Source organism: Westiellopsis prolifica IICB1, assembly GCF_004323185.1.
GTDB classification, from domain to species: Bacteria; Cyanobacteriota; Cyanobacteriia; order Cyanobacteriales; family Nostocaceae; genus Pelatocladus; species Pelatocladus prolificus_A.
In genome coordinates, this window is record NZ_NAPS01000002.1 from 2,157,620 (window position 1) to 2,212,033 (window position 54,414).

The window sequence follows — 54,414 nt, forward strand, 5'->3', positions numbered from 1 at the left end:
CCAATCCCCAATCACCAATCCCCGATCCCCTATCCCCGATCCCCTATCCCCTATCCCCAAGAGTACGAAGCAATTTAAGATTGGAGTTGTCTGTTGATCCCTAAATAATTGTGAAAACAATAACTCTTCTTGGTTCTACTGGCTCTATCGGTACTCAGACTTTAGATATTGTCGCTAATAATCCGGATAAGTTTCGGATTGTTGGTTTAGCGGCTGGAAATAATGTGGAATTGTTAGCTAGTCAAATTCGGCAATTTCGACCGAGTATAGCAGCGATTTATGCAGAGGAAAAATTACCAGCACTCAAAGAAGCGATCGCGGATCTTGATCCCCAACCAATTCTCTTGGCTGGTGATTCAGGAATCGTAGAGGTGGCGCGCTATGGTGATGCTCAAACTGTGGTGACGGGTATTGTTGGCTGTGCAGGATTATTACCGACGATTGCAGCAATTGAAGCTGGTAAAGATATCGCCTTGGCTAACAAAGAAACTCTAATTGCTGGTGGTCCTGTTGTTCTACCTTTAATTGAGAAACATGGGATAAAATTATTACCCGCAGATTCGGAACATTCGGCGATATTTCAGTGTTTGCAAGGTGTTCCAAAAGGTGGTTTGCGAAAGATTTTACTTACAGCTTCCGGTGGTGCTTTCCGGGATTGGCCTACAGAAAAATTAGCAGAAGTGACTGTTGCTGATGCTCTTAAACATCCTAATTGGTCAATGGGTCGGAAAATTACTGTCGATTCTGCCACTTTGATGAATAAGGGATTAGAAGTAATTGAAGCTCATTTTTTGTTTGGTTTAGATTATAAAGACATTGAAATTGTCATCCATCCCCAAAGTATTATTCACTCTTTAATAGAACTTCAGGATACTTCTGTGTTAGCTCAATTGGGCTGGCCTGATATGCGCTTACCTTTGCTATATGCTTTATCTTGGCCGGAACGCATTTACACCGACTGGGAAAGATTAGATATGGTAAAAGCTGGTAATTTAACCTTCCGGGAACCAGACCACAAGAAGTATCCTTGTATGCAGTTGGCTTATGCTGCTGGTAAGGCTGGTGGTTCGATGCCAGCTGTTTTGAATGCAGCAAATGAACAAGCTGTAGCTTTATTTTTGTCAGAAAAAATTAGTTATTTAGATATCGCTCGGTGCATCGAATGGGTATGCGATCGCTTCTCATCCGACAACCGTTCAAATCCCACTTTAGATGACATTTTGGCTGCCGATCAATGGGCTAGACAAGAGGTTTTGACGGCTACTAAAAATTTAGAATTTCACCCACAAACAATTTCTTTTCGATAAAAAATAAAAATCTCCAAATAATCAGCGTTCAGTATCAGGCTGAACGCTGATGTTTTCATAAGTTATTTTAAAACTAAGCAAAAATATTTTATGTTTTTTTATAAAAATTATTTTCATAAATCAGATAACTTATGTTAACATCTTGTTTATTAATATTGCAGCAAAATTACACATAAAACCTAATAGTTATTTTAAACAATAGCTTTGTATTTGTGGTTATTAAAAAGATATTTTTATAACCACACTAGTGATATTTATAATGCTTGAAACAGAGTTGATAACCACAATTTAATTTAAAATTCAACCGCCTTTTCTGATGTCATCTCATTGACACTCAAGGCAAAACTTTGGGATTGATGATTATGCTTATAGCCCTAATTGTTGCTTGGTTAATCTTCACAATCTTAATTAAAGTAGTCAAAACGACTGTGAAAAACGCTTTTATGATTGCTGCGATCGTCGTTTTGCTACAGATTGGCTATGGTATTGGGCCTCAAGAAATATGGAATTATATAGTACAAATTCCCCAGAAGTTACCACAGATAGGTAAGTGAGGGATCGGGGATTGGGGATTCTCCAGAGGAGACGCTTCGCGTAGACGCGTAAGCGGCTTCTCGCAGAGTACGGGAATCGGGAATCGGGGAGTGTGGGGAGTAATGTAGAGACGCGATTCATCGCGTCTGGGAGTGTAGGAAGACAAGGGAGAATTATTTAACAAGCCTCTTGCCAATGACCAATCACCAATCACCAATTGTACAGACGCGATTCATCGCGTCTCTATTGACCAATGACCATTGACCAGCAATTATTTTTTCAATGAAGCTGATATTTTCGCAAATGCATCTTGAACATTGGCAGGTAGTTGACGCATGATCTTACCTCTTTCTCGGTCTACAGCTACTAATGTGACTTTGCCTGTAACATATAATTCTTGTCTATCTGGAGATTCAATGACGTAATCCCAGTTGATGCGGACGCTGGTAACTTCAGTCATGCGTGTTTTGACTACTGCTACCATACCCAACTGAATCGAACGGTGGTAGCGTAGCGAAAGTTCTACTACTGGCAAATCGCAACCTAAAGCCACCAAGTCCGAATATTGTACACCTATGGAACGCAAGCACTCTACCCGTGCTTCTTCCATCCACGCTATATAAGTACCGTGCCATACCACGCCTAAATAGTCGGTGTGGTGAGGTTGTACTCTTACGGGATATTCAAACCAATACTCAAGTGTCTGACTTGTGGGACTGTCTATAGCAGTTGTAGGTAGTTGGGGTAAGTTTGTTTTTTCTTCAGACATCTTAAATTTTCTTAGGATTTCTCAGAGATTTTCCATTTTTTGAAATAGCATAAACAATAGTAGCTTTGTGCAACTATTTTCCTTGAGTCAAAAGCAAACCGATACTGGCAGGGTTTTTATGCACCCTCAGAAAATATATTCAAATATTTTTACTGCTGGCTTGGTGTTTTCTCTAGGTTCAGGAATGTTGTTTTCAGAAAATATCCCGGTAACAGCAAATACAAGTATACAAAATAAAGATGCTGAAATAACTAAATTATCACTCCAGAATACAAGTAGTTCTGAGCAGATTAAGCAACTTAATCAAGAGGCAATCAAACTATCTCAACAAAAGCGTTTTCCAGATGCGTTGCGGAAATTACAAACTGCTTTAGAGATAAGCAGAAATATTCAGCAAAAGTCGCTGGAAGCAATAACTTTCAATAATATTGGCAGAGTTTACCAACAACAAAATAAGTTTTCCCAAGCATTTAATGCTTATTTGCAAGCTTTAGCTATCAATAAAGAACTGAGTATTAATGAAAAAACTCCTGGAAAGGCTCATATTGCTTTTGGCAAAACCTACAGTAATTTAGGATATTTACTAGCGAGCCAGAATCGACCTGAGTTAGCGATGTTCTTTTACAAGCATTGTGTTAATAATCGCGAAAAAGTCCGCCTCAATCCAGCAGCTTTTTCTGGAGAACAATTAGATGCTTATAATATTACTGTTCGCCAGACATACCAAGCTTTAGGTCAAGGTTTATTGCAAAGTGATCGCACCGCAGAAGGACAGCGTATTCTGGACTTAATCAAAGTCGAAGAATTGGAAGAATATCTTCAAAATGTCGAAGGTAATCAAAGAACAGCCAAAGGAATTGAGATTACCGCAACCGAAAAACCAATTAAGCAAAAACTAGATCAAACCCTTGATAGTGTAGTAGTACTAGGCAAAGAACTGACCAAATTACGTCAGATTACTCCAGAGAAGCGATCGCCACAACAAAAACAACGCATCCAACAAATAGTAGAAAATCAGCAGCAAATTTTGGATGAGTTCAATAATTTTATTAATAGTTCAGAGGTTAAAACACAGGTAGAACAAATTAGCCGCACAGCTAGGCGGCAAAATTTAGATTTGGAAAGTCTCAATGAAATTCGTGATAACTTAGCGCGGCTACCGAATAAATCTGTAATTTTATATCCTCTAGTATTAGAAAATACTTTGGAATTGGTATTAGTCACTCCTGATTCACCACCAATTCATCGTACTGTTGCTGTGAAAAAAGCCAACCTCCAGCAAACAATTCTTAGTTTTCGCAAAGCCTTAGAAAACCCTAGTTTAGATGTCAAAAAACCTGCGCGTCAATTGTATGATTGGCTGATCAAGCCGATAGAAAAAGAACTTACCCAAGCCGCTACCCAAACTATAGTTTACGCACCAGATGGGCAGTTACGTTACATTCCTTTAGCAGCCTTATTTGATGGCAAACAATGGTTAGTGCAGCGCTATAGTATAAATCACATCACTGCTGCCAGTTTGACAAACTTCAACACACAGCCGTCATCAAATATACGTATTTTGGCAGCAGCATTTACTAAAGGAAGTTATGAAGTCAAAATTGCTAATCGCCAAGAAACTTTTTCTGGATTACCTTTTGCAGCCAAAGAAATAGAAAATCTAGCGACCATAGTTCCCAGCACCAAGAAAGTTTTAAATGACGCCTTTAACCCAAAAATGACTGTGCCACAAATGGATGATTTTACAATTGTCCATATGGCAACCCATGCGGCATTTGTTGTGGGTAAACCAGAAGATTCTTTTATTCTATTTGGGAACGGTGAACGAGCTACCCTCAAAGATGTTGCTACTTGGTCACTACCACGAGTAGATTTAGTAGTGCTGAGTGCCTGCGAGACAGGGCTAGGAGGCAAATTAGGCAACGGTGAGGAAATTTTAGGTTTTGGTTATCAGATGCAAAAAACTGGTGCGAGATCAGCCATTGCTTCACTCTGGGCTGTAGATGATGGCGGTACACAGGCATTGATGAGTGCTTTTTATGCCCTACTATCTTCAGAAAAATTAACAAAAACTGAAGCGTTACGACAAGCACAAATAGCGCTAATCACTGGAAATTCGTCTAATGTGGGTCAGGAGCAAATTAGAAGTGAGAATCTATCACCATCTGTTTTGGGTAGCCTCAGTCATCCCTACTACTGGGCGCCGTTTATTTTGATCGGAAACGGATTGTAATAAATAATAACGTTGGAGATCGTACAAGCAGGCAACAGTGAAATTTCAAAACATTTAGTTGCAAGTTTTCTGTCTACTTATGAGATGCTAACTTGATTGACAGATTGCTGTCCCAGCCAATAGCCAATTGTTAATAGTTTGTAGACTATTGACTTGGGCTATTGACTTTACAGTAACTTCTGCTTCCCTATATGTCATTTTTTTGATTACGATTTTGTCCGTACTACCTGAGCAGTGACGTCTTAATTAGTAACGTTTAGCCAGGGTTTTATTGTTTACAGAAGTTGGAGTAGGGATTTTGACAATATTGGCTAGTTCCTGTAATTGGTTAACTGCTTCGGCACCCTCTAACTTCATGAGTTCGCGATCATCGCGCATTTCTGTCCAAGTAATCCCATAATCAGATACCAAAAATCGAATCAGGTGGTTTTCTCCCAAGCTAACCATAAATGACGCACTGTTCATCTGGTCGCCGCAAGTGTAACAAGACGCTGGATATCCACGTCGCTCTAGAACAATGGCCAAAGCTTGCAGATTCATTACTAGGTCTTGAACAAATTGCCGATGTTGTTGCGCTAGTCTTAGAAACACTAATTTCCTCCTAACACCACGGTTGTGTTATTCCTTTTATATTTTCTTTAGATTTTCCCATCACCTGGTATTGTAAACTATCCATTACAATTCCCAGACAAAAAACTCTTAAGTCGTTACAAACCTACCTAGTTTAAGGTAATGCATTACGGCTGGTATAGCCGTATCAGAATATTCAATTTGCAAACATCAAATTTCAGACAGAATTGTCAAATTAAATATTATCTTTACACGTTTCTGTCAGGGTAGATGGTGAGTTAAAACAATCCGCTATAAGATTAACCCATATTTAGCACAAGTCAACCACTAAAAAACCACATATCACACCTTGATCGACGATTTATAGTGAGATATTGAGATTATCAATGGCTATTACACCATTTAGCTTTGATTTAGCTTGATTTTTGTACGCAAACAGGTTTTGTGCGATCCAACAGCGTAATCTGGCATTACCCGACTATTGATTTATCTACTCACTTACTCCTGAATACATAGAATTTAGTAGATGACCGTGATGATTTAAAGTTGCTAGTGTACGGGTAATTTTTTTAACCAATTTTTGCCTGCACTCTGACTTTCCTGATCCACAATCTCAAATAAAACTCAATTCGTTTGACTTATTCCCTGACAATAACTAAACGTTATCAGGTGATGTTGCCATTTCGGCAGTATTTAAGATTAAAGCATTATTAAATTGTCATAAATAATACTTTTTTATTGGGATCGGGGATCGGGGATCGGGGATCAGGGATTGGGGACACGGGAAGGGAGATATGGGAGTGTGGGAAGTGTGGGAAGTGTGGGGGTGTGGGGAGACAAAGGAGAATAACCGATGCCCCATGCCCCATGCCCAATGCCCGATCCCTGATCCCCGATCCCTGATCCCTGATCCCTGATCCCCGATCCCTGATCCCCAATCCCCGATCCCTTTTAATACTTCCTTTCCTGTGGCTCAAACATAGTAATGGTCACTGGACGATATTGAATATCGATTCCTGCTGGTGAATAATAAGCCATTGTGTGTTTGAGGAAATTTTGGTCATCTCGTTGGGAATAATCTTCACGGAAATGAGCGCCACGGCTTTCTTGACGATTGAAGGCTGAAGCTAGAATCATTTGTCCGACAACCATCAAGCTTTGTAGTTCTAAAGCTTCAATAATTTCTGTATTCCAACAGCTACCTTTATCATCTAAGTATATCTGCGAGTATTGATCTTGTAACTGTTGTAATTTTTGTAGACCTTCGCTCATTAAATCTGCGGTGCGAAAGACACCACAAAATTGAGTCATTGTATCCTGAAATGTCTGACGGATTTGGTTAATCCGATACTGTCCTGACTGATCCAGCAAAGCCTGAATTTGTTGTTTGGCTTCGCTGAGGTAGCGTTGTTCATTGATCTCCGGCAACTTGCGATTTTGTATGTATTGTGCGATTGCAGCCCCGGTTCTGCGTCCATAGACTACGCATTCTAGTAAAGAATTGCTACCAAGACGGTTAGCACCATGCACGGAAACACAAGCAGTCTCACCAGCAGCAAAAAAACCTTCGACGAAATGATCCCCGCTACTGCGGACTCGACCATCAGTGTTAACAGGGATACCACCCATACAATAATGGATCGTAGGACGTACGGGCATAGGTTCAGTTACCGCATCCACACCCACTAAACGATGAGCTTCTTCCCAACAGAAAGGAATACGGCTCATGATTTTTTCCCTACCCATGTGGCGCAAGTCAAGATAAACAAAGGAACCACCAGCACTTCCATCAGGATTAATACCACGACCAGCCCGAATTTCGTAAGCGATCGCTCTTGAGGTAATATCACGAGGAGCAAGTTCCATGCGACTGGGAGCATATCTAGCCATAAACCGTTCTCCCTCACTGTTGATCAAATACGCCCCCTCACCACGCACCGCCTCCGAAATCAACACCCCGACTGGATACAACCCCGTAGGATGAAACTGTACAAATTCCATATCTTCTAAAGGTAAACCAGCAAGTGCGGTCATTGCTAAACCGTCGCCCGTGGAAGCGTAATCATTAGAAGTAGTGTTATATACCCGCCCATAACCACCAGTGGCAAACATGATTGCTTTGGCGCGGATCACCTCGACATGCCCATCTAAAATGTGATACATCACCACACCCTTGGCCTGATTCTCTTCCAAAATCAAGCGCATCACATACCACTCTTCATAAACCTGCACACCATAGCGCCGCAAATTATTTACCAGTTCATGCAAAATCGCATGACCAGTCTTATCAGCAGCATAGCAAGTACGATTATGAGAATGTCCACCAAAAGCACGTTGAGCAATGCGTCCATCACTCAAGCGGGAAAACAACACACCCATGTGTTCTAAATCAATCACTACATCCGGTGCTTCACGAGTCAGAATTTCGACTGCATCTTGATCTGCTAGATAATCAGAACCCTTAACCGTATCAAAAGCGTGTGCTTCCCAACTATCAGATGAGTCAACATTTTTGAGCGTCGCTGCAATTCCACCTTGAGCAGCGACAGAGTGAGAACGAATTGGGTGGGTTTTAGCAACCACAGCAACATTCAAACTGGGATTTTTTCTAGTTATTTCCACTGCGGCACGACATCCCGCCAAGCCACCACCGATAATAATTACATCATGTTCGAGCATAAATAGTTCTCAACTGTAAAAAAAGCCACTTTTCTATTTTAAGAATGCGATTAATTGCATCTGCAAAAAAATTCCCTGCCAATCGACAGGGAATATATACCCAATATCCAGACTTAAATCTAAAAACTAAAATCTAAAATTTATTAACTAGTTGCTTCTACAGGTTTTTGCTGCGAAACATTACCAGAGATTGGTGCCATTTTTGTTCCTGGTTCTACAGCGGACAATTCTATATGATTTAACAAAGTAGTAACGAAAGCAAAAAGTAAGAAAGGCAAAGACAACAAAACAACAAGCCCAACCGCAGCTAAGGCATAAACTGGTCGTCTTGCACCCATTAGTGCTAAAGCTGATGCCAAACTAATGGTAATCGTAATCAACCAAACAATGATTTGACCGTAAATATCACCGAAGGTCAGAGTACAGACAAATCTATACTTTTGAATGTTATTTATCATTTTATTTGCCTCTAGTATCTCCTTTGGTTCTACATTAGAACCAGGTTTGACTTTTTGACAATTTCTAAATATTTTTGAAACTATTGTAATATGACTTAACAATTAATCATGCTTTCAGAGAAAGTAATTGCCAAATTAAATCAGTCTTTGGATATAAATAGTTGGACAAAATTAAATTAAATTAAATTCATTTTAAGTACTTATGTCTTGACTTAGACCAAGAAACTCTGTGTGAAGTATCAATGGGGTTAATTTTAACTTATGTTAAATTAATTTATCTTTCCTTTATTTACTTCCTTTTTAGTAAAAGAATCGGGAATGCTCAAACTCTCTACCTGAACCATCGTCCCAGGCAAGAAACTCTTCAAAAGTCAGTGGTTGTGTAACGGTTGCGTACATCGGCCTCGCTCCATTGCTGACGGGTACTTGACTCAATGCTATCAAGATGTTCAGCTTTATCTATCAGTCCTGCTTAATTTTCGTGCCGTAGTTCTCAAACAACGGCTTGAGGTTGGGTAACAGAAGGCGATCGCTAGTCTGTGAATCTTCTCTTCTTACTTTAAAGATTTAATTATCTAAAAAAAGATATAGTTAATATTTGTTGAATATTGAAAAATTCCGTAAACAATATCTATGACAGCAGTATCGTCAATTTTTCTTGCTGGGGCGAGTCGAGGTGTGGGGCGAGAAATAGCGCAATGTTTGATCTCGCAAAAATCTCAAGTCAAAGCACTCTTAAGAACTGATGCAACTCGTGATGAACTAGAAGCACTGGGAATAAAAGTGGTTCTTGGAGATGCGATGAATGTTGAGGATGTCGAACGTGCAATTCTGGGAGATGAAGCCATTGATGCTGTGATCACAACGATTGGTGGTTTAGCTAAAGATAACAGCAGAGCAGATTATATAGGTAATAAAAATCTCATTGATGTGGCTGTTAAAGCAGGAGTCAAAAAGTTTATTTTGGTAACTTCTATTGGTAGTGGTAATAGTGTTGTGGCTTTATCTCCACAAATCTTAGAAGCATTACAGCCAGTTTTAATTGATAAGGAAAAAGCTGAACAACATTTAATTGCCAGTGGGCTGAATTATACTATTATTCGCCCTGGTGGATTGCAGTCTGAACCTGCAACTGGGAATGGAGTTTTAACCGAAAATCCAGGTATTGCTGGTATGATTAATCGGGCAGATGTGGCACAATTAGTTTGCCGTTGTTTAAATTCTGATGCTGCTAACAATAAAGTTTTGTCAGCAATAGACGCAAATATGTTGTTTGGACAACCAGAGTTTGAAAAATTTAATCTGGATTAATTTGAGAAAGTTCTGCTTGGCAGTTAAGATTTGATATTAGTAACGTAAGATACTATGTAACATGACTGTTCGTGCGTTTTTTCAAACAGCAAAAGTCGAAACTGTTAAGCCTCCTTACGATACGATTTATCTCAAAATCTTGTATCCGGCACAAATGTCAGGTAGCCATACAGAAAATAACCTGGGAATTGTGCCTGTTGATCGCCAAAAAGCCCCCTTTCCAGTGGTGATTTTTTTTAATGGGTTTAACTGTGAAGCCCACATATATCAATGGTTAGCAATGAAGCTGGTTGAACGTGGACTAGTGGTGGTTACATTTAACTGGATTGCAGAAAATCTTCCAGGAGTAGTAAGCATAACTCCAGGAGTGGATATTACTACATGGAAACCTGAAATCTATGGTACTGTTCCCACTAGTTCTACTTTATCGACACTGTTAGCAAAACTTGAACAGTTGCAAGCAGAAGGAATCCTAGCTGGGATGCTTGACTTAGAACGGGTAATTTTAGGTGGACATTCAGCAGGTGGGAGAGTGGCGATCGAAAATGCTAACCCTGGTTTTTTCCCACAGGTAGCAGCATCTTTTGCTTATGCTGCTCATTCTATGGGAGGAACAATGATGGGGTACGAACCAGGTACGATTTTGCCTTTACCGGATTCTCTACCGATGTTATTGATTGGGGGAACTCATGATGGAGTGATTGCAAATAGTAGCGATCGCTATGGAATCACTTCAGGTGATGCAACCACTGCTGTCATGCGTACATTCCAAGAAGCAATTACTGGGGGACGAAATGATAACTATTTGGTGTTTCTAGAGGGAGCAAATCATTTTATTATTACTGATCCTTTCGACTCCACCACAGGTAGAGCATTTCTTGACTTTCCAACTACTGAAAGTCCAGCAGCATTGCGGTTATTGATGGCAGATATAATTGGTTTATTTATTGATGCTCATGTTCGCCATCAAACAGAAGCATTTCATGAATTGAATCGATTATTGAATAATTCCAATAATTTGATTCAGTCATGGCAAAATAAATAGTTAATTCAAGTGAGCGTTATAACAGTTTTTTGCATATTGTCTTTGAGTAATCATTTAAAACTGGATTAGCATCTACTCTCCAGAAACTTGACATAATACAGTTCTTTGACGCGGCCCATCTAATTCAAAAAATAAAACTGACTGATAAGTTCCCAATCCTAATTTTCCATCAACAATAGGGATGATTTCGCTATTATTCAACATCATTGCCATCAGATGAGAATGAGCATTCATTGGTTCATCTGGTGGAATATTTTTTCTCAGATGCAAATCATTATGTAAATAGCGGTCTGATTCTGGTGCTATTTTTTGTAAAAATACTTTGAGATCTGCTAGCAACCTTTCTTCATATTCATTGATAGCTAAAGCTGTTGTCGTATGACGAGAAAATACCAAGACTTGACCATTCTGAATTGATGTCGAAGAAACCAACGCCTCAATTTGAGGAGTAAGATTATAAATATTAATTCCCGGTGTAGTTTCTACTTCAATGAATTTACTAATAATTGGCATTTCTTATAAATTTTTAGAATCAGCAATTAATCTTCACAGTATATATAGTTAACCACAAAGGCTTCAAGGCTCCAAGAAAATCATTCTTTGTGTCTACCCTTACGGGTAGGCGCGTAAGCGACTTCTGCAAGTAGCCGCTCCGCGTCTATGTGTCTTTGTGTTTAATTACTCAAATTTTAAGTATTTACAATCTTTTTTAAACCTCTAACTAATCTTTCTATCCCCTCTTTGGCTGTCTGTTTTTGCAATGCACCGTAAGCAACACGCAGGTAACATCCGTTATGCATACCAAAAGTAGTTCCAGGGATGACTGCAATTTGATGTTCCTGAATTAATCTTTTCACTAATTCAAAAGTATCTATTTCGGTATTAACTTTGAGAAAGAAATAGAAAGCACCTTCAGCAGGAGCAATTTTGCATAATCCTTCTAATGTTTGGAGAGAATTAATTACCAATTCTCGCACTTGAGCGATCGCTTGAATATGATTTCTCAAATAATCTGGTTTTGTCTGCAAAGCACCCAAGGCTGCATACTGGGAAATCACAGGTGGACAAATCAAGTTTGTATCCTGGACTTTTTTCACAGCGACAAGTAGGTGTTTGGGGATCACCATATAACCGATGCGCCAGCTTGCAAAACCATAAGCTTTGGAAAGGCTGTATAGGGAAATAGTATATTCACTACTATCAGGAAATGCAGCCGGGGAAGTATGTTTGACTCCGTTATAAGTAAAGTATTCATAGGCTTCATCGCTGATGTGGTAGATACCGCGATCGCGACAAATTTGATTTACTTCTTGCAAGGCTGTTTGGCTATATACAACCCCAGTTGGATTGTTCGGCGAAATTGTCACTACAGCTTTTGTTTTTGAGGTGATAGCTTGAGCGATCGCATCGGGACGCAGTTGATAATTTTCATCGGTTTCTACTAATACTGGATGACAACCCGCCATGGCAATTGCCATTTCATGATTGAAATAGTAGGGAGTATTTAAAATAATTTCATCCCCGACATTAGTAATAGCAAGAATGGCGTTCATAAATGCCATATTGCTACCAGCAGTCACAACAATACTATTGTCTGTATCGATTTTGATACTATTAAAAGTTTGTAATTTGGCTGCAATGACTGTTAGTAACGAGGGAATTCCTTCTACAGGTTTGTAGAGATGATTAGTTGGTTCCGCTAAAAATTTTGCTAAAAACTCAATCGCTTCTGGTGGTGGCGCGTAAGCAACTACACCTTGTCCCAAAGAAATTGTTCCGGGATTGTTGTTAATCAATTCGCCTACGACAGGTATAATAGGCGACTGCACCACCTCCATACGAGAGGTAAAATTTTGCTTGACAATAGCTTGATTCATCGAATGCGATCGCTACATTACATCAATTAGAAAAGTGCAATAATATAGTTCAATTCATCTTCATCATATGTCATTATTAGTAGGTTCATAGTTATGTTGGTTTTTGTGCATGAAAGGTGGCTGCGGAGATAAAACTTTTAGTAAGTACCTTTCTGCCATATCTAAATTAGGACTTACGCACACTCTACGAAATCTTGGCGTTCTACCTTACGGTAGACACGTAGACGCTTCTGCGGCTACTTGCAGAAGTCTACCGTAGGTAGTGGCTTCCGCAGGTAGCCGCAGAAGCGTCTAAGGCGTCTTGGCGGTTCCATAAATTAAGGATTTGGGAAATTTTTGCGTAAGTCCTGTAAATAATTTATCTATACTTCTAACTTAATATTTGCGAAGATTACTTATGACTGGGCGAATCGCCACACAAAAATTTAGTTCCACCACTCGGCTTATCTCTGTATATAAAAGGTCTAGTGGTGTAACTAACATAAGTCCTCTTATTCTAGAGGGACGATTTAGCTAAGTTCTAGTTACCAGTCTTGCGAATACCCCAGTATAGAGCGATCATCGTCTGGGATTCGCGTTGGTAAACCCAAGTGCTTGCGAGCTTCTTGTTCTGCGAGATTTCGATCTTTTTGGTTGTTAAATTGCCCTTCTTCTAGTAGATACTTGCTGCGTGCTGCCTTATCACGGGGAGGGACAGAGCCATTTTTCCATTTGTACTTAAAACTCATGAGTAAGCAACGCCTCAATTTTTATTCACGTTTAATTTCATCGATTACTAAGACCACCGTTCCTAGTACTGGGTTTTATACCATTTCACGAAAAGCCTGATACAAATACAGACCCTGTAGAGACGCGATATATCGCGTCTGGTACAAAATTTATATGGATCGTGATTAACGTGAAATGGTTTTACCTTGCACCATATCTGGTACGGGGGTAAACCTTTTGTGCTGTGGTCAACAATAGGTTAGTATCAAGCGAAGCAAGTTTAATCAGTGAAATTTTCAGTCTTGGATAATCAAAATTTTTTGCTCCAAATAATGTTGAAGCAAACGATCACTCTTGATAAATCGCCGTATTTCAGTTAACTGTTCGCTGCTAACTTCAGTTACTCCAGGAACAAAACATATTCCTAAAATAAATATTTGAGGTGGGAGATATTTTCCTGTTAGTTTATAATTTACTTTTGCCACAAATACACCATTTTTTCTAAAGCAAACGCGGAGTGTAAATCTTCTATTGGGACTATTTATCTGGATAAGTAACCTACACTAATTTATGTGACTAATGCCCAATATAAATATACGGATTAGATAGTTAAGTGATAACTAAAATTGCTCCGCAAGCCCAATTACTTCATGGATAACCCTTAAGAAATTCCTCAGAAGATTTAGTTACTTTCATAGTCTTGCAATTTGTATTTCAAGATTGCAGGTTTAACTAGAGATCTAGGCAGTAAGTTTGCGGTTGTTTGTAGCAAACTCCATAATTCTTCTTTCCATTTAAGGTTTAAAAGCTGTGGATTTTTGATTCCTAAAGCTTTCAGACATTTAATTATGTCTTTTTTCCTTAATGAATTTGGCTCTACTTCTAAAGCTACAAAACGAGCAAAGCTAGATGAGACAACTAGAGGCATTTCAAAATTCATTTAGTCCTCATGGGAGTATAGAAATCGTTAAATTAAGTACAATTTGTAATTAATGAGGTTTAGAAATTAAACCATGCGATCGCAAGAGTAATATTTTCCAGCAAGAGGTAAACATACTCATCTGAACTAAAAATCAAATTCTTGTCATGCAATCAACAGGTTATAAATGAGACGATAATCTTTTCTCTACCTTTGTAATACTTTATTAATTTTGAGATTATGACCCATATATTCAGTGCCTAAGAGTGAGTAAATTGCTGCTGCTTCTTCAGCGTCTGTTTCCATTTCTACAAAAGCAAATCCTCTATTCTCACCACTTTGCCGACATTTAGGCAAGCGAACTTCAATGACAGATCCATATTTTGAAAATATCTGTTTGAGGTCATATTCTTGAACCTCTTCAGAGAGATTAGCGACATAGATTGACATAAGAATCTCCAATATCTAATAGGGTGTAGAGATTTAGATTCGGAGAGGTGCTAATTGTGGTCAATCACATAGCCGAAAATAATTCTCGATGCTTTAACCCTAACATAGAATATTGATTTACGCTTATGAGATTCTATATTGAGCCTTTTATCTATTTCACTAACACACGAATGTAGATCTCATTCATCCTACGCTATAAGCAGGTATTTCTTGATAACAATGACCACAACGCCAGTAAATACCTCCTAAACGTATATGACAGAGTAGAGCATATGAACAGCAAGGACAAGTATGCTTACCCTGGATAGATTTCCAAATATATGTGGCTGTATTCGCTTGACTCGACCTATTGAATAAAAGTTGCATTTTCAATCCTAAATTTGGATGAAATCAGATGACGATTTCACCATAGATGACGATAGTAATTTGTAATTGATTTCACAATTATTCTTGATAATTAAAAGTTTAAATATCTAGATAACTGATTGCCACTTTTTATTTAGCCAGATAATTTTTTTAAATTATCAATTCTCTAGTCACTCCACACACCTTTCTCAAATGCTGTACTCAGTCATAGCTCTATTAACTTTGAGGCTATGTCCCATCAACTCAATACCTCTCAAAGCTCGAATTGCTGCTGTTTCCTCAGTAGCTGTAGCCATTTCGACAACCGCAAATCCTCTCTTCTCACCAGTTTTTTGATTCAAAGATACTTGAATTTTCTTAACATATCCATATTCAGAAAAAATCACTTTGAGGTCATTTTCTTCAACTTCATCAGATAGATTACTAATATAAATTGACATAAAAAATCTCCTGAATCAAAAGATGTAGAGATTTAGATTCGGAGAGGCGTTTGTTTAGATATAAATTTCATTCACATAGCCGAAAATAATTCTCGATAATTTAATCATAACATTATGCAAAAATAACGTGTGTGTAAATCTCTGCTATTCAACCTCTACAATTCTTATGCAAAATGAGTTAGACACAGAAATCGGCATATATTTGGTGGCGTGAACTACCTACACTGTATGCAGTTAACCACCAATATCACGATTTCATCCTAGTAAAGGCTTAACCATATCTGTCTCTTCCCACGGCACATTTCCCAGATCCATCCTACCAACATGACCATAGACGGCTAGTTTACGATAAAAGCCACCTTTGGCGATCGCACTCAACAACCGTAAATTAAATTTCTTGATAATTCCCGCCAATCGAAAATCAAAATTCTTTTCCAACAGTACCGTAATTTCTTCATCGGAAATTTTGCCTGTACCAAAGGTTTCTACCTGAATGCTGACAGGTCTAGCCAATCCCATCGAATAAGTCAGCTGCACTTCACATTCTTCTGCTAAACCTGCTGCGACGACATTTTTCGCCGCATAGCGTGCAGCATAAGCACCAACTCTATCTATTCGGGTGGGATCTTTACCACTTAAAGCAGCACCACTGTGGCGAGAATATTCTCCGTAGGTATCAATTGCATTTTTTCTGCCAGTTAATCCCGAATGTACAGACGGGCCGCCAATAGCAAAAGGTTGGTCAAAGTCAATAAAGATTCTCGTCTTTTCATCAGGCTGAAATTCAGCTTTTGCAAATACAGGATCAATTATGCTCTCTTTTACTTCTTGCTGGAGTGTTTTTTCATCAGCAATATTTGAACTAGACTTTTTACTAGCCAGAATTGAAATACTATGGATTCTGTAGGGTTTGCGATCGCGATATTCAATCCCGACTTGAGTTTTACCATCCGGTGCAATATAAGGAAGTATTTTTTCGTGTCGCACAGTAGTTAGTCGCCTAGCTAATTGGTGCGCCAACCATATCGGAAGTGGGATCAAAGCAGGAGTTTGATTACAAGCAAAACCAAATACTGTCACCTGATCTGTAGCAGGAATTAACTCTATTTCATCATCTGATAATTTCTTCGCATCCCAATAACGGTAGCTGCTAGATTGTAACTCTTTCACACTAGTGACAATACTGCAAGTTTTCGCATTAAAGTCAGGTTCATCATAACCAACTTGCTCAATTACCTTTCTAGCAATTTTCGTAAAATCTACAACTGCATCTGATTCAAATCTCGCAGCAATAAATACTATCGCCGTTGCAACTGCACATTCAGCAATTACATGAGAATAAGGATCTTTCTGAAGGAACTTATCAACAATTGCATCGCTAATTTGATCGCAAAGTTTATCCGGGTGTCCCTCCGTAACAGATTCCGAACTAAACATAAAATCTTTTTTCATATATTTAATTTTGTCTTAATTCATAACTAAAACTCTGCATTCCTCTGCGTTCTCTGCGTTCTCTGCGGTTTAAAAGTTATTTATTTAACCGCAGAGGCACAGAGAACACAGAGATAAGAACTAACAGAGGAGTTGATTGTCGAGAATTTTGATCCATGTTGAAAGGGTTAAGAATTAACCTTAAACGTAAAGGTACGGCATGACCGTACCTCTACTAAATGATTTGTTGATTATCTTTATTAAGAGACAACAACAGCAACAGTTTGTAACTCAACTTCTTGTTGTTCTGCTGCTTCCAGTTGCCGAGTGACAGCAGAGTCATCTTGACTACCAGCAAGTAAACGTGGGGAGTTGTGATCTCCTCGCAAATATCTAGTTGCTATCTCCTTTCTACCCTCATTGAACAGGAATGGCAATACAGCACTACTACCGATTACCGCAGTATCAACAAGGTTGATTGGCGAGATTTGCAGCAGACCTTTGAGTCCAGGTACGATCGCAGCTACAACTTGGAGGGCTAAGGAGCCACCTATCGCCATATTTAAGTATTTGTTCGGCGGTAGTTTTTGCTTGCTGAAGATTGTATGAGTCTGCGAACGACAGGTAAAGGTATGCAACAGTTGAGCGATTGTCAAACTCATGAACCCGATGGTGCTGGCTTGTGGGCCGAAACCATAACGGCTGATTCCATACCAGTAGGCTGCTAAGGTGCTAGCAGACAATGCTGCTGATTCTAGAAGGATTCTACCAAAGTCTGAACTTCTAATGATTGGTTCCTTGGGATCACGGGGTGGTGTGAGCAACACATCCGGTTCTGGTGCTTCCATTGCTAAGGCTAAAGCTGGGAAGATGTCTGATACCAAATTCACCCACAATAGTTGTATGGCTGTCAGGGGATGACCAATACCAGCTGTAGTTGCTGCTAACATCACCATGATTTCGCTGGCGTTGGTAGACAGCAGGTAGTGGACAGATTTGCGGATGTTGTTATAAATTGTCCGTCCGTGGCTGACGGCAATAATCATGGTTTCCAGATTATCGTCTTCCAGGATGACGTCTGCAACTTCACGAGCAACATCTGTACCAGTATGTCCCATGGCGATCCCGACGTCAGCAGCTTTTAACGCTGGGGCGTCGTTAATACCATCGCCCGTCATTGCCACTACTTTACCGCTACTCTGCAATGCTTGCACAACTTGCAATTTGTTGGCAGGACTGATTCTGGCAAAAACATGGACGCGATGCAAAAGTCCTTTCATTACCTCTGGTTCGAGGTTGTTCAGGTGGGTGGAGTCGAGAATTTGCAGTTGTTCGCCTTTGCTCAGATTTAGTTCTTTACCAATGGCGTAAGCTGTTGGGCTTTGATCCCCAGTAATCATGACTGTATCGATCCCCGCTTGATGGAAACCTCCCATCAATCCTTGGACGCCATTTCTGATGGGATCGATCATACCGACCAATCCTAGCCAGATTAAATCGCGAGTATGGATATTTTCGGTGTCATCAAGTTGGTAAGCGGCTCCTAATACCCGCAGCGCCTTACCAGCCATATCATCGTTGTCGTTTTCAATGGCTTGTCTGTCTGCTTCGGTGAGGGGAACTTTTTCTCCGTTCTGAATTTGCCAATTGCACAGACTGAGAACTTCTGAGGGACTACCTTTGACGGCGATTAGCTTTTGCTTTTCGTCTGGGGTGGCGTGTAGTGTCGCCATATAATTGCGTTCTTGGGAACGGTGATTGATCTTCAGTCGGGGATAATTGGCTCGCAGACTGGGGACATTCACTCCTCCTTTAATCGCAACATCGATCAGAGCATTTTCAGTGGCGGAACCTCTGACGCTGTACTCATCACCTTCTTTTTCAACTTCGCTTTCGTTGCATAGGGTTAAGACATGAATCAGCTTGAGAAGCTGTTCGTTTTCATAGGGATTAACTGCTTCGTTACCCAAAAGCAATTCGTCAGCAGATGCTTGGATACACTTGTTATCTGTACACAGTTCTACAACTGTCATCCGGTTAGCGGTGATTGTTCCAGTTTTATCCATGCAGATTGTCTGCACAGAACCCAGGGTTTCTACCGCATCCAAACGCCGAATGAGGACGTTGTGTTTCCTCATGTTAGCGATCCCCAAAGCCAGAGTTGTAGTTGCAACTGTGGGTAAACCTTCGGGAACTGCTGCTACTGCTAGAGAAATCGATGATTTGAGCATTTGCAGTAAACTATTACCGCGCAGGATGCCAATACCAAAGAATAAGGCACATACTGCACCGGATACCATAACTAGCTGGCTACCGGCTCGGTCTAGCTGTTTTTCCATCGGCGTTTCGGGCAATGTGGCCTCACTGACCATCATTTGGATATTGCCCATCTCGGTGTATTTACCTGTGGCAACTACTACCGCCGTTCCTTGTCCACCAGTAACTAGGGTTCCCATGTAAACCATGTTGGTGCGATCGCCCAAGGCAATATTTTCACCAACTAGAGTCTGAGCCGATTTAGTCACGGGCATACTCTCACCAGTCAGTGCCGACTCATCTATACTGAGGTGACGAGCTTCTAAGAGTCTGGCATCTGCTGGTACATAACTACCGGGTTTGAGAATCAGAATATCCCCGATGACGATTTCTTGAGCGCTAATTTCTACAATGTTGCGATCGCGAAGTACAAACGCCGTAGGATTAACTAAATTCTTCAGGGAACGAATCACCTTTTCCGAATTGCTTTCTGTGGCGTAACCAATGGCAGCATTGATCACCACCACCCCCATAATTACCACAGCATCGACCAAACCCCCGGTAGCAACTGAAACACCAGCCGCTACAGCTAAAAGTCCTACGGGTAAAGATTTAAACTGGTCAATAAACATACTTAACCCGGAGCGGGGATCAGCTTCCGGTAAAGCATTTGGCCCGTATTTTTTCAGCTTTTGTTCTGCTTTCTTGGTTGTTAATCCTGATTCTTGGGAAGTTTTTAACTCCGTAATGACTGCATCAGTGTCTTTCAGATGCCAAGTAGCTATTTGTTGTTGATGAGTATTAGCTGTCAGCTGATTGGATTTTTTGTTGCTTGCAGGTAATTTTTTCGCCTTTTTCGGAAATCGGTTGATTTTTTTTGTTGCCCCGACTATAGAGTGCTGACTTTGTTTAGCATACTCTATAACCAGGCGTTCAATCTGTGCAGCAAGCGCTAAAACACTATGTTCTGGTTGGTAGAGTACCAGAACATTACCACTAGAGGGATTGGCATTTACTTGTGTAATACCCTGCACCTCTGACAACTTTAACTCTAGGTATTTCTTGAAAGCTTCCGAGCCTTGCAACCCATTGATCTTATACCTAGCCCTCCCCTCTACAGCAGTATGCAATGCACGCACAAAAGCACCCCGACTGCGACGAGAGATGTTGCAGTGATTGTTCATTTCTTCATTCAGTTGTGAGAAAAACTACTTCACTTAGGATTTCTAATTGTAATCTTTATTCTACTCTTAACCTCCTTTTAATGCAAAAAATTAACTAACTTTATTGATTCTGGAACTCAATTAACCTAGAAAGTGCTGTTTAAGGACATTTATTTTGTAAACAAAGATTAATCTCAACTATTACTTTGTGTCTGGTTGGAAAAAGGGGATTGGGGATTTAAAGTCTAGATCCCCGACTTCTTAAAGAAGTGGGGGATCTTGGATGGTGTATTTTTGATTCTCTTGTTATGGAGCTAGTTGAAATTTGTAGATGTCTTTGATAGTTTGTACCCAACCATCGGCTAATGATTCCCAGATGCGATCGCCTTTTTCTTTTGTTGCTGTGCTTGGATCTCCGAGTACGCCACTTTGGGATAAGTCTTTTGTTGCCCAAGCAAAGGGTAACTTTCCTTCCATGCTCAGAACGCTATCTGTGGGTAGATTTTGCGGATACTCAGTAACTGCGTTTGCCATTTTTACTTGTTCGGGTAAAATTGCTAACATCAAAGAAGTTTCTGCATCTCCAGCGTGAATACCGAATTCTAATTCTTTGGGTGTGAGCAATTCTTTGGCTATGTTTGGTACTCGCCAAGTAAATAAAGGAAAAATCCAAAACTCATTATATTTAATATGTAAATCTCTAGCGACTATTTCTATAATTTGCGGTTGTCCACCATGAGAATTCATAAATACTAATTTCCGAAAACCTGCCCGATAAATGCTTTCGCCAACTTCCATCAAGAAAGAAATTAGTGTTTGGGAACTTAGGGTAATAGTACCGGGGAAATGCCAATGTTCGTTTGATTTGCCGTAATAAATATTAGGTAAGGCGTAGGCTGGAATATCGGCATCTAATTTAGATAATGCTTTGCCTAAAACGGCTATACTAATTGCGGAATCGACAATTAATGGTAAGTGCAAACCATGTTGTTCAATTGCACCAATGGGTTGAATGATGACAACATTTTGTTTCTCTGGCATGTTTTCAATATCTTGCCAAGTAAGATAGGGAAAAAATCTGGATGGGGGAATGAAGGAATTTAGCATAAATTGGTAAATTATCATTGGTAGAGACGCGATTAATCGCGTCTGTACAATAGGATTAATCGCGTCTGTACAATACAGGACTTACGCAAAACATAACGCGCATTTGCGGTAATTCATGAATTACCGCTACGCAAGAATAAGGTTTTCTGTCACATGTTGCGTAAGTCCTGCAATAGTCATTGGTCATTTGTTATTTGTATTTCAAATTCTTCCAAAGCTTGGAGATTTCCTACTTGCCAAGCGCGTTCTACTAAAGCAGGAATAATTTGTGTGAGTGGGATATTTTCAAAATGGGGACTGGTATCAGATCTTAGATAAATTCCTTGACTCAGCACATAAATTGTAAATTTACCACTGTCATAAACCCAGACTTCTGGGACACCAATTGCTCGATAAGCTTCAAGAGTAGTTTTAGAAGTTACATCTATTTCTATTGCTAAATCTGGTGGTGGGTCTTCCGGTTGCAGGCGGCGACGTCCTATCATGCGTTGATAATTCTGAATATAAAAGCAAGCATCTGGTTCTACTCCTGCGGTTCCTTCTTTTTTAAAAGTGGTAGAACCAAAAGGTTGAAATTTAATACCCTGAGCCTTCAATAACGTTTTAACAATATCAGAAAGGAGGTCTCTGGGAATTTCATGTTCGGGTAAAGGAACCATCATTTCTAGAGTATTTTTGCTATAGGCTATTCTTGCACTTCGTTTTTCTCCTAATTCGTGCAAAATTGACTCAAATTCTTGCCAACTCACATTGGGAATGGTAATTGTGCTACCAGGAGCAAGTTGCATTTGGCTAACAGGTTTGACAACGGGAGTGACAACAGTCATAACGCTGATGTTTGAGAGACAGGACTTACGCAAGATGTGACCGAAAACCTTATTCTTGCGTAGAGGTAATTCATGAATTACCTCTAATGCGCGTTATGTTTTGCGTAAGTCCTGAGAGAGTCTTCTAACTAATGTAATTCACTCTGCAAAATAGGTTGAGTGTGACACTTGCGTAAGTCCTAATAAAGAACATCGCGACATTTGTGGCTAACGTCGCGATGTTTGTGGCTAACGTCGCGACATTTGTGGCTAACGTCACGACGTTTGTGGCTAACGTCGCGACGTTTGTGGCTAACGTCGCGACGTTCATAAAGAACATCACGACGTTTGTGGCTAACGTCGCGACGTTCTTTATGAATGAAACGACATTCGTCACAAACGTCAAAGCGATGGTGCAAAGCAGCTGCTACGCGATCGCAAATCACAATTAAATTTATCGCGGTTCTTAGTCAGAGCAAACGCAGCTTAAAGTATCACCAAATCAATTGGTTTCCGTCCCCGTTAGGGGTGAAGGTAGTCTACGACCTCGACCGTTCACATGACGAATGGCAAGTTTGAGTCTCACTCGGTTTCCGTCCCCGTTAGGGGTGAAGGTAGTCTACGACGTCGAGGAGGTGCTCGGTGCATCAGGGGAGGTAGAGTTTCCGTCCCCGTTAGGGGTGAAGGTAGTCTACGACCCGAACTCGTGTCGTATCTCGGCTCTCGAACGGTTCTGTTTCCGTCCCCGTTAGGGGTGAAGGTAGTCTACGACTCATAGGGAGTATGATGCGGCTCACGCTCTAATTGTTCTCGTGTTTCCGTCCCCGTTAGGGGTGAAGGTAGTCTACGACGGAGGTAACTTTATTTTTACCTACTATCTTCTCTTTAAAGTTTCCGTCCCCGTTAGGGGTGAAGGTAGTCTACGACCCTACCCTGTGGAAACTCTTGCTATATTTAGTTTTCAAGGTGCAGTTGCGCCAACGTACGGAAGCAGCGATGTAACCTAGTTGTACAGTACACATCTCAAAAAACATTTAGCGCCAAAAATTACTTTCAGCTTTCATATTACAGCAAAACAGCCACGAGTCAAACTAAAAAATCTAACTTTTCTTTGATTTATAAACTTTGGCTCATTCATAGTTCTGAATCCTCACTGCGTCATTTTCACGCTTCTCTTTACAATTGGTTACATTCGTGAAAAAGTAGATATGCAGGCAGTTTCAGCCTTCATATCCCCGTTAATTTCCAAACTCTAGTCTTTACAAAATTAAATAATCTGGGACTTCGTATGGTGCGGCACTACCATATACTCGCACCTGCTGTTTTGCCGTTGCATCAAGGGGATAAACGCGCAGATTATCCTCGCTAAGTTTGAGTAAAGGTAGCCAGCGCATTACTAAAAGATGGCTCAAAATATTTGTATCCAACGGACATTCAAACACCGAATATTGAACACGCTGACAATTTTGTTCCAAGAGTTTTGCTAACTTATGACGACGTTTGTCATCAGCGATGTCATAGCAAACCAACCACAGTTTAGTCATTTGATTACAAACGCCTCATACTGTGACGTACCCGTCGCTGACTCTTCGAGTACAGCGCGGGCTTCTCAATGACTCCTCTTTGAGGACATTAATTGAGCTTTAAGACCGTGCGTCCCACGGTTCTTTATGTTTATAGCCGCGTTCAAATCCCTGCACAAACTTATATGACAAACAGGACAATTGTGCATTCTTTGAGATAGCGGCTTTTTGACTTTGTGTCCACAACTAGAACATTCTTGGCTTGTGCCGTTTGGATTAACAGCTATTACCTTCAAACCAGCATTTTCGGCTTTGTTTGAAAGTATTGATACAAACTGACCCCATCCAGCATCATTAATACTTTTTGCCAGTCTTGTTTTAACTAGTCCTTTGATATTCAATTTTTCAACAGCAACAACATCATACTTATTAAGCAACGCTTTAGCTGTTTTAAAGTGAAAATCTTTGCGAGTATCAGCAACCTTTTTATGCTGTTTCCCCAGTTTTTGAATAGCCTTTCTACGACGATTAGAACCTTTTTTACGCCTTGATACTCTACGTTGTGCTGACTTTAACTTACGTTCAGCTTTGCGTAAATGCTTCGGTGCGGCAATCCTAGTATTGTCAGAAGCGACATAAAAATCAATTAAACCAACATCAATCCCAACAATGTTATCAGGGTTAAAGTCAGGTTTAATCGTGGGAACCGTTTTGTCATCAAGACTTAGGGTTACATAGTACCCGCCTGCTTTTTTGGTAACAGATACAGTTTTAATGTCAAATCCATCAGGTATTGGACGGTGGACAATTACTTTGATATCCCCAATTTTTGACAACGTAATTTTGTTGTTAACAAAGTGATGCTGTTTGAATTGGGTATAAGTAAAAGTTTTGTACTGCCCTTTACCCTTAAATCTTGGTTTACCTGACTTCTTACCGTTAATATCACCCTTTAACCATCTATCAAAAGCTAGTTCAACTTTTTTAGAGACTTCTTGCAATACTTGAGAGTGAATATCTTTGTACCAAGGTCTATCTACTTTGAGTTGAACCAAAGATGCCTTTTGGTTGTAGTAATTAGGTTGTTCTTTTAGCTCTGGTAGATGGCAAATTAACGGGCATCTATCAATAGGGCAACGATTCATTTCATACCAGTCAAACCTTTGGGCAAGCAAATAGTTGTATTGACAACGCAACATTTCTAGCGTCTTATCAATCTTCTCTGCTTGCTCTTTAGTAGGTTTGATTTTGTACTGGTATGAAGTTTTCATTACTTTATTTTTGTTATCGACCTATGTTTAGGATCACATAAATGTAACGACGTTGTACTGGCAATCATGAAAAACAAAACATTAAATTTAAGAATATCTGAGCGCAGATTAAATAAATTACGATTATATGCAAGTCAAAGCGATAAAACTATGACTCATGTAATTGAAGACTTTATCGATTCACTCAAAGTTAAAAATGGCGATTCCTCATCGACCCACTGTCCTGTCAAGGAATAGCGGATTAATTTGATTGTGGGTCAATTCGTCATCGTCCAAAAATTCATCCCGACGCTCAACTAAGCGTTAGAGCGCGGGGCTTCTTTTTGATTCAGCTAAACTTAACTCCACCAAACACCGTCCCAAACTCCGAGCTTGTTCTAAGATAATTTGACTCATACTCAGGTGACGGTTTTGTGGTGGATACAAAACAGTATTACGGAATTGCTTTTCCAACTCTGCCAAAAATAGCTTTTTCGCCACATCACCGACCCAAACACCAACACCATCAGGTGATGTATGAAAATCCTCTGGTGTTAACACATCAGATTGGATAATTGAAATTACCGCTTGGTCTACGATAACGGGTCTAAATTCCTCCATCGCATCCAAGACTAAATTGGGACGGTAGGGTTCTGTCGCATGGAAAAAACCCAAATATGGATCGAGTCCAACCTGTACGCAAGCAGAAAACACCCGTGCTAACAATACTCCATATCCCCAACTCAGCAGTGCATTAATCGGGTCAAGTGGCGGACGGCGATTACGTCCGGTAAAATTCCATTGAGGAGGAAACCAATATCGCAATGCTTGATAATATGTACGAGCGCAAATTCCTTCGACACCCATCAATTCACTACGGTTTAATAGGGTAGAGTTGTTATGTAAATTGTAAGAATAGGTGTTAATTAAATTGATAGCCTCTGCTAATTCAGCTATTTGTCCTTGGGAAGCACGGTTGCGACGTTGCAATAATACCCGTTGATTACGAATTTTCCCCATCACCAATTTTTGCGCCAATGCCATACCAAAAGCACTTTCTAAGATACGATACTGAGAAATGCGAATGGCAGGATTTGTCGCATAATTACCTTGTAACCGTCCGCGAAAATGACCATCTTGGCGCAGAAAAATAGTTTCAATGCTTTTGTCGAGTAATTTAGAAATTGCAACATCGGTGAACTGAACCCCTGGTAAAACAACTAATAAATCTACTTCAGCTAAACGACAGTTTTTTGATTGTTCTTTTCTGATAATTACTAGCGACTCGTTGCGATAGCGAACCATAGTTCCTGGTTCGGTCAAATATAGTGTTGTTGTCATGGATCATTGGCGCAAAAGTTTTACTCGCCAATTATGCACTAGGGGAGGAAACCGCTATTTCCATCAGTCTCAGGAAAGTTTCTACCTTCAGATACTCATTATTCACTGGCAAAAATTAGTTAAATCGAAACAGATGACTCCAAAATCCAAAATCGAATGACCCCAGTTGAGTTAGACAATCTCCCAGTTGTACAGTCCAAACCTCAAGATACCCCGCCGTATTTAGGATTGGTTTGCATCACCTTTTCTAAACAGGTGCGCTTTCGGACGATTACGCGCACTCGCTATTTACAACTAAGTGAGGAACAGCGCGTTAGTACCCTCAAAGAATTATATCGAGATAACTTACAACGTCTGGATGGAGCATTAACTTTTTGTCAACAGTATAATATTCGACTTTATCGGATGTCTTCTGGTTTATTCCCGTTGAGTGATTGGGAGGATGAAGTCGGCGCCAATCTACTTGAGGAAATGAGTGATGATTTAAGTAAAATTGGACAACGGGCAAGTCAACTGGGGATCAGAATGGTGCTGCACCCTGATCAATATGTGGTGTTAAGTTCTGATTCGCCGCAGGTAGTGACAACAAGTATTAAAATTTTAGAACGACATGCTAGAACATTAGACTTGTTGGGTTTACCTGTTTCTTCTTGGTCGTTGATGAATATTCACGGTGGGAAATCTCAACGAGTCGAACAGTTGGTGGAAGTAATTTCCCAGCTACCAGAAAACATCAAAAGTCGCTTGACTTTGGAAAATGATGAGTATGCTTACAGTGCAAGCGAAATTTTAGAGGTTTGTCAACGTACTGGTGTGCCATTGGTATTCGATGCTCATCATCATATCTGTCACGAAAATTTAGATAGTTATGATGATCCCAGTGTGACAGAAATGTTTTACGCTGCTCAACAAACTTGGACTAATCCTGAATGGCAATTAGTTCATATTTCTAATGGGGAAGAAGCTTTTAATGATAGAAAGCATAGTGATTTAATTATTGCCATGCCGAGTGTATATCGCCAAGCACCTTGGATTGAAGTGGAAGCGAAGCACAAAGAAGAAGCGATCGCCTATTTGCGTTCTTGGTGGCTATTGCAGAATAATTTTTAATAAAGGTGAAGTAGCTATTTGCGTCTTGGCAACAAAAGCGCAAAATTACTAGATATGGCGATCGCAATCGATTTTGGTACAAGTAACACTGTTATTACTCGTTGGAATCCTGTCACCAAAGAGTCAGAAACTCTCAATCTACCTGGTTTATCAGTTCAACAAAGTCTGAATCCGCCACTGATCCCCAGTTTGCTTTATGTGGAAGATGCTGCTCAAGGGCAAGTTTTGGTTGGGCAACAAGTGCGCGATCGCGGTTTAGACTTGAAAAATGATCCCCGCTTTTTCCGTACTTTCAAACGGGGTATCGGTACAGAAATCCAAGGTTTCTTACCCGAATTAGATGGACAAATAGTTACTTTTGAACAAGTGGGACAATGGTTCCTCAACCAGGTAATTACCCAATTAGAACCCATGCAAGGGGGATTGGAATCACTAGTATTAACCGTACCTGTGGATAGTTTTGAAGCTTATCGTTACTGGTTGGGCAAAGTTTGTCAAGCATTACCAGTAGAACAGGTGCGGATGCTCGATGAACCAACAGCCGCCGCTTTAGGTTATGGTATGGCAGACCAAGAAATTCTCTTGGTAATTGACTTTGGCGGTGGTACGTTAGATTTATCCTTAGTGCAGTTGGATCAAAGTACCAAAATCGCCAGTAAACCGATTGGGTTTTTACTCAAGTTTGGTAATAAATCTTTAGCAGAAGACTCCAAACAAAAGGTGAAAACTGCTCGTGTCTTGGCTAAAGCTGGACAAAATTTAGGTGGTTCGGATTTGGATAATTGGATAGTTGATTATTTTGCCACAACTCAAGGTTTATCCGTTAGTCCTTTAACAATGCGACTGGCGGAAAAGGTAAAAATTCAACTCTCAACTCAAACTCAAGCGAGTGAAGTTTATTTCAACGATGAAACCTTTGAAAGTTATGAGTTGGAATTAAATCGGGAGACGTTGGAAGGTATCCTGAGAGAACACTCGTTTTTTGAACGCCTTGATGAGTCGATGACTCAGCTACTACAACAAGCACGACGCCAAGGAATTGAAGTTGGGGATATTAATGCTGTGCTATTGGTTGGTGGTACCGTACAAATACCAGCGGTACAGACATGGGTAAAGCAATATTTTACACAAGATAAAATTCGATGCGATCGCCCGTTTGAAGCCATAGCCCAAGGTGCTTTGCAAATCACTCAAGGCGTCGAAATCAAAGACTTTCTCTACCACAGTTACGGTATTCGGTATTGGGATAGGCGTAACAATAGACACAGTTGGCATCCGATTATCAGAGAGGGACAACCTTATCCGATGACTCAACCAGTACAGGTAGTTTTGGGTGCTTCTGTAGAAAGTCAGCCCAGCATTGAATTAATTATGGGCGAATTGGGGACAGACACAGGTGCAACAGAAGTTTATTTTGATGGCGATCGCATGATCACCCGTCGTCTTGATAGTGGTATAACAACTGTCAAACCCCTCAATGATCGAGATGGAGCGAGGACAATTGCGAATTTGACACCACTAGGATTTCCAGGGAGCGATCGCATTAAAATCCTATTTTTAGTTGATGAACAAAGATTTTTGCGAATCACCGTTGAGGATTTACTTACAAATGAAACTCTGTTGGAAAATCAACTCGTAGCACAATTGAGTTAGTGATTAGTCGGGGCGATCGCAATACGTTTGAATAAGACATATCGATTGACATTTAAACCTTGTAGAGACGCGAAATTTTGCGTCTCCACATGTCCAAAATGGTGACGAAAAATTTTTAACTGAAACGTATTGGGTGCGATCCCTGCTTGTAGATGCGAAATTTCGCGTCTCTACATGTCCTCATTGGTCATAATTTGATCTAGTGAAAATAAAAGTTTTCTGCAAATCCTTCATCATTAGCCTATTGTGTATTTTCTTCATCTTCAATACAGTGTTTATCTTGTCCGTCACTCGCATAATTGCATATTTTAGTTTTAAGCAATTTACCAAACATTGTATTAATGACAAACGCAAAGGAATCTATAAAAATCAAATCCAAAACACGGTTGATCATTGATATTCCTGGAACTTAATTATCTATAAAATCATGTTTGAGGTTGATTCTACACAACTGTATACTGTCTACCTCTATATAAATCTCCAAGTTTTTACAGAAATTTTCCAGATAAAAATTTGTGATTTAGGACAGACAAGTCTGTGATTTTGGTCTTATTCTTGCTAGAAATATCTGTTTTAGGGAGCGATGGCGTAGCTTTATATCGTTTCTTTATGAAACTGCGCTAAATTCTCTCTATACATCTTCTCTTCGCGTCCTTTGCGTCCTTTGCGGTTTGTTTTTTATTTCCTGCGCGTCAGCACATCTTCATACAGAATTGGTTTCAATCCCTAATAGGGATTAGTTGAAGTTGCAACTTTAGTTAAAACTCCGTTATGTTGAACGTAGTAGTTTCAATCCCTAATAGGGATTAGTTGAAGTTGCAACGTTCGCTTCATCAGCACCCACCACGGGGAGCTTGTTTCAATCCCTAATAGGGATTAGTTGAAGTTGCAACAAGCAAGAAAGACTTGCTGCGGTAGAAGCAATGTTTGTTTCAATCCCTAATAGGGATTAGTTGAAGTTGCAACCCAAATGGTTCAGGGTCAGAAGGGCAAAATAAAATCAGCAATCAATTTTTTATGTAAATCAATTGCTGATGGTATCTTAATTGACTTGTCATCTTTGCGAAGTTCTAACACTTCTTTAACGTGAGCATTAGCCCAGTTATAAGCATGACGCGCCACGCCACAAGCTTTTTTAAATGATGTTTGCTGTTTGTTGTTTGGTATCAATGCTGTCTTGAAACTAAGTAACATTGCTCGACCTCCAATGTTTTTGATTACTTTGACAATATATCCCCAAACCTACTCAATGCCAACTAATTTAGGTAGATTTTTCCGCATCTTGTACAGCTTTGGCTACATTATCAAGTAGCTTTTTGTTTTTGCGACTACGAGAGCCATATAACCTTGCTGAAAAGACCCTTTCGCGCAAATTGTGTTTTTTGGAAATAATGCTACCTATTATAAGGAAAGTGCTATTAATTGAGGAGTGAATTTATCATGTTCAGTCTGCTAAGAGAGTTTACACAGCGACTCTTGTGGAGTCTCGCCCTTGTCATCTTCCTAACCCTGTCAATACTTCCTGCTGCTACTTGGGCTTATGCTTCTGGCTTGGGAGTCGCCAATGGTTATCTTAGTTCTTGTCCAGCTTCCAACAACTGTGTGGTGAGTCAAGATGCTGACTCTAAACACGCCATTGACCCAATAGCATATCATGTAGATCGCAACACAGCACGAGAAACCTTACTAAAAGTTCTCAGCGTTGTTCCCCGAACAGAGGTCATAGAACAGACAGATAATTACATTCACGCTCTTTCAAAAAGTCGCATCTTCAAATTTGTTGATGATGTAGAATTTTATTTTCCTCCCAACGAGTCAGTAATTCATCTGCGTTCAGCATCTCGTGTGGGAGAATCGGATCTCGGAGTTAACCGTAGGCGTATAGAGCAAATTCGTCTGGCTTTATTAGATTTAAAAATTTGATAAGGATCTAACGACACTAAGTTGTGACGTAACGACACTATGTTGTGACCTAACGACACTAAGTTGTGACCTAACGACACTAAGTTGTGACCTAACGACACTAAGTTGTGACCTAACGACACTAATACCAATTTAATATGAAGACGCATACAAAGACCCCACCCGCGCTAAGGCGCACCCTCCCCTTAGCAAGGGGAGGGTTGGGGAGGGGTAAAATTCTATGCAGCTTCACGAAGAATTGGTATAAGTTGTGACCTAACGACAAAAGTTTAGATCTTATAGCCGTTAAGTATCTAAACAAAATTAATTACTTATGGACTACAACGACCGTTCCCACATCAGCCCAATTGAAAAGCTTACGAGCTTCCTTTACTGGTAAATTTACACATCCATGGCTAACTGGTGTTCCAAAATTACTATGCCAAAAAGCACCATGAATTGCATATCCTTCGTAAAAATACATAGTATAAGGAACACCAGAAATATCATAGCCCGGTCCCCGCATTCTGGTAGAGCGATGCTTTGAGCCAATCATAAACTTACCCTTTTTTGTGGGAGTCGAACGCTTACCTGTGGAAACTCGCATAGAGTATACAAGTTGGCTACCTTCCCAAGCATATAAGCGCTGTTTTGACAAATCAATTTCGATTTTGCGAGGAGGACGTAGTTCTTTCCAGATATCAGCTTCGTTAATAGAGTTGCGATCGAATATACGATAGGAAAAATGTGAAAGAGTTGTTTTTGTCTGAGAATCGGAAGAAGTAAAAGCAGCTCCACACAAGATTCCCACAGATGCTAAAAAAGTTGTTAACCAAGCTACCCAACTACTACCAATCCAGTTTCCCATGATCTTAATTTGTTAACTTGCAGAAAATGCCCAAACTTAAATCTTGCACCTAGTAGTCCACCAACCCAACTTTGCTAGGTGAATTAACTTCTCAAATTCTCTTTTTCTCTTGTTCTTGGCGCACTACCTTACGGTAGACACGTAGACGCTTCTGCGGCTACTTGCAGAAGTCGCTACGCGCCTACCGTAGGTAGTGGCTTCCGCAGGTAGCCGCTTGCGCGTCTAAGGCGTCTTGGCGGTTCATTTTATACCCCTCAAAGTTAGGTTGCCAGACTACTAGCCCGAAATTAAAATTTGGGCTAAAAGCTAAAATCGGTTTTTAACCGACTGGTTCAGGAACCCATTTGAATGGATTTAAGCTTTGAGCCGAAAATTTATTTTACGGCTGATTTCAATTAGTGCAAGATGTTATTGTTTATTATCTTTGCACAACTACAGGCGTACCTACCGAAGCCCATCTGTATACCCATCTAGCATGTTTCGGTGGTAAATTTATGCAGCCGTGGCTAACTGGTCTACCAAATCTTCGATGCCAATAGGCTCCATGAATAGCATAGCCTCCCTTATAGTACATCGTATGTGGAACATTAGGAACGTTGTAGCCTCTACCCCGCATTCGAGTTTTTCTCAATTTGGTTTGAATCCGAAAAACGCCTGTACGAGTCGGTGTAGATTTCTTTCCTGTAGAGACAATCACTTTATAAACAGGCTTGTTACCTTGCCAAGCAATTAATCGTTGTTCCGACAAATCAACTTGTATCCAGCGTCGTTGAGATTGTTTAAGGTTAATGATTGCTTGTCTAATTGTACTTCTTTTTGATTGTTTCAAAACTCCTTGTGAAGGAGTACTAAAAACACTTAAACAAAGCGCTGTACCAACAATGAGTACTTTGAGAAAATGCACCCAACTGGAAGAAGATGTCTTTTCCATGATGATTAGACCATAATGCCATTATTTAGGAAAACTTTATTTTTATTTGATGATATTTTGCTTGTTGCTGCAACAGGCGTAAGTTTTCCTAATTTCATCCTATAGCAGATGTAGTAATTCGGAACTAGTAAAATTCAATGAAAATGAGGAATTGTTGAAAAATTAAATTCATGTAATTTTATTCACAAGGAAATTCTTAACAGGGAACAAATAAATATTAACCATCTGTTAAGCTTTGTTTATTTCATGTAAAAAAACTTGAGTTGTAGGTTTCAATTAGCACTCAAAAAAGATGTTTTTTACCCTTGTCTATTGGAGGAAAAACGGAGTCCGTGTAGCTCGTTCTTCGTTCCCCGTTCCCTCTGAATAATCAATCCCTAACTAAACAAGTATTAACTAAAGTTTTTGCTTGCTGAGATATTACTTCCCAATTTTCAGTTTCTACAAATTGTTTAGGAAATAACTCACTACTCAAACCGACTGCGATCGCTCCTGCTTGTAGGAATTCTTCGGCATTTTTTAAAGTCACACCACCTGTAGGAATCAAAGGAATATGACCCAGTGGCCCTTGTAGACTTTTGATATAGCTTGCTCCACCTACAGCTTGTACAGGAAACACTTTCACGCAAGTTGCACCATGATTCCAAGCGGTGACAATTTCTGTGGGAGAAAGCGCACCCGGAATAATCGCTATATTTTCCGCAACTGCTGCTTGGATCATCCTTGGATCAACATGGGGTGTAAACAGAAATTGCGCTCCTGCGGTGATTGCCTGATAAAGTTGTTCTAAATTTAACAATGTTCCTGTGCCAATAATACAGTCAGTTAATTCTGAACGGAGCTTGCTAATTAACTCGCAAGCATTAGCACTATTCCAAGTAATCTCTATTAATTTTATACCTCCAGATGCCATAGCCAAAGCCATCTGGCGTCCAAGTTCTAATTTTGAAGCGCGGATAACTGCGATCGCTCGGTGTTTTTTTACCTGTGTTAACCAAGGGTGATTGGACATGTGAACAAAAAATTAATAATTAGCTCAAAAGCAATATAGTTTAGTTCACTAAAAGTAACACTAACTTCAAATTTTTGTTTAATCTAACCAAAGATAGATACCATAATTAATAATCATCTAGTTAAAACTCAGCAATGATAATTTTTCAGCTATTAACAATAGATTTTTTCATACTTAATAATTAAGATAATTCAGTCGCAAGCAAGAGGTAAATAATTAACTAAATTTTTAAGGTAATAGTATAGATGCTTTCATAGGTAATTTTATTATGCCTCTTTTCAAACTTGAAGACTTTGACCCTACATACCGAGATACTTTTGGCGGTGATGATATTAAAGGTTTACCAATCTATACCGAAGGTGGAAATAGAATTGGGACAGTTATTGATGCGCTAGTAGATCCAGACGGACGTTTTCGTTATTTAGTCATTGAAACTGAATCAGATTTTCATAGCAAAAGAATATTGCTACCAATAGGTCTTTCTCGGATCGATTATAGTCAACAGCGTGTTTATGTGGATGGCTTAAGCAAACAACAAGTAGAAAATTTACCTGCCTATAGAGAGGATATGACTGTTGATTATGATTATGAAGAACAGGTACGCAGGAATTATCGTCCAGAACAAAATTTAACTTATGATCGCGATAACTACAATTATCAAAACGATGCATCTTTATATAATTTGAATGAGCAAAACCACCAAACATTCAAATTGTATGAAGAACGCTTAATAGCCAACAAAAATCGCATCAAAACCGGGGAAGTTACCGTTGGAAAGCATATTGAAACAGAAACTGCAACGGTTTCAGTTCCAATTGAAAAAGAGCGAGTTGTAATTGAGCGTGTTCCAGCCACCACAGAAGGTATTGCAGTTAGTCCCGATGAGATTCAATTCCAAGCAGGGGAAGTAGCACGCATAGAACTCTATGAAGAAACACCCGAAATCCAAAAAGAAGCTTTTGTACGCGAAGAAGTCCGGGTTAAAAAAGTAGTTGATAAAGATGTAGTTGAAGCTCAAGAAACAATTCGTCGTGAAGAATTAGATATTCAAACTGAAGGTAATTTACCTTTGGATGAAACCAATAGACAGCAAAGAGATATTCTCTAATTTTGTACCAGACGTGCCATGGCACGTCTCTACATTATTTATGTGTATCACGATTAATACCATTTCACAAAAAACCTGATACAAATACAGACCCTGTAGAGACGTGCCATGGCACGTCTCTACAAAATTTATATGTATCGTGATTAATGTGAATTGGTATAACGTGAAATAGTATGACACTCCCCTGTCGCCCATATAGCAATCCTAATTGAGTTGTAGATCCCCGACTTCTCTAAGAAGTCGGGGATCTACAACTCAATTAGGATTGCTATAGGAGAAAATTAATAAGACTAGATACTTATTGTTTCAAACTAACAAATTTGACTCTGAATTGTTGCTGGATGCGGGTAAACAATATTCAGCCCGTCACAATGATTGAATAATTAGTAAGTCTACGGGAATAAACAGAAGGCGAGTTACAAATCCTTCCCAATGACAAATAACAAAGGACAAATAACAAATGACTGCTACAGCACCATCTTTCAATCTACCCGCATTGGCAGAATTAAGGTCAGGGTTGCCGAATATCTGTGGTTGGGAAGCAGATATTCAGTCAATAGTGAAACAAAATAACCCAGTATATTTAAACACTACTAATCTTAAATTAGAAAATATCACTGCGGGATTTGCTTGCGCTCTACACATGCATCAACCAAGCATTCCCGCAGGTGCGAACGGCGAAATTATCAGTAATCTCCAGTATATGTTTGAACATCCAAATAATGGAGATAACCATAATGCCGCGCCTTTTGCATGGTGTTACAGCCGCATGGGAGAATTTATCCCGCAGTTGATTTCCCAAGGTTGCAACCCTCGAATTATGCTTGATTACTCAGGTAATTTGCTGTGGGGTTTGCGTCAAATGGGACGCAATGATATTTTCGACAATCTTAAGCGTATAACTTGTGACCCTCAATATCAACCTCATGTAGAATGGTTAGGAACGATGTGGAGTCATGCCGTAGTTCCTTCCACACCTATTCCTGATATTAAACTGCACATCCAAGCGTGGCAACACCATTTTGCAGCTATTTTTGGTTACGATGCCCTTAAGCGCGTCAAGGGTTTTTCTCCTCCAGAAATGCATTTACCAAATCATCCAGATACTTTATTTGAATACATCAAAGCATTAAAAGAATGCGGCTATCGCTGGTTAATGGTACAAGAACATTCACTAGAAAATCTTGATGGTTCTGCCTTAAAACACGAGAATAAATATATTCCCAACCGTTTAATTGCGCGTAATTCTCACGGTGAAAGTATCAGCATTATAGCATTAATTAAAACTCAAGGTTCGGATACTAAATTAGTTGCTCAGATGCAACCTTATTTTGAAGCCAAGGGTAGGGGTAAGCAACAAATTGGTAATCTGATAATCCCCTCCTTAGTTACCCAAATCGCTGATGGGGAAAATGGTGGCGTGATGATGAACGAATATCCCCGCGATTTCTTTAGGGTTTATCATGAAATCCGCGATGCAGGTAATAATTATGCAGGTGTGGTTGCACTTAATGGTACAGAATATCTCGAACTAATTGAAGCAGCAGGTGTAAATTTTGAAGATTACCCAACTTGTCAAGCTGTGCATCAGCATAAAATTTGGCAGCGAGTAAATCCAGATGATGCAACACCGGAAACTGTAGAACAGATAATTGCAGAGTTAAAAGCAACAGACCATCAATTCCATATGGATGGTGCTTCTTGGACTAATGATTTAAGTTGGGTGGAAGGCTATGAAAATGTTTTAGATCCAATGAAGAAACTCAGCATTATGTTTCATGAAAAATATGATTCATTGGTGCAGCAAGATTTCTCAGTAACACAAAGTCCAGATTATCAAGCAGCTTTGTTATATAACTTGTTGTTGCAAACTAGTTGTTTCCGTTACTGGGGACAAGGAGTTTGGACTGATTATGCGCGCGAAATTTATCGACGGGGCGAAGCAGCTTTAAGCTAGTGGTCTGTCCTATTTGTTTTGATGAGTCATAGGTGTTCAGATCCCGGACTTTTGAAAAAAGTCGGGGATCTATAACTGCACAGACATTCAAACTGATGCCATTTCCCGTACTTCAACTGATTCACCCGTTAAACTAAAGGCACGAACTTCAGTAATTTTGACCTTCACTAACTTACCTTTGAGTTCGTTAATGTCACCAGTAAAGAAAGTTAGGCGGTTGGTACGGGTGCGTCCCATGACTTGGGTTTTGTCTTTGGGGTTTTGATCTTCTACCAGGACTTCTTCTAAGCGTCCCATATAACGTTGCGATCGCTCGGCGGCTTTGATGCCCACTAAATGGTTTAATCTTTGTAGGCGATCGCTTTTCACTTCTTCACTCAGCTGATTTTCCCACACTGCGGCGGGTGTTCCTGGACGGGGAGAATAAGCAGCAGTGTTCAACTGATCAAAACCAATATCTTCTACTAACTTGAGAGTATTCTCAAACTGTGCTTCTGTTTCCGTGGGGAAACCCACAATTGCATCAGCGCTAATCGCCGCATCTGGCACATACTCACGGATTGTGTTGATAATCCGGCGATATTTCTCATGGGTGTAACCCCGTGCCATGCGTTTTAAAACTTCATTATCCCCAGATTGAAATGGAATGTGGAAGTGTTCGCAGACTTTTGGCAATTCTGCACAAGCTCGAATCAAACGCTCAGTAAAATAACGGGGATGACTAGTAGCAAATCTGATTCGTTCCACACCCGGAACATCATGAATGTAGTAGAGCAAATCTGTAAATGTATGCTGATGACGGCCTTCTGGTGTCACTCCTGGTAAATCCCGTCCGTAGGCGTCAATATTTTGACCCAAGAGTGTGATTTCTTTGTAACCCTGACGTCCTAGTTCCTCGATTTCGGCGCGAATTGCTTCTGGTGTCCGAGATTGTTCCACACCCCGGACACTCGGTACTACGCAGTAGGTGCAGCGTTCGTTACAGCCATAAATTACATTCACCCAAGCCGTCACCTTACTATCTCGCCGTGGTTTGGTAATATCCTCAATAATATGAATTGGTTCTGTGGCTACAATCTGATTGCCGTCAAATACCTGTTGCAATAAATCTTTCAGACGGTTAGCATGTTGCGGCCCCATGACTAAATCTAATTCTGGGACTCTTCGCAGTAGGGTTTCTCCTTCCTGTTGAGCAACACAACCAGCAACAACTAGTGTTAAATCCGGTTGTTCGTGTTTGCGTTTTGCTTGTCTACCTAGATAAGAATATACTTTTTGCTCTGCATTATCTCGTATAGTGCAGGTGTTGTAGAGTATCACGTCTGCCTGATTTGGATCTTCTGACCACTCAAAGCCCATGTCTTCTAAAATACCAGCCATCCGCTCTGAGTCAGCTTTGTTCATCTGGCAACCGAAAGTAGTGATGTGATAATGGCGGCGTGAAATGGTCATGGGCGATTAAACTTAAGATTTACAAATTAAAGGGTTTTTCTAATATTGTATAAACTCTAGTTACCAATTAACATTTGACTGGGATTGAATTTTAAGTTATATGAGTAAACCTGTTATCTGGATACATGGGGATTGCTTGAGTCCACACAATCCAGCTTTGCAAGAATATCCAGATGCGCCTGCTATCTGGGTTTGGGATGATGTTTTACTGGAGGAATGGCAAATTAGTCTTAAACGTATCGCTTTTATTTACGAGTGCTTGCTAGAGTTACCTGTAATTATCCGGCGTGGCGATGTTGCTCAAGAGGTTCTGGCTTTTGCTAAGGAACATAATGCCACGCAAGTAGTAACAGTGGATAGTCCTAGTCCCAGGTTTGAAAGTATTTGTCAGCAAATAGAACGTTTTGCCGATTTAGAAATTTTTGAAGTGGAACCATTTTTTGATTATGACGGTTATATAGACCTCAAGCGCTTTTCTCGTTACTGGAAAGTAGCAGAAAAGTATGTCTTTGATTAAAAATTAAGGCTAAATTAGGTAGGGCTATTTCATTCTCATCCAGCCCGCCTCAGAATTAATTCTGAGGCTAATAGCAAAACTCGGTTAAAACCGACTGTTGATTGGTAATTTATTTAGTCCGTTTTAACGGACTTAAACTATGAGCCGCGGAACTTTAGTTCAGGGCGGTTTATGTCTAGGCTGAAATAGCCCTGCTAAATTAGGTAGCGGGTAAATTAGTCGGAATCCCTGTGAAACAAGAATCCCCTACCTTTTGGGCATGGGGAGTAGCAAAAACTAAGAATGAAAGATTACTGTAATTAAGGGCAGTAATGCTAACAGAAAGCTAATCCAATATATGAAGTGAAATTTTGATGTGGGTTCTGGTTGAGCTAACAAAGCTTCTATTCTTTGTTCTAAACGATCAACGCTACTAGCTGCTAGGGCTGCACAGCAAATATCTGAGGTTACAGGTGGTGTACTAATGACTAATACCAATGATTCCGCTAGCAGCAAAGGATCTACTTGTGATGCAGCGTGAGCATCGGCACGTAGTTCGCGCAAAACTAACAGTTCTTGCCATAAAGCGTCTGTATTTGGCAACCAAGCTGTACAGGTACGCACCCAACCCAGCCAGAAAAACCAGAATGTATCTCGGTAATGGTAGTGGCCTTGTTCGTGTGCTAAGACTGTCTCTAAATGTGCAGGTGACAAAGTTTGCAGCAATCCTTGGCTGAGGACAAGTTCAGGTTGCCAAAAACCTATTTGTCCTGCAAATAATGCTGTTGTTTTGAGTAGCCGCACTTGTCTACCTGCAAGGTTCACAATCGGACAATCACGTGTAGATTTTACTGATCGCCATCCTTGCCATGCTTGCTTTATGCATATAACTGCAAAAACAGCAAGTAAGATTAATGCTAATACATAGCTAAACCAACCAGTTTGCAAACCAAACATTCTGCCCTGGGGACCCATATACAGCAGAGCGATCGCTGTCATAATGATCAGCAAGGGGGGAAAAACAAAGAAAAACAGAGATCTTTGCCACTGTTTATTCCAATTGTCTGAGCATTGAACCCAAGAGTATCTGATTCCCCAAGAAATAGCCAAAGCCATCAAAATCATCAGTACATGCATCATTTTTCCTCCCTTGCTTGGCGTGCAGATTGAATGCGTTTGGCGATCGCTTGTATTTTCTCACTAGCTGCTTCATCAAGACTATCTGCAAAAGCAGCCACAACATCAGGATTTCCTACTGCTAAAAATCGCTGTAATTGTTCGTGAGCTTTAATGACTGCGGCCTGCTGTTTTGTGAGCAATGGCCGCCAATAAAATGCACGTCCTTTTTTGTCGCAGACAAGCCAACCTTTGTCAGTAAGGCGACGCAGCACGGTAGTTACAGAAGTATAAGCTAGTTCTCGGTTAGGATCAGCCAGAATGCGATCGTGTACATCTTTGACTGTCGCTGAACCAAGTTCCCAGACAATATTCAAAATTTCTGCTTCTAATGGACCTAAAGATAACTGTTTGGGGTGATACTCAGGTAAAGGAGCCATATTGATTTCGTTAGTGGTTGGGGGTGTAAAGCCTTTTAATTTGGTGTTCCCAACAAAAAACTAGCATGTCTACGACCTGAATCACCAACAAGACAATCTAATGATGTTCACTTTCTTTCAAGTGCATCGCTAATAAGCTGATGTGCGCTTAGATTAAATATTCTTGCGTTAGGACTGTCCAGGGTAAACAGTCCAAAGTCCAAGCTAGTCTTTGACTCTGGACTGTTGACTTTTGACAACCTGCTCGCAAAATATACAATTTAAATGCATAACAGCTCAATGCTATATTTGATTATCTAAAGAGCAAATATCGCAAACCAATTATTAACAAAAATATACCATACAGCTTTTTCATCAATTCACTACTAATAAACGGCTGATTGGCAAATAAAGCCCCAAAGAAGTTACCAATAATCAAACCAACAGCAATAATTACAGCATATTTGATATTAAGATTACCATTACGGTAGTAAACAATCGCGGCTAAAATACCAATAGGCAAGATTTGAGCAGCAATAGAAGTACCAGTAGCAAATTTTTGATCCATACTCATGATTAGCACCATAGCTGGTACCATGATTGCACCACCACCAATACCAAACATCCCGCCAGCTACACCAGCCACAAGCCCAATTATCAACAATTGAATGAGTATGTTAGACATAAAATCATAAATTATTTGGATTAGTAAATTATAAATTTATTCCATTTACAAAAATATTTTTTGATAACATCCCATGCACACCTTTTTGAGGAGTGTTGACCACTTGAGTAATGCGAAAATTCACTGCTAAACTACATAATACGTAGGCGTCTTCTGATGATATTTTTGTAAAACCTACCAAAAAATCAATCATATTGTTTAAAGCTTGTTCTAGGGCTGCATCCAAAGTTTCACCAAATCCCATTGTGATCATATCAGTAGCAGTTTCAGCAATAGGTGCAGTTACTTGTAAATCTTTGCGAATTTTGAGTTGAATTGTGCCATTCATAGATGTTTCAATAGCGGTGACATTAACTTCACCATCTCCCTGGGCTGAATGTCCATCACCAATAGAAAATAAAGCACCAGGAACAAAAACTGGCAAAAATATTCTTGAACCAGCTTGCAATTCACGGTTGTCTATATTACCACCATAACAACCAGGAGGAATAGAAGAACGTTGTGTTTCAGGAGTAGCAACGCCAAGAATACCAAAAAAAGGTTTCAGTGGTATTTTAATCCCACTATTTACAGGAAATTCTGCAACATTATTTTCTAAATCTAGCTGAATAAATCTCAAAGCTGGTTCATTAAATTGATCTGGTAAAACTCCCCATCCCGTCCGAATAGCATTAAAACCAACAGGCAAACTTGGTTTAATTGTGTCCAATTTTACTTCTAAAATATCTCCAGGTTCTGCTCCCTGTACATAAATAGGCCCTGTAAGCAAATGCGGCCCACCTGCTATTTTTCTTTCTGGTCGTAGGTTTTGGCAAATGTCAACAAAATCTGGCGTCAGAAATTCTGCTGGTGCTTTATTGTAAATGTAGTAACCAGTGTAAGTTTCCACATCCACTGTATCGCCAGATTCGATTATTAATGCTGGTTCAATCTCATGCGAAAAACCACCGAGATGTACAGTATTTGCAGTTGCTTTCAAAATATGATGAGTCATCCGATTTTATATTTTGGATTGATTTTACTAGCGCTTTCAAGATTGACATCAAAAGAATCCTGATCTGAAATTATGAAGCTATATTTAGTCTTTGTGTCTTTCTGGTGAAAAAATAATTATTGAAACACGAAGACACTAATACCAATTCTTCGTGAAGCTGCTCCCGAATTTTACCCCTCCCCGCTTGCGCTTAGGGGTGGCGAAGCCGGGGTGGGGTCTTTGTATGCATCTTCATATTAAATTGGTATAAGAATTTTTTATTTCCCTGATTTACACTTTGAAAGGACTGGATTTATTCCATAAATTGAATTTGGAATTTATATTATCAGGGAATGATTAGTCAAACATGAAAGGTTTGTTAATTATTTATACTTAATTAACGTAATTGTATCATTTTTTTACACAAAGCCGAATTTTTGTTTAACTTTTTACATTGATATTTGTATTTTAAGTTAAAACAACTAAGCACCTCCAATTGTTCATTTTTTATTTTTATATATAGCAATGAATCAGAAATTACTGTCTTTATTAACTGCTATTATTACTATTGTCCCAACAATTCCAGCCCAAGCGGCGCAGGTAGAATTAGGTGTTTTTAAATCTGTGAATGCATCTGAAAAAAATTGTCCTCAAAAAGTAGTTGTGACAGAACAAAACGCGCCTTACTACGAAGGAGGATATACAATTAATGGTCAGGCAAAATTAGGTGCTTTTGCTGGGCCGTTTGCTATAGCGTCTTCAGATTCGTTTAGTGTCACTTGGGTAGCAAACCTCAAACCTGCTTATCGGCAATGTGTGGCAGGCGGTGGTATTGTCAAATATGACAATGAAGACTACAACTCTGGTTCTCACTTGCGAATCAGGTTTAATGGTGGCAAAGTATTTTTGATTTTAGATATGACAGGTAAACGAGATGCTAACAGTTTCACCCCTAGCATCACTAAAAAAGGTGTGAATAACGGAAACCCGACTTGGAGTTGGTCTGGAACGGATTGAGATAAGGGGGATGGACGCAATAGCTGTCTTTGGTAAAACTCTCACACCCATTTTCTCGCTAGTATATAGTTAAAAGTTAAGAATTGTAATGAAGCCGTGGCAGCAAACTCAGTGAATACTTCGCCTGCAATTTTTCGCCTCTCTCCTTTAATTCGGATTACGCTTTTAACCTTATATATAGCGCTAACCCTACCTTTACCTTTTTTAGCTGAAGTTACAAATGCGCCCATTCCACCAACGTTATTTTGGTTAGGAATTACCATTGGTTTCATTGGCTTGTATGCAGTCTTAACAGAACGTGTAATTTTAGATGACCAAGGGATTCAGGTAACTTATCCAAATTGGGTTCCACGTTTTTTTCGTAAAGGCTGGTCCTTACCTTGGTCGGAGGTAAAACAGTTAAAACCCCGCACGACTGGACAAGGAGGACTAGTTTACTATTTTCTCAGCAAAGACGCAAAAGCTTATTTATTACCTATGCGGGTGGCGGGTTTTGCTCAGATGGTAAAACTGGTACAAGAAAAAACAGGTATTGATACTACTGATGTTTATCCTTTAGCCCAGCCATGGATGTATTTGATTTTATTTGGTTTTACCTTATTGCTTCTATTGGTCGATGGTTGGACAATTGTTACTGCTATCACCCAAGGTAATTTGAATTAAAGTTTTATGTGTAAAAAAATTATTTAGTTCAGTACTATGAATTATGAATGTTGAAGGTTAAACTTTTCATCATTCATAATTTATAATTCATCATTAACTAAAGGTTTAATTTGGAAACTTTGCCAAAAGCAAAACTCAGACTAGAAAAAGTTAATTTATATACGACTTTACAAAGTCAACAGCAAGGATACCCCATTTTACAGGATATTTCTTTTGAGGTATTTGAGGGCGATCGCATTGCTATTGTTGGTTCATCTGGTGCTGGGAAAAGTTATTTATTACGCCTCCTCAACCGTTTGAGTGAGCCTACAAGTGGCAAAATTTATTTAGATAATCAGGAATACCATCAAATACCAATTTTACAGCTACGCGCTTGTGTCACACTTGTTTTGCAAGAGTCAAAACTGCTAGGAATGACTGTCAAAGATGCTTTAACATATCCTTTGGTTTTGCGTGGTTTGCCTAAACAGACTATTCAGCAAAGACTGAGTCACTGGATTGAACAGCTGCACATACCTGATGAATGGCTGGGAAAAACGGAAGTGCAACTTTCTGGTGGACAGCGCCAATTAATTGCGATCGCACGAGCTTTAATCATTCAACCACAAATTTTATTATTAGATGAACCTACTTCTGCCTTAGATATAGGTACTGCTTCCCATTTGATGGCAATTCTGACTCAACTAGCCCAAAGTCGTCAAACTACAGTTTTAATGGTAAATCATCAGCTAGAAATGGCTGAGATTTTTTGCGATCGGCTGTTGCACTTACAACAGGGACGCCTAATACTAAATCAAAGTGCTACTGATATAGACTGGGCTAAATTACGAAAAAGCTTGATACAGACACAAACACAAACTACTGAAGAATGGAGTTAGTTATTTGTTAGTTAGTGGATGGTAGAAAACAACTAACAACTAACAACTAACAACTCTGGAAGCATCTTAATCTTTTCAATATACTGCTAACGGTTTAAACCCTTAGCTAATACCACAAGTCGTTTTCATACGACTCTCAAGAAATCAAACAGTCTGCTTAAGCAGACTTTAGATATGAAACTGCGATTTCAATCGCAGGTGGATTTTTTGAACATTTGGGATGCTCCCACAACTGTTACCTCTGACTACTGATTGTTGAATGTTGATTATTGAATTTTTCTGCCGTTAACTTTGTCAGTGATTGTGGCAAATTGATATTCAAAATCTCCATATTAAACCGATATCCTACATTACGGATGGTTTGAATTAAGCTCGGTTGTCGCGGATCAAGTTCTACTTTTTTCCGCAGTGATAAAACATGAGTATCAATAGTGCGAGGATTATCGATCGCATCAGGCCAAGCACGTCGCAGTAATTCTGACCTACTTAAAGGTACTCCTCCCGCTTGTGCTAAAACATACAACAAACTAAATTCCTGCGGTGTTAAATCTATAAATTCTCCTTGAAAACGGACACGGCGTTGCACTAAATCAATTTGCAAAGTCCCATAATCCAAATAAGCTGGAGCTACAGGTGTACGGTTGCGGCGTATTAGCGCCTCTACCCGTGCTAAAAATTCCTGCATTCCAAATGGCTTAGTCAGGTAATCATCCGCCCCCGCCTTTAAGCCAGCAACGATATCAGCTTCATTACTGCGCGCAGATAGCATTAAGATTAATGGCTGCTGCTGACGATGCAACCATCGGCAAAACTCAATGCCATCTCCATCAGGCAAATCCGCATCTAAAATAACTAGTGTTGGATGGTGAGTTAAAAAAACTTCCCTAGCCTGATAAATACTTGCAGCTTGATGCACCCGATACTCCAGCTGTTGCAAGTGCCAGCCAAGCAACGACCTCAGATGGGGATTTCCCTCTACGATTTCAATACAAACCGAACCCACGGTGGCAAGACCCCTTAGCGTGCATGACTTTCAAAGTAACAAAGCCTATGTCTTAGGTTTTGTAATCCTTGTTACTCCAATTGCTAATAATTTTTAATTTACTCATACACACTCTAAGAATAAATTTCATCAAAAGCCTTATCCAGAAACGAATTGGCAACATTATTAAATTTTTGTTATAATTACTAAATATTTTTTTAGTTAACTATCCTGTTCCAAATCTAGGGTGTCATTTACCAAAAAAGCAATTGTGGTAACTTGTTGATTATCAATGACATACTCCATCTGTTTAATCAGAACAGATACTATCGGCACAAAAAACTACCAAGTGCGTCAACAAGTGTGAAGACGACGTTGTTGTGAGAGGCAAATATAACAATAACTTACCAACCCATCAAAATCATGTTTTTCTGGAATAGGATCAGTTTAGGTTGTAGCTCATGCAAGACTACTCCCTATAGCAGAAGATAGGGATTTTAAATAGATGTCAAACTGAAATGTACTTCACATTTCAGCTTGAATAATTTACAATTCTCATTCCAAAGAGATTTTTACAGCAGTATGCTCCAAGACACACAAACCATCCGCTATTACCAAAGACTAACCGACGCCTTCGTCGAGTTATGGAATCGCGGTTATCGTACTGATGATATGCGGATGTATTTGGATGGTTATCTAGCCGCGCTGCGACATGGTAACGCCATTGAGCCATATTTGATCCATCGCTTAGAGGAGGAAGCTACCCGCTATTTGTACGATGTATCGAATTTCACGATGACACTACCAGAACCAGAGCCAGATTACTACAGGTGACTTTCAGTAAGTCACAAGATGCTCACTCCTGATTGACGCAGACAATTATAGCACGTTGTCTATCCTCGTCAATGACGGTGGCAGTGTAAAATTTGGAGATTTTTGATATTTTTTAGTGATCAATCCCCCCTGTGACGTTTTAGCTTTTCGATAGGGGGGATTTTTGGTAATCTTGTCCTTGGTCATTAGTCATTAGTCATTGGTGTTTGACTGAGGACAAAGGACAAATAATTAAGAAGCTAAAGCGACTTCCACTTTTTGCTGCAATTCACCTTTTTGATAAAGTTCAATCAAGATGTCTGAACCACCGACAAATTCACCATTGATATAGACTTGGGGAATTGTTGGCCAGTTGGAATATTCTTTTATTCCTTGGCGAAGTTCGTAGTCGTCCAAAATATTAACTGTCTCAAAGGGAACTCCTAATGTGTTCAAAATTTGCACAACATTGTTGGAAAAGCCACAGGCGGGCATTAATTTGGTTCCCTTCATAAAAACCAAAATTTTGTTTTCTTTAACTAAATTGTCAATACGTTCTTGAAGTTCAGGTGTCATAATTTTTGTGTTCCTACTCTTTAGTTGTGATTGGTCATTGGTCATTGGTCATTTACTTGGAACAAATGACAAATGACAAATGACTATGGACTATTACTAGCAAATGTTTCGGGAGTATATGTTTTTAGTGCTAAAGCATGGATTGCTTCACTGGACATAGCCTGTCCTAAAGCCCTATAAATTAACTGGTGTTGCTGCACCAATCCTTTACCTGCGAACTGCGATGAAACTACTGTCAACTGGTAGTGATCACCACCACCAGTTAAGTCTTGTACTTGAATTTGGGCATCTGGCAGTTCCGCCTTGATCATTTCCTCAATCTGTTGCGGACTAATCATCGCGATTCCTAATCAAACTTCTTTATATATTATTATCAACAACGAGGCTAAGACATTGCCAATCTGCGATTCTGAAATCCTGAGTATAAATACTGTTTATAAACCAAAACATTCTATCATTCAAACATTCAAAAATCCGCTCACCTGATGGCAGCGGTCTATTGGATGAACTTATGGTAAATATTATTTTTCTATTATTTTTTGGGCTGAGACGAAGAAGAGGTGGTTCCTCCTGTGGAGAAAGGTGCATTGACAAAACCCAACTCCAATAGTTGCTGATAAGCTTTTTTACCTAAGTCTCGTGTGGGATTTTGACTCTTGATGATTTGAACTAGTAAAGGAACTGCTAATTCTGGTTTATTTTGCGCTCGATGAACTAATGCTAGTTGATAAGTGGCTTCATCACGCAATTGTGCAGTTTCTAGCGCCAATTTACGCTGGGAATCAGCGACTCTATTGTCAATTCCAGAAAAGCTGGAATTGAGTTCTTGATAAAAATTCGATAGCTGGTTAAAAACTAATCTTGCTTCTTGAAGTTTTTTCGCAGCTGCATCATAGTTTTGAGAATTGACAGCTTGACTTGCATCTGACATTAACCGCTTGCCACCATCAACGCTTAAAATGCTATTATTTTGGGCTGTTGGACGCAAGTTATTGGGATTATTGGGGTCAATAGGTTGTGCTTGGTTAGGGATATTTATAATCTGTGCTTGTTGAGCATGAACAGGTAACAGCAGACTGAGGGCTGTTATGACTGATAAAGAAGTGAAGCGAATTAGGGGAACATTAGCTAAAGACTTCATGGGATAAATTTATGCAACAACTCAACAAAAAAAGATAGAAACTTCGGGTATCTTAACTTTGTTTTGCACTTTAACAAAACAAAGCCACGTAATAAACTGCTTACAGAAGTGGGTGAGAAGGGTAAGGAGAAACTTAGGGTTTTCACTCTTTGAAGGAGTGATGGTAAGGGATAGAGTTATTTTTTTCAAAAAGTAAATTTAAAAACTCTTTTCCTCCTTACTCTTTAGCCTTTTCCCACATATTGCAAAAGGTACGATGGTCACGAGACCGAATATAGTTTCTCCGATCTAAAACGAAAATCGGTGAAATCATGTTCCCATTGCTTTCCTACAGTAGCTTAAATCACTGCTATGAACGATCGCCTAAATTCCTCTGATTATCCTCCCACAGAAATGCCTGCAAGTAGCCAGGGATTTATCTTACAACGTGGTGGTGAAGAATTAATCTTAGAAAAGGTGAGCGATCGCTTCACCGTCCGTCCTCATGATGATCTCTCACCCCAAGCATTATCTCAGGCAAATTGGGGCAATTGGCGTTGCAATATTCCCAAAGCACAGCTAGCCTTATTCACTGTTCCACCTTCTCAGCTAGAAGGGGCGATGTCTGTAGCGCGGGACTCTAAAAATGTGGTGTTCGCCAGTCATGTTTATCAAATCAAAGATAGTCCCAGCACCAAAGTTTATCTGAGTGATCAGATCACAATTCAATTTGCAGCTTGGGTAGACAGCGCCACAATTAATGCGATCGCCACCAAATTTGGCTTAATCCTACAAAAATCGGTGCCTAGTCTTCCCAATACTTTTGTTTTCCTTGTTGGTGAACAAGCACAGACAAACCCTATAAAAATTTCTAATCAATTAATTTCATCACCAGACGTTGTAGTTGCTGAACCCAACATCATCACCGAGCAGCAAACCCATTATCAACCCCGTGACCCCCTCTACCCGCAGCAATGGTATCTTAACCACAACGGCGGTAATCAGTTAGCTAATGGTTCACATATTGCTGTGGAACAAGCCTGGGATATCACTCGCGGTATTCGTTCGGTTGTCGTGGCGGTGGTAGATGATTCTTTTGATTTAAATCATCCAGATTTTCAAGGTAGTGGCAAAATTGTCGCCCCTAGAGATTTAAAAGAAAACGATTTTTTACCTTTGCCAAATGAAAAACAAGCCAGTCACGGTACAGCTTGTGCAGGCATAATCGTAGCAGAAGAAAATGGTACAGGTATTGCTGGAGTTGCTCCTGGTTGTGCTTTTATGCCAATTAGGAGTCCAGGGTTTTTAGATGATCAGTCAATCGAAGAAATTTTTAATTGGGCGATTGATAAGGGAGCAAGTATAATTTCTTGCAGTTGGGGAGCATCAGCTGTTTACTTTCCCCTCTCCTTACGCCAACGCGCTGCTATTACCCGCGCCGCCACTCAAGGACGTAATGGCAAAGGTTGTGTAATCTTCTTTTCCGCAGGTAATGCCAATCGTCCGGTAAGTGGTACTGTGAATGAGCAGGGATGGCAAAAAGATTTAGTTAAAGGTAGTACTAAATGGCTCAGTGGATTTGCGGTACATCCTGATGTAATTACAGTATCTGCTTCTACAAGTTTGAATAAAAAAGCCGCTTATAGTAATTGGGGAACGAATATTTCTGTGTGTGCGCCTAGTAACAACGCTTTACCAGGAATGTGGTTTCAAGACCAAGGTTATGTGTACACCCAACCAAGCATCGCCACTGCATTGTCTGGACGAGGAATATTAACAACAGACCAAATAGGAGCTGCGGGCTACAACCCAGGTGATTTTACTAGCAATTTTGGTGGAACTTCCAGCGCTACCCCCGTAGTTGCAGGTGTAGCAGCATTAGTTTTGTCAGTAAATCCAGACTTAAGCGCCCAAGAAGTCAAACGGATTTTAGAAGAAACCGCCGATAAAATTGTTGACCTCGAACCAGACTTGCAATTGAAGATGAGTTATGGCACTTATGATGAGAATGGCCATTCGCAATGGTTTGGTTATGGGAAAGTGAATGCTTTACGGGCGGTACAAGTAGCCCAAAAACTTCGTACAGCCACATTAACTACTAGTGGGGTTGTCAGGGGAGAGAATAACAACAAAGTCGCGATTCCAGACAATGACAAACAGGGAATTAAAAGTGCGATCGCGATATCTGATTCTAGCCTAGTCAAAGATATTCAAATCAATGTCAACATTACCCATGATTTTTTAGGTGATTTAGAAATTTACTTAATAGCTCCTAATAATCACCTAGTATTATTGCAAAGCCGCACTTTAGGTCGTCGCAGTCAACTGCAAGCAACTTACACCGTGCGATCGCATCCAATCCTTAGACAGTTACTATCTTTACCAGCCAAAGGACGTTGGCAATTATGGGTAATTGACTACGCACTACAAGATACAGGGAAACTCAATAGCTGGGAACTCATTTTGGGAATTTAGTCAAATGTCAAGAGTCCAGAGTCCATAGTCAAAAGTCCAATGACTATTGACCATTGACAATTGACCATTGACCATTAAGAATTTGGCATTTCTGCAAACGCATGAGTATTAATTTTTGATTCCTGATGACTTAATTGTTCAAGTGCATTTGCTAAATCAACTGTCAGACGTTTAGCATCTTTTTTTACAGAACCCTTAATATAATCAGCTACTTTAATGACAGATCCGATATGAATGCTAACATCAGTACCCCAATCAGGATAAGGTTGACTATAGTTGATACCAACTGGCAGAATTTTTACACCTAAATCTGGGTGATTAGATTCAGCAGTTAAAGCTAAACGAGCAATTCCAGACTTGAGAGGATGAAGTTCACCATCACGAAAAATGTTGCCTTCAGGATAAATCACTAACATTTCTCCACGCTGAAGCAATTCTACTGCATGGCGAAGAGTACTAATCGATGGGCGTTGAGGATCTACAGGAAAACCTCCTAAGCGCCTGACAAACCAACCCTGCAAACCTTGACATTCATTAATAGTCACCATAAATCGCAAGTCTCTACCTGTGACACAACGACCACTAGCGTAGGGTAACAGTAATGAATCCCAACGGGCGCGATGGGTAGGCGCAAGAATCACAGGCCCTGTTGTGGGAATATTTTCTTGTCCGGTAATTCTAATTTGCCCAAAAAACAAAGGTAAAAGCTGACCTCCGAACAAATAAGCCAGAGGAGTTAACCAAGGAGATAACCATGAGGTATTAGTAGAAATCGCTGTCTCAGCATTGATTGGAGTTTGGGCTAGTTTTCCGTGGCAAATTTGATCGTTGTAAGAGTGAAGTTCCATGATCACAGGGCAACTGACTGTAGGTTAGAAAAGTAATAAAAAGAGGAATTAGATACACCGTAGATTTTCTTCCTAGAGTTGTGTTGCACCAGCTGGACAGTTTTACCTCTGTCCGTTATTCGGTGCGGTGTCGTCGATTTGCAAACCATGTTTGTAACTGCTGACGACAAGGAGTTTCCAAAATACCTCCAATCACGCGCAGACGGTGATTAGAAGCGGCACTATCGGGGATATTAACAACAGTACGAATGGCACCAGTTTTTGGGTCGTCCACTCCATAGACGAGAAGTCCAACACGGGCTTGGACAATTGCACCCGCACACATCGGACAAGGTTCGAGAGTAACATAGAGAGTACATTGGTTTAGACGCCAAGTTTGTAACTTGCTAGCTGCTGCTTTCAGGGCAAGGATTTCTGCATGGGCTGTTGGGTTTTGGTCGCGTTCTTTACGATTTTCACCTTCAGCAATCAAGTTGCCTGATGAATCAATCATAACAGCGCCAACGGGTACTTCACCTCTTTCACCAGCTATTTGTGCTAATTTTAGAGCGTGATACATCCACTGTCGATGTATAAGATATTCTGAGTATGTGTGTGACATATGATCACCAAGTCCTTTTGAGACGGGGGTGGGGTCAATACGGTTCGGTTAAGGATTTTTCGTCATAATTGTGGTATGTAGAGACGCGAAATTTCGCGTCTCTACAGGGTTTAAATGTCTATCGATTAGTCTTATCCGAACCGTATTGGGGGTGGGGTCTCCTACACCCTTATACCCCTATTCCCCTACATCCCTAGTTATCAATAGAACCAACCTTGAAAGGGCTGATTTTTAATCCCTGTGTTCTTGTTATCACGCAGACAATGTTAAAGTGCTGGCTGGGCTAAAAGAGTGTCGAGTTGACCTTTTGTATCTAATTCGTATAGGTCATCACAGCCACCAACGTGTTGATTATTGATAAAAATCTGGGGTACAGTGCGGCGTCCGTTGGCACGTTCTGCCATTGCTGTTCTAGCTGTTTCGTTACCGTCGATTTTGTATTCGGTAAAATTGACACCTTTCCACCACAACAGCATTTTGGCACGAATACAGTAAGGGCAAGTTTGCCAAGTATATATCTCTACATTTGCTTTTACATTTTCTGGATGACGGTTTAAAACAGAGTTGATGAAGTTGAGCATATTTGTTGCTTAAATAGATTTTGTAATTAATCTCTAGTTTAAACATTATTTCTCAACTGTCTTTTGTCATTGCTCATTTGTCCTTTGTCATTAGTAGAGGTTTTAGGTATGCTTATTTTTCGTAGCTGGCGTTATGTTTCATTTTACTTAGTTGTATTTTTTGGTACTTTAAAAGCAATACAGAATTAAGTATAAAGATTGAATTTGAATATGAGAAAAATTTATTTTTAGTTAGATACTTCAACTTTTAGTTTTACTAATCTACACACTAGTAATATTTAAGTGTTATCAGGAAGAATTTTGCTAGTTTTTATACATAACTTACAAAAATTAACAAAGGCTGTGTCAGAGAGTATTTTCCACGGGTATCCGCCCTTTGGTAGACTGTAAAACTGAAATCACCTGATGAAAAGTCGCAAAATCAAGCTATCGAGAGGGCAGACTCTGTGGAAAATACTCTTGGGTTGGAGATTATTGAGGTAGTTGAGCAAGCCGCGATCGCTTCTGCTCGTTGGATGGGTAAAGGCGAAAAGAATACTGCGGACGAAGTGGCTGTAGAAGCCATGCGGGAGCGGATGAATAAAATTTATATGCGCGGTCGCATTGTCATTGGGGAAGGCGAACGCGATGATGCTCCCATGCTTTACATTGGAGAAGAAGTTGGTATCTGTAGCCGCGCGGATGCTAAGGATTTTTGTAACCCAGATGAATTAATTGAAATTGACATCGCTGTTGACCCTTGTGAAGGTACTAACCTTGTGGCTTATGGTCAACCAGGCTCAATGGCAGTATTGGCAATTTCCCAAAAAGGTGGTTTGTTTGCGGCTCCTGACTTCTACATGAAGAAGCTAGCTGCTCCCCCAGCTGCTAAGGGCAAAGTAGATATCAACAAGTCTGCCACTGAAAATTTAAAAATTCTATCTGAATGTTTAGATAGATCCATTGAAGAACTTGTTGTAGTGGTAATGAAGCGTGAACGCCACAACGACTTGATCAAAGAAATCCGAGAAGCAGGAGCGAGAGTCCAACTCATTTCTGATGGTGATGTGGGTGCAGCCATATCCTGTGGTTTTGCTGGAACCAATATTCATGCTCTGATGGGCATTGGTGCGGCTCCTGAAGGTGTGATTTCTGCTGCGGCTATGCGCGCTTTGGGTGGACACTTCCAAGGTCAATTAATCTATGATCCAGCAATAGTCAAGACTGGTTTGATTGGCGAAAGCAAAGAAGCTAACATCGAACGCTTAAAGTCAATGAATATCAACGACCCTGACAAGGTCTATGATGCTCATGAACTAGCATCCGGCGAAACAGTCTTGTTCGCTGCTTGCGGTATTACCTCTGGTAATCTCATGCAAGGCGTCCGTTTCTTCAACGGCGGCGCAAGAACTCAAAGCTTGGTAATTTCCAATCAATCAAAAACAGCTCGCTTTGTGGACACCATCCACATGTTTGAAGAACCCAAGACATTGCAGTTGCACTAAGTTTTAGGGATCGGGGATAGGGCATGGGGCATGGGGCATTGGGCATTGGGCATTGGGCATTGGGCATTGGGCATGGGGTATGGGGCATGGGGCATGGGGCATTGGTTATTCTCCTTTGTCTCCCTGTTCCCCGTTACCCGTTACCCGTTGC

General features: G+C 40.0%; 52 protein-coding genes, 1 pseudogene and 1 CRISPR repeat array. Of the genes and pseudogenes, 18 read left to right on the top strand and 35 right to left on the bottom strand.

Annotated elements, in window-relative coordinates; translation table 11 throughout:
• The first annotated feature begins 110 nt into the window (after window positions 1–110).
• Window positions 111–1,307 carry a 1-deoxy-D-xylulose-5-phosphate reductoisomerase gene (dxr, locus tag B4U84_RS23575; RefSeq protein ID WP_017311607.1) on the top strand — a complete coding sequence of 399 codons (1,197 nt, stop codon included), beginning with the start codon at window positions 111–113 and terminating at the stop codon, window positions 1,305–1,307.
• Window positions 1,308–1,669: 362 nt separating this feature from the next.
• Window positions 1,670–1,861, top strand: a complete 192-nt coding sequence (locus tag B4U84_RS23580; RefSeq protein WP_026081987.1) for a hypothetical protein — start codon at window positions 1,670–1,672, stop codon at window positions 1,859–1,861.
• 251 nt (window positions 1,862–2,112) lie between these two features.
• Here B4U84_RS23580 and B4U84_RS23585 read toward each other — a convergent pair whose 3' ends face one another.
• Window positions 2,113–2,610, bottom strand: a complete 498-nt coding sequence (locus tag B4U84_RS23585) for an acyl-CoA thioesterase (RefSeq protein ID WP_017311609.1) — start codon at window positions 2,608–2,610, stop codon at window positions 2,113–2,115.
• A gap of 118 nt (window positions 2,611–2,728) precedes the next feature.
• Here B4U84_RS23585 and B4U84_RS23590 point away from each other — a divergent pair, with 118 nt between their 5' ends.
• Window positions 2,729–4,843 carry a CHAT domain-containing protein gene (locus B4U84_RS23590; protein WP_131120742.1) on the top strand — a complete coding sequence of 705 codons (2,115 nt, stop codon included), beginning with the start codon at window positions 2,729–2,731 and terminating at the stop codon, window positions 4,841–4,843.
• Window positions 4,844–5,089: 246 nt separating this feature from the next.
• Here B4U84_RS23590 and B4U84_RS23595 read toward each other — a convergent pair whose 3' ends face one another.
• From B4U84_RS23595 to B4U84_RS23610, 3 genes are all read right to left on the bottom strand, one after another.
• Complete coding sequence (locus B4U84_RS23595) at window positions 5,090–5,434, bottom strand: DUF1815 family protein (RefSeq protein ID WP_017311611.1); 345 nt, start codon at window positions 5,432–5,434, stop codon at window positions 5,090–5,092.
• Window positions 5,435–6,364: 930 nt separating this feature from the next.
• Entirely contained in the window at window positions 6,365–8,092 is a 1,728-nt protein-coding gene (locus B4U84_RS23605; protein WP_131120743.1) for a succinate dehydrogenase/fumarate reductase flavoprotein subunit, read from the bottom strand.
• A gap of 143 nt (window positions 8,093–8,235) precedes the next feature.
• Entirely contained in the window at window positions 8,236–8,550 is a 315-nt protein-coding gene (locus tag B4U84_RS23610) for a hypothetical protein (RefSeq protein WP_017311613.1), read from the bottom strand.
• 633 nt (window positions 8,551–9,183) lie between these two features.
• On the opposite strand from B4U84_RS23610, the gene B4U84_RS23620 reads away from it, so the two are divergent.
• Complete coding sequence (locus B4U84_RS23620) at window positions 9,184–9,861, top strand: SDR family oxidoreductase (protein ID WP_131120744.1); 678 nt, start codon at window positions 9,184–9,186, stop codon at window positions 9,859–9,861.
• Between the two features lie 61 nt (window positions 9,862–9,922).
• Window positions 9,923–10,906: an alpha/beta hydrolase family protein gene (locus tag B4U84_RS23625; protein ID WP_131120745.1), complete on the top strand. Its 984-nt coding sequence runs from the start codon at window positions 9,923–9,925 to the stop codon at window positions 10,904–10,906.
• A 72-nt stretch (window positions 10,907–10,978) separates the two neighbouring features.
• Here B4U84_RS23625 and B4U84_RS23630 read toward each other — a convergent pair whose 3' ends face one another.
• From B4U84_RS23630 to B4U84_RS23685, 11 genes are all read right to left on the bottom strand, one after another.
• Entirely contained in the window at window positions 10,979–11,419 is a 441-nt protein-coding gene (locus B4U84_RS23630) for a secondary thiamine-phosphate synthase enzyme YjbQ (RefSeq protein ID WP_131120746.1), read from the bottom strand.
• A 176-nt stretch (window positions 11,420–11,595) separates the two neighbouring features.
• Window positions 11,596–12,783 (bottom strand): pyridoxal phosphate-dependent aminotransferase, encoded by a 1,188-nt coding sequence (locus B4U84_RS23635; RefSeq protein WP_131120747.1) that lies wholly within the window; start codon window positions 12,781–12,783, stop codon window positions 11,596–11,598.
• Window positions 12,784–13,307: 524 nt separating this feature from the next.
• Window positions 13,308–13,511, bottom strand: a complete 204-nt coding sequence (locus B4U84_RS23640; RefSeq protein ID WP_017311620.1) for a hypothetical protein — start codon at window positions 13,509–13,511, stop codon at window positions 13,308–13,310.
• Window positions 13,512–13,787: 276 nt separating this feature from the next.
• Entirely contained in the window at window positions 13,788–13,976 is a 189-nt protein-coding gene (locus B4U84_RS23645; protein ID WP_017311621.1) for a hypothetical protein, read from the bottom strand.
• Between the two features lie 197 nt (window positions 13,977–14,173).
• Window positions 14,174–14,431 carry a hypothetical protein gene (locus tag B4U84_RS23650; RefSeq protein WP_131120748.1) on the bottom strand — a complete coding sequence of 86 codons (258 nt, stop codon included), beginning with the start codon at window positions 14,429–14,431 and terminating at the stop codon, window positions 14,174–14,176.
• 186 nt (window positions 14,432–14,617) lie between these two features.
• A complete protein-coding gene (locus B4U84_RS23655; protein ID WP_017311623.1) occupies window positions 14,618–14,860 on the bottom strand; it encodes an RNA recognition motif domain-containing protein in 243 nt (80 codons plus the stop codon).
• 554 nt (window positions 14,861–15,414) lie between these two features.
• Window positions 15,415–15,666, bottom strand: coding sequence for an RNA recognition motif domain-containing protein (locus B4U84_RS23665; RefSeq protein ID WP_017311624.1), 252 nt, complete (start codon window positions 15,664–15,666; stop codon window positions 15,415–15,417).
• A 255-nt stretch (window positions 15,667–15,921) separates the two neighbouring features.
• Window positions 15,922–17,118: a methionine adenosyltransferase gene (gene metK / locus B4U84_RS23670; RefSeq protein ID WP_044451209.1), complete on the bottom strand. Its 1,197-nt coding sequence runs from the start codon at window positions 17,116–17,118 to the stop codon at window positions 15,922–15,924.
• 239 nt (window positions 17,119–17,357) lie between these two features.
• Window positions 17,358–20,537, bottom strand: a complete 3,180-nt coding sequence (locus B4U84_RS23675; RefSeq protein WP_131120749.1) for a cation-translocating P-type ATPase — start codon at window positions 20,535–20,537, stop codon at window positions 17,358–17,360.
• A 285-nt stretch (window positions 20,538–20,822) separates the two neighbouring features.
• Window positions 20,823–21,623, bottom strand: a complete 801-nt coding sequence (locus tag B4U84_RS23680) for a creatininase family protein (RefSeq protein ID WP_131120750.1) — start codon at window positions 21,621–21,623, stop codon at window positions 20,823–20,825.
• A 176-nt stretch (window positions 21,624–21,799) separates the two neighbouring features.
• A complete protein-coding gene (locus B4U84_RS23685; RefSeq protein ID WP_131120751.1) occupies window positions 21,800–22,450 on the bottom strand; it encodes a Uma2 family endonuclease in 651 nt (216 codons plus the stop codon).
• 218 nt (window positions 22,451–22,668) lie between these two features.
• On the opposite strand from B4U84_RS23685, the gene B4U84_RS23690 reads away from it, so the two are divergent.
• Complete coding sequence (locus tag B4U84_RS23690) at window positions 22,669–22,881, top strand: hypothetical protein (protein ID WP_131121048.1); 213 nt, start codon at window positions 22,669–22,671, stop codon at window positions 22,879–22,881.
• A gap of 57 nt (window positions 22,882–22,938) precedes the next feature.
• Window positions 22,939–23,356: direct repeats of the CRISPR family, unit length 37 nt; unit sequence GTTTCCGTCCCCGTTAGGGGTGAAGGTAGTCTACGAC.
• 332 nt (window positions 23,357–23,688) lie between these two features.
• On the opposite strand, the gene cas2 is transcribed toward B4U84_RS23690, so the two are convergent.
• The 3 genes from cas2 to cas1 all read right to left on the bottom strand — a co-directional run bounded on the left by cas2 (window position 23,689) and on the right by cas1 (window position 26,543).
• Window positions 23,689–23,973, bottom strand: coding sequence for a CRISPR-associated endonuclease Cas2 (cas2, locus tag B4U84_RS23695; RefSeq protein WP_131120752.1), 285 nt, complete (start codon window positions 23,971–23,973; stop codon window positions 23,689–23,691).
• 65 nt (window positions 23,974–24,038) lie between these two features.
• Window positions 24,039–25,223, bottom strand: a complete 1,185-nt coding sequence (locus B4U84_RS23700; protein ID WP_131120753.1) for an RNA-guided endonuclease InsQ/TnpB family protein — start codon at window positions 25,221–25,223, stop codon at window positions 24,039–24,041.
• A gap of 303 nt (window positions 25,224–25,526) precedes the next feature.
• Window positions 25,527–26,543, bottom strand: coding sequence for a CRISPR-associated endonuclease Cas1 (gene cas1 / locus B4U84_RS23705; RefSeq protein ID WP_131120754.1), 1,017 nt, complete (start codon window positions 26,541–26,543; stop codon window positions 25,527–25,529).
• Window positions 26,544–26,699: 156 nt separating this feature from the next.
• On the opposite strand from cas1, the gene uvsE reads away from it, so the two are divergent.
• On the top strand, window positions 26,700–27,653 hold the full coding sequence (uvsE, locus tag B4U84_RS23710; RefSeq protein ID WP_131120755.1) for a UV DNA damage repair endonuclease UvsE: 954 nt from the start codon (window positions 26,700–26,702) through the stop codon (window positions 27,651–27,653).
• Between the two features lie 54 nt (window positions 27,654–27,707).
• Window positions 27,708–29,306: an Hsp70 family protein gene (locus B4U84_RS23715; RefSeq protein WP_131120756.1), complete on the top strand. Its 1,599-nt coding sequence runs from the start codon at window positions 27,708–27,710 to the stop codon at window positions 29,304–29,306.
• Window positions 29,307–30,287: 981 nt separating this feature from the next.
• On the opposite strand, the gene B4U84_RS23720 is transcribed toward B4U84_RS23715, so the two are convergent.
• Window positions 30,288–30,500 carry a helix-turn-helix domain-containing protein gene (locus tag B4U84_RS23720; protein ID WP_242677687.1) on the bottom strand — a complete coding sequence of 71 codons (213 nt, stop codon included), beginning with the start codon at window positions 30,498–30,500 and terminating at the stop codon, window positions 30,288–30,290.
• A gap of 67 nt (window positions 30,501–30,567) precedes the next feature.
• Window positions 30,568–30,666: pseudogene (locus B4U84_RS31695) on the bottom strand (IS607 family transposase); the annotation flags it as partial.
• A gap of 80 nt (window positions 30,667–30,746) precedes the next feature.
• Here B4U84_RS31695 and B4U84_RS23730 point away from each other — a divergent pair.
• A complete protein-coding gene (locus B4U84_RS23730) occupies window positions 30,747–31,229 on the top strand; it encodes a DUF1499 domain-containing protein (protein ID WP_131120757.1) in 483 nt (160 codons plus the stop codon).
• A gap of 307 nt (window positions 31,230–31,536) precedes the next feature.
• Here B4U84_RS23730 and B4U84_RS23735 read toward each other — a convergent pair whose 3' ends face one another.
• From B4U84_RS23735 to B4U84_RS23745, 3 genes are all read right to left on the bottom strand, one after another.
• Complete coding sequence (locus B4U84_RS23735; RefSeq protein ID WP_131120758.1) at window positions 31,537–32,076, bottom strand: L,D-transpeptidase; 540 nt, start codon at window positions 32,074–32,076, stop codon at window positions 31,537–31,539.
• A 418-nt stretch (window positions 32,077–32,494) separates the two neighbouring features.
• A complete protein-coding gene (locus B4U84_RS23740) occupies window positions 32,495–33,007 on the bottom strand; it encodes a L,D-transpeptidase (protein ID WP_017311639.1) in 513 nt (170 codons plus the stop codon).
• A 370-nt stretch (window positions 33,008–33,377) separates the two neighbouring features.
• The gene (locus tag B4U84_RS23745; protein ID WP_131120759.1) at window positions 33,378–34,019 is read right to left on the bottom strand and encodes a bifunctional 4-hydroxy-2-oxoglutarate aldolase/2-dehydro-3-deoxy-phosphogluconate aldolase; all 642 of its coding nucleotides are present in this window, start codon (window positions 34,017–34,019) and stop codon (window positions 33,378–33,380) included.
• Between the two features lie 268 nt (window positions 34,020–34,287).
• On the opposite strand from B4U84_RS23745, the gene B4U84_RS23750 reads away from it, so the two are divergent.
• The gene (locus B4U84_RS23750; RefSeq protein ID WP_131120760.1) at window positions 34,288–35,127 is read left to right on the top strand and encodes a DUF2382 domain-containing protein; all 840 of its coding nucleotides are present in this window, start codon (window positions 34,288–34,290) and stop codon (window positions 35,125–35,127) included.
• Between the two features lie 460 nt (window positions 35,128–35,587).
• A complete protein-coding gene (locus B4U84_RS23755) occupies window positions 35,588–37,084 on the top strand; it encodes a polysaccharide deacetylase family protein (RefSeq protein ID WP_131120761.1) in 1,497 nt (498 codons plus the stop codon).
• Window positions 37,085–37,171: 87 nt separating this feature from the next.
• On the opposite strand, the gene miaB is transcribed toward B4U84_RS23755, so the two are convergent.
• Entirely contained in the window at window positions 37,172–38,536 is a 1,365-nt protein-coding gene (miaB, locus tag B4U84_RS23760; RefSeq protein WP_026081990.1) for a tRNA (N6-isopentenyl adenosine(37)-C2)-methylthiotransferase MiaB, read from the bottom strand.
• 100 nt (window positions 38,537–38,636) lie between these two features.
• Here miaB and B4U84_RS23765 point away from each other — a divergent pair, with 100 nt between their 5' ends.
• Window positions 38,637–39,053, top strand: coding sequence for a hypothetical protein (locus B4U84_RS23765; RefSeq protein ID WP_017311644.1), 417 nt, complete (start codon window positions 38,637–38,639; stop codon window positions 39,051–39,053).
• 276 nt (window positions 39,054–39,329) lie between these two features.
• Here B4U84_RS23765 and B4U84_RS23770 read toward each other — a convergent pair whose 3' ends face one another.
• The 4 genes from B4U84_RS23770 to B4U84_RS23785 form a co-directional block, all read right to left on the bottom strand.
• Window positions 39,330–40,169, bottom strand: a complete 840-nt coding sequence (locus tag B4U84_RS23770) for a M56 family metallopeptidase (RefSeq protein WP_131121049.1) — start codon at window positions 40,167–40,169, stop codon at window positions 39,330–39,332.
• Complete coding sequence (locus tag B4U84_RS23775; RefSeq protein ID WP_131120762.1) at window positions 40,169–40,588, bottom strand: BlaI/MecI/CopY family transcriptional regulator; 420 nt, start codon at window positions 40,586–40,588, stop codon at window positions 40,169–40,171. Before B4U84_RS23775 ends, B4U84_RS23770 begins: the two co-directional genes overlap by 1 nt.
• 292 nt (window positions 40,589–40,880) lie before the next feature.
• Window positions 40,881–41,252: a sulfite exporter TauE/SafE family protein gene (locus B4U84_RS23780; protein ID WP_017311647.1), complete on the bottom strand. Its 372-nt coding sequence runs from the start codon at window positions 41,250–41,252 to the stop codon at window positions 40,881–40,883.
• A 28-nt stretch (window positions 41,253–41,280) separates the two neighbouring features.
• Window positions 41,281–42,246, bottom strand: coding sequence for an acetamidase/formamidase family protein (locus B4U84_RS23785; RefSeq protein WP_131120763.1), 966 nt, complete (start codon window positions 42,244–42,246; stop codon window positions 41,281–41,283).
• Between the two features lie 504 nt (window positions 42,247–42,750).
• Here B4U84_RS23785 and B4U84_RS23790 point away from each other — a divergent pair.
• The 3 genes from B4U84_RS23790 to B4U84_RS23800 all read left to right on the top strand — a co-directional run bounded on the left by B4U84_RS23790 (window position 42,751) and on the right by B4U84_RS23800 (window position 44,783).
• Window positions 42,751–43,242 carry a hypothetical protein gene (locus B4U84_RS23790; RefSeq protein WP_131120764.1) on the top strand — a complete coding sequence of 164 codons (492 nt, stop codon included), beginning with the start codon at window positions 42,751–42,753 and terminating at the stop codon, window positions 43,240–43,242.
• A 96-nt stretch (window positions 43,243–43,338) separates the two neighbouring features.
• On the top strand, window positions 43,339–43,905 hold the full coding sequence (locus B4U84_RS23795; protein WP_044451222.1) for a hypothetical protein: 567 nt from the start codon (window positions 43,339–43,341) through the stop codon (window positions 43,903–43,905).
• A gap of 110 nt (window positions 43,906–44,015) precedes the next feature.
• Window positions 44,016–44,783, top strand: a complete 768-nt coding sequence (locus B4U84_RS23800) for an ABC transporter ATP-binding protein (RefSeq protein ID WP_131120765.1) — start codon at window positions 44,016–44,018, stop codon at window positions 44,781–44,783.
• 235 nt (window positions 44,784–45,018) lie between these two features.
• Here the strand turns inward: B4U84_RS23800 and B4U84_RS23805 are convergent, their stop codons facing one another.
• On the bottom strand, window positions 45,019–45,786 hold the full coding sequence (locus tag B4U84_RS23805) for a response regulator transcription factor (RefSeq protein ID WP_026081993.1): 768 nt from the start codon (window positions 45,784–45,786) through the stop codon (window positions 45,019–45,021).
• A gap of 561 nt (window positions 45,787–46,347) precedes the next feature.
• Between B4U84_RS23805 and B4U84_RS23810 the strand changes: the two genes are divergently transcribed.
• Window positions 46,348–46,599 carry a DUF6761 family protein gene (locus B4U84_RS23810; protein ID WP_016860880.1) on the top strand — a complete coding sequence of 84 codons (252 nt, stop codon included), beginning with the start codon at window positions 46,348–46,350 and terminating at the stop codon, window positions 46,597–46,599.
• Window positions 46,600–46,830: 231 nt separating this feature from the next.
• Here B4U84_RS23810 and grxD read toward each other — a convergent pair whose 3' ends face one another.
• The 3 genes from grxD to B4U84_RS23825 all read right to left on the bottom strand — a co-directional run bounded on the left by grxD (window position 46,831) and on the right by B4U84_RS23825 (window position 48,295).
• Window positions 46,831–47,154, bottom strand: a complete 324-nt coding sequence (gene grxD, locus B4U84_RS23815) for a Grx4 family monothiol glutaredoxin (protein WP_017311653.1) — start codon at window positions 47,152–47,154, stop codon at window positions 46,831–46,833.
• An 83-nt stretch (window positions 47,155–47,237) separates the two neighbouring features.
• Complete coding sequence (locus tag B4U84_RS23820; protein ID WP_017311654.1) at window positions 47,238–47,492, bottom strand: BolA family protein; 255 nt, start codon at window positions 47,490–47,492, stop codon at window positions 47,238–47,240.
• A gap of 194 nt (window positions 47,493–47,686) precedes the next feature.
• Window positions 47,687–48,295, bottom strand: coding sequence for a hypothetical protein (locus B4U84_RS23825; protein ID WP_017311655.1), 609 nt, complete (start codon window positions 48,293–48,295; stop codon window positions 47,687–47,689).
• A 351-nt stretch (window positions 48,296–48,646) separates the two neighbouring features.
• Between B4U84_RS23825 and B4U84_RS23830 the strand changes: the two genes are divergently transcribed.
• A complete protein-coding gene (locus B4U84_RS23830; protein WP_131120766.1) occupies window positions 48,647–50,749 on the top strand; it encodes a S8 family serine peptidase in 2,103 nt (700 codons plus the stop codon).
• 74 nt (window positions 50,750–50,823) lie between these two features.
• Here the strand turns inward: B4U84_RS23830 and B4U84_RS23835 are convergent, their stop codons facing one another.
• The 3 genes from B4U84_RS23835 to grxC all read right to left on the bottom strand — a co-directional run bounded on the left by B4U84_RS23835 (window position 50,824) and on the right by grxC (window position 52,779).
• Complete coding sequence (locus B4U84_RS23835) at window positions 50,824–51,597, bottom strand: lysophospholipid acyltransferase family protein (protein ID WP_131120767.1); 774 nt, start codon at window positions 51,595–51,597, stop codon at window positions 50,824–50,826.
• A gap of 115 nt (window positions 51,598–51,712) precedes the next feature.
• The gene (tadA, locus tag B4U84_RS23840; RefSeq protein WP_196797831.1) at window positions 51,713–52,198 is read right to left on the bottom strand and encodes a tRNA adenosine(34) deaminase TadA; all 486 of its coding nucleotides are present in this window, start codon (window positions 52,196–52,198) and stop codon (window positions 51,713–51,715) included.
• Window positions 52,199–52,464: 266 nt separating this feature from the next.
• On the bottom strand, window positions 52,465–52,779 hold the full coding sequence (grxC, locus tag B4U84_RS23845; RefSeq protein WP_017311659.1) for a glutaredoxin 3: 315 nt from the start codon (window positions 52,777–52,779) through the stop codon (window positions 52,465–52,467).
• A 446-nt stretch (window positions 52,780–53,225) separates the two neighbouring features.
• Between grxC and glpX the strand changes: the two genes are divergently transcribed.
• A complete protein-coding gene (glpX, locus tag B4U84_RS23850) occupies window positions 53,226–54,263 on the top strand; it encodes a class II fructose-bisphosphatase (RefSeq protein ID WP_131120768.1) in 1,038 nt (345 codons plus the stop codon).
• Window positions 54,264–54,414: the final 151 nt, after the last annotated feature.

What these genes read in the sequence shown, in the direction of transcription:
- B4U84_RS23580 (WP_026081987.1), top strand. Translation starts at nt 1,670, where the DNA reads ATGCTTATAGCCCTAATTGTTGCTTGGTTAATCTTCACAATCTTAATT.
- B4U84_RS23585 (WP_017311609.1), bottom strand. Translation starts at nt 2,610, where the DNA reads ATGTCTGAAGAAAAAACAAACTTACCCCAACTACCTACAACTGCTATA.
- B4U84_RS23590 (WP_131120742.1), top strand. Translation starts at nt 2,729, where the DNA reads ATGCACCCTCAGAAAATATATTCAAATATTTTTACTGCTGGCTTGGTG.
- B4U84_RS23605 (WP_131120743.1), bottom strand. Translation starts at nt 8,092, where the DNA reads ATGCTCGAACATGATGTAATTATTATCGGTGGTGGCTTGGCGGGATGT.
- B4U84_RS23610 (WP_017311613.1), bottom strand. Translation starts at nt 8,550, where the DNA reads ATGATAAATAACATTCAAAAGTATAGATTTGTCTGTACTCTGACCTTC.
- B4U84_RS23620 (WP_131120744.1), top strand. Translation starts at nt 9,184, where the DNA reads ATGACAGCAGTATCGTCAATTTTTCTTGCTGGGGCGAGTCGAGGTGTG.
- B4U84_RS23625 (WP_131120745.1), top strand. Translation starts at nt 9,923, where the DNA reads ATGACTGTTCGTGCGTTTTTTCAAACAGCAAAAGTCGAAACTGTTAAG.
- B4U84_RS23630 (WP_131120746.1), bottom strand. Translation starts at nt 11,419, where the DNA reads ATGCCAATTATTAGTAAATTCATTGAAGTAGAAACTACACCGGGAATT.
- B4U84_RS23635 (WP_131120747.1), bottom strand. Translation starts at nt 12,783, where the DNA reads ATGAATCAAGCTATTGTCAAGCAAAATTTTACCTCTCGTATGGAGGTG.
- B4U84_RS23640 (WP_017311620.1), bottom strand. Translation starts at nt 13,511, where the DNA reads ATGAGTTTTAAGTACAAATGGAAAAATGGCTCTGTCCCTCCCCGTGAT.
- B4U84_RS23650 (WP_131120748.1), bottom strand. Translation starts at nt 14,431, where the DNA reads ATGAATTTTGAAATGCCTCTAGTTGTCTCATCTAGCTTTGCTCGTTTT.
- B4U84_RS23655 (WP_017311623.1), bottom strand. Translation starts at nt 14,860, where the DNA reads ATGTCAATCTATGTCGCTAATCTCTCTGAAGAGGTTCAAGAATATGAC.
- B4U84_RS23665 (WP_017311624.1), bottom strand. Translation starts at nt 15,666, where the DNA reads ATGTCAATTTATATTAGTAATCTATCTGATGAAGTTGAAGAAAATGAC.
- metK (WP_044451209.1), bottom strand. Translation starts at nt 17,118, where the DNA reads ATGAAAAAAGATTTTATGTTTAGTTCGGAATCTGTTACGGAGGGACAC.
- B4U84_RS23675 (WP_131120749.1), bottom strand. Translation starts at nt 20,537, where the DNA reads ATGAACAATCACTGCAACATCTCTCGTCGCAGTCGGGGTGCTTTTGTG.
- B4U84_RS23680 (WP_131120750.1), bottom strand. Translation starts at nt 21,623, where the DNA reads ATGCTAAATTCCTTCATTCCCCCATCCAGATTTTTTCCCTATCTTACT.
- B4U84_RS23685 (WP_131120751.1), bottom strand. Translation starts at nt 22,450, where the DNA reads ATGACTGTTGTCACTCCCGTTGTCAAACCTGTTAGCCAAATGCAACTT.
- B4U84_RS23690 (WP_131121048.1), top strand. Translation starts at nt 22,669, where the DNA reads ATGTTTGTGGCTAACGTCGCGACATTTGTGGCTAACGTCACGACGTTT.
- cas2 (WP_131120752.1), bottom strand. Translation starts at nt 23,973, where the DNA reads ATGACTAAACTGTGGTTGGTTTGCTATGACATCGCTGATGACAAACGT.
- B4U84_RS23700 (WP_131120753.1), bottom strand. Translation starts at nt 25,223, where the DNA reads ATGAAAACTTCATACCAGTACAAAATCAAACCTACTAAAGAGCAAGCA.
- cas1 (WP_131120754.1), bottom strand. Translation starts at nt 26,543, where the DNA reads ATGACAACAACACTATATTTGACCGAACCAGGAACTATGGTTCGCTAT.
- uvsE (WP_131120755.1), top strand. Translation starts at nt 26,700, where the DNA reads ATGACCCCAGTTGAGTTAGACAATCTCCCAGTTGTACAGTCCAAACCT.
- B4U84_RS23715 (WP_131120756.1), top strand. Translation starts at nt 27,708, where the DNA reads ATGGCGATCGCAATCGATTTTGGTACAAGTAACACTGTTATTACTCGT.
- B4U84_RS23720 (WP_242677687.1), bottom strand. Translation starts at nt 30,500, where the DNA reads ATGTTACTTAGTTTCAAGACAGCATTGATACCAAACAACAAACAGCAA.
- B4U84_RS23730 (WP_131120757.1), top strand. Translation starts at nt 30,747, where the DNA reads ATGTTCAGTCTGCTAAGAGAGTTTACACAGCGACTCTTGTGGAGTCTC.
- B4U84_RS23735 (WP_131120758.1), bottom strand. Translation starts at nt 32,076, where the DNA reads ATGGGAAACTGGATTGGTAGTAGTTGGGTAGCTTGGTTAACAACTTTT.
- B4U84_RS23740 (WP_017311639.1), bottom strand. Translation starts at nt 33,007, where the DNA reads ATGGAAAAGACATCTTCTTCCAGTTGGGTGCATTTTCTCAAAGTACTC.
- B4U84_RS23745 (WP_131120759.1), bottom strand. Translation starts at nt 34,019, where the DNA reads ATGTCCAATCACCCTTGGTTAACACAGGTAAAAAAACACCGAGCGATC.
- B4U84_RS23750 (WP_131120760.1), top strand. Translation starts at nt 34,288, where the DNA reads ATGCCTCTTTTCAAACTTGAAGACTTTGACCCTACATACCGAGATACT.
- B4U84_RS23755 (WP_131120761.1), top strand. Translation starts at nt 35,588, where the DNA reads ATGACTGCTACAGCACCATCTTTCAATCTACCCGCATTGGCAGAATTA.
- miaB (WP_026081990.1), bottom strand. Translation starts at nt 38,536, where the DNA reads ATGACCATTTCACGCCGCCATTATCACATCACTACTTTCGGTTGCCAG.
- B4U84_RS23765 (WP_017311644.1), top strand. Translation starts at nt 38,637, where the DNA reads ATGAGTAAACCTGTTATCTGGATACATGGGGATTGCTTGAGTCCACAC.
- B4U84_RS23770 (WP_131121049.1), bottom strand. Translation starts at nt 40,169, where the DNA reads ATGCATGTACTGATGATTTTGATGGCTTTGGCTATTTCTTGGGGAATC.
- B4U84_RS23775 (WP_131120762.1), bottom strand. Translation starts at nt 40,588, where the DNA reads ATGGCTCCTTTACCTGAGTATCACCCCAAACAGTTATCTTTAGGTCCA.
- B4U84_RS23780 (WP_017311647.1), bottom strand. Translation starts at nt 41,252, where the DNA reads ATGTCTAACATACTCATTCAATTGTTGATAATTGGGCTTGTGGCTGGT.
- B4U84_RS23785 (WP_131120763.1), bottom strand. Translation starts at nt 42,246, where the DNA reads ATGACTCATCATATTTTGAAAGCAACTGCAAATACTGTACATCTCGGT.
- B4U84_RS23790 (WP_131120764.1), top strand. Translation starts at nt 42,751, where the DNA reads ATGAATCAGAAATTACTGTCTTTATTAACTGCTATTATTACTATTGTC.
- B4U84_RS23810 (WP_016860880.1), top strand. Translation starts at nt 46,348, where the DNA reads ATGCTCCAAGACACACAAACCATCCGCTATTACCAAAGACTAACCGAC.
- grxD (WP_017311653.1), bottom strand. Translation starts at nt 47,154, where the DNA reads ATGACACCTGAACTTCAAGAACGTATTGACAATTTAGTTAAAGAAAAC.
- B4U84_RS23820 (WP_017311654.1), bottom strand. Translation starts at nt 47,492, where the DNA reads ATGATTAGTCCGCAACAGATTGAGGAAATGATCAAGGCGGAACTGCCA.
- B4U84_RS23825 (WP_017311655.1), bottom strand. Translation starts at nt 48,295, where the DNA reads ATGAAGTCTTTAGCTAATGTTCCCCTAATTCGCTTCACTTCTTTATCA.
- B4U84_RS23830 (WP_131120766.1), top strand. Translation starts at nt 48,647, where the DNA reads ATGAACGATCGCCTAAATTCCTCTGATTATCCTCCCACAGAAATGCCT.
- B4U84_RS23835 (WP_131120767.1), bottom strand. Translation starts at nt 51,597, where the DNA reads ATGGAACTTCACTCTTACAACGATCAAATTTGCCACGGAAAACTAGCC.
- tadA (WP_196797831.1), bottom strand. Translation starts at nt 52,198, where the DNA reads ATGTCACACACATACTCAGAATATCTTATACATCGACAGTGGATGTAT.
- grxC (WP_017311659.1), bottom strand. Translation starts at nt 52,779, where the DNA reads ATGCTCAACTTCATCAACTCTGTTTTAAACCGTCATCCAGAAAATGTA.